The sequence below is a fragment of the Lentzea kristufekii genome (assembly GCF_033949925.1).
GTDB lineage: Bacteria > Actinomycetota > Actinomycetes > Mycobacteriales > Pseudonocardiaceae > Lentzea > Lentzea kristufekii.
In genome coordinates, this window is the sequence record NZ_JAXAVV010000042.1 from 1 (window position 1) to 41892 (window position 41892).

The 41892-nt window shown below is 68.7% G+C and carries 40 protein-coding genes and 1 tRNA gene; 13 read left to right on the forward strand and 28 right to left on the reverse strand.

Annotated features, from left to right (window positions below):
• Positions 1 to 267 precede the first annotated feature (267 nt).
• The 11 genes from SK571_RS44100 to SK571_RS44150 all read right to left on the reverse strand — a co-directional run bounded on the left by SK571_RS44100 (position 268) and on the right by SK571_RS44150 (position 9225).
• Entirely contained in the window at positions 268 to 1281 is a 1014-nt protein-coding gene (locus SK571_RS44100; protein ID WP_319990076.1) for an NADP-dependent oxidoreductase, read from the reverse strand.
• Between the two features lie 83 nt (positions 1282 to 1364).
• A complete protein-coding gene (locus SK571_RS44105) occupies positions 1365 to 2078 on the reverse strand; it encodes a GNAT family N-acetyltransferase (protein WP_319990077.1) in 714 nt (237 codons plus the stop codon).
• Complete coding sequence (locus SK571_RS44110; RefSeq protein ID WP_319990078.1) at positions 2079 to 2522, reverse strand: hypothetical protein; 444 nt, start codon at positions 2520 to 2522, stop codon at positions 2079 to 2081.
• The gene (locus tag SK571_RS44115; protein ID WP_319990079.1) at positions 2519 to 5338 is read right to left on the reverse strand and encodes an FtsK/SpoIIIE domain-containing protein; all 2820 of its coding nucleotides are present in this window, start codon (positions 5336 to 5338) and stop codon (positions 2519 to 2521) included. Before SK571_RS44115 ends, SK571_RS44110 begins: the two co-directional genes overlap by 4 nt.
• Entirely contained in the window at positions 5338 to 5589 is a 252-nt protein-coding gene (locus SK571_RS44120; protein WP_030481404.1) for a hypothetical protein, read from the reverse strand. The genes SK571_RS44115 and SK571_RS44120 overlap by 1 nt, the downstream gene beginning before the upstream one ends.
• Positions 5589 to 5849, reverse strand: coding sequence for a hypothetical protein (locus SK571_RS44125; RefSeq protein WP_030481403.1), 261 nt, complete (start codon positions 5847 to 5849; stop codon positions 5589 to 5591). Before SK571_RS44125 ends, SK571_RS44120 begins: the two co-directional genes overlap by 1 nt.
• A gap of 237 nt (positions 5850 to 6086) precedes the next feature.
• A complete protein-coding gene (locus SK571_RS44130) occupies positions 6087 to 6518 on the reverse strand; it encodes a hypothetical protein (RefSeq protein WP_319990080.1) in 432 nt (143 codons plus the stop codon).
• A 16-nt stretch (positions 6519 to 6534) separates the two neighbouring features.
• Positions 6535 to 7011 carry an alpha/beta fold hydrolase gene (locus SK571_RS44135; RefSeq protein WP_319990081.1) on the reverse strand — a complete coding sequence of 159 codons (477 nt, stop codon included), beginning with the start codon at positions 7009 to 7011 and terminating at the stop codon, positions 6535 to 6537.
• Positions 7012 to 7602: a DUF4232 domain-containing protein gene (locus SK571_RS44140; protein WP_319990082.1), complete on the reverse strand. Its 591-nt coding sequence runs from the start codon at positions 7600 to 7602 to the stop codon at positions 7012 to 7014.
• Between the two features lie 65 nt (positions 7603 to 7667).
• Positions 7668 to 8537, reverse strand: coding sequence for a gamma-glutamylcyclotransferase (locus tag SK571_RS44145; protein WP_319990083.1), 870 nt, complete (start codon positions 8535 to 8537; stop codon positions 7668 to 7670).
• A gap of 343 nt (positions 8538 to 8880) precedes the next feature.
• Positions 8881 to 9225: a winged helix-turn-helix transcriptional regulator gene (locus tag SK571_RS44150; RefSeq protein ID WP_319990084.1), complete on the reverse strand. Its 345-nt coding sequence runs from the start codon at positions 9223 to 9225 to the stop codon at positions 8881 to 8883.
• A gap of 74 nt (positions 9226 to 9299) precedes the next feature.
• Here SK571_RS44150 and SK571_RS44155 point away from each other — a divergent pair, with 74 nt between their 5' ends.
• The gene (locus SK571_RS44155; RefSeq protein ID WP_319990085.1) at positions 9300 to 10064 is read left to right on the forward strand and encodes an NAD(P)H-binding protein; all 765 of its coding nucleotides are present in this window, start codon (positions 9300 to 9302) and stop codon (positions 10062 to 10064) included.
• Between the two features lie 45 nt (positions 10065 to 10109).
• Here the strand turns inward: SK571_RS44155 and SK571_RS44160 are convergent, their stop codons facing one another.
• The 5 genes from SK571_RS44160 to SK571_RS44180 form a co-directional block, all read right to left on the reverse strand.
• The gene (locus SK571_RS44160) at positions 10110 to 11060 is read right to left on the reverse strand and encodes a LysR family transcriptional regulator (RefSeq protein WP_319990086.1); all 951 of its coding nucleotides are present in this window, start codon (positions 11058 to 11060) and stop codon (positions 10110 to 10112) included.
• A 188-nt stretch (positions 11061 to 11248) separates the two neighbouring features.
• Positions 11249 to 12523: a PhzF family phenazine biosynthesis isomerase gene (locus SK571_RS44165; protein WP_319990087.1), complete on the reverse strand. Its 1275-nt coding sequence runs from the start codon at positions 12521 to 12523 to the stop codon at positions 11249 to 11251.
• 15 nt (positions 12524 to 12538) lie between these two features.
• Positions 12539 to 13933: a P-loop NTPase family protein gene (locus SK571_RS44170; protein ID WP_319990088.1), complete on the reverse strand. Its 1395-nt coding sequence runs from the start codon at positions 13931 to 13933 to the stop codon at positions 12539 to 12541.
• On the reverse strand, positions 13930 to 15741 hold the full coding sequence (locus SK571_RS44175; RefSeq protein ID WP_319990089.1) for a dynamin family protein: 1812 nt from the start codon (positions 15739 to 15741) through the stop codon (positions 13930 to 13932). The genes SK571_RS44170 and SK571_RS44175 overlap by 4 nt, the downstream gene beginning before the upstream one ends.
• A gap of 205 nt (positions 15742 to 15946) precedes the next feature.
• The gene (locus SK571_RS44180; protein ID WP_319990090.1) at positions 15947 to 16843 is read right to left on the reverse strand and encodes an IniB N-terminal domain-containing protein; all 897 of its coding nucleotides are present in this window, start codon (positions 16841 to 16843) and stop codon (positions 15947 to 15949) included.
• A 221-nt stretch (positions 16844 to 17064) separates the two neighbouring features.
• On the opposite strand from SK571_RS44180, the gene SK571_RS44185 reads away from it, so the two are divergent.
• The 3 genes from SK571_RS44185 (at position 17065) to SK571_RS44195 (ending at position 23114) form a co-directional block, all read left to right on the forward strand.
• Positions 17065 to 18291 carry an Hsp70 family protein gene (locus SK571_RS44185; protein WP_319990091.1) on the forward strand — a complete coding sequence of 409 codons (1227 nt, stop codon included), beginning with the start codon at positions 17065 to 17067 and terminating at the stop codon, positions 18289 to 18291.
• A gap of 2 nt (positions 18292 to 18293) precedes the next feature.
• Entirely contained in the window at positions 18294 to 20612 is a 2319-nt protein-coding gene (locus SK571_RS44190) for a helix-turn-helix transcriptional regulator (protein WP_319990092.1), read from the forward strand.
• Positions 20613 to 21059: 447 nt separating this feature from the next.
• The gene (locus SK571_RS44195) at positions 21060 to 23114 is read left to right on the forward strand and encodes a diguanylate cyclase domain-containing protein (RefSeq protein WP_319990093.1); all 2055 of its coding nucleotides are present in this window, start codon (positions 21060 to 21062) and stop codon (positions 23112 to 23114) included.
• Here the strand turns inward: SK571_RS44195 and SK571_RS44200 are convergent.
• The 4 genes from SK571_RS44200 to SK571_RS44215 form a co-directional block, all read right to left on the reverse strand.
• Positions 23089 to 23586: a DUF2165 domain-containing protein gene (locus SK571_RS44200; protein ID WP_319990094.1), complete on the reverse strand. Its 498-nt coding sequence runs from the start codon at positions 23584 to 23586 to the stop codon at positions 23089 to 23091. The two genes, SK571_RS44195 and SK571_RS44200, sit on opposite strands and share 26 nt — an antisense overlap.
• A 55-nt stretch (positions 23587 to 23641) precedes the next feature.
• Positions 23642 to 27451, reverse strand: a complete 3810-nt coding sequence (locus SK571_RS44205) for an nSTAND1 domain-containing NTPase (RefSeq protein ID WP_319990095.1) — start codon at positions 27449 to 27451, stop codon at positions 23642 to 23644.
• Positions 27452 to 27711: 260 nt separating this feature from the next.
• Positions 27712 to 28611, reverse strand: a complete 900-nt coding sequence (locus SK571_RS44210) for an LCP family protein (protein ID WP_319990096.1) — start codon at positions 28609 to 28611, stop codon at positions 27712 to 27714.
• A 46-nt stretch (positions 28612 to 28657) separates the two neighbouring features.
• On the reverse strand, positions 28658 to 29599 hold the full coding sequence (locus SK571_RS44215) for a nucleoside hydrolase (RefSeq protein ID WP_319990097.1): 942 nt from the start codon (positions 29597 to 29599) through the stop codon (positions 28658 to 28660).
• Between SK571_RS44215 and SK571_RS44220 the strand changes: the two genes are divergently transcribed.
• Both SK571_RS44220 and SK571_RS44225 read left to right on the forward strand, forming a co-directional pair.
• On the forward strand, positions 29598 to 30110 hold the full coding sequence (locus SK571_RS44220; RefSeq protein WP_319990098.1) for a GNAT family N-acetyltransferase: 513 nt from the start codon (positions 29598 to 29600) through the stop codon (positions 30108 to 30110). The genes SK571_RS44215 and SK571_RS44220 overlap by 2 nt on opposite strands.
• Before the next feature lie 155 nt (positions 30111 to 30265).
• On the forward strand, positions 30266 to 30748 hold the full coding sequence (locus tag SK571_RS44225) for a hypothetical protein (protein ID WP_319990099.1): 483 nt from the start codon (positions 30266 to 30268) through the stop codon (positions 30746 to 30748).
• Positions 30749 to 30842: 94 nt separating this feature from the next.
• Here SK571_RS44225 and SK571_RS44230 read toward each other — a convergent pair.
• A tRNA-Arg gene (locus tag SK571_RS44230) sits at positions 30843 to 30918 on the reverse strand.
• A gap of 173 nt (positions 30919 to 31091) precedes the next feature.
• On the opposite strand from SK571_RS44230, the gene SK571_RS44235 reads away from it, so the two are divergent.
• Positions 31092 to 31928 (forward strand): hypothetical protein, encoded by an 837-nt coding sequence (locus SK571_RS44235; RefSeq protein WP_319990100.1) that lies wholly within the window; start codon positions 31092 to 31094, stop codon positions 31926 to 31928.
• A 10-nt stretch (positions 31929 to 31938) separates the two neighbouring features.
• Positions 31939 to 32676, forward strand: coding sequence for an FkbM family methyltransferase (locus SK571_RS44240; protein ID WP_319990101.1), 738 nt, complete (start codon positions 31939 to 31941; stop codon positions 32674 to 32676).
• A gap of 55 nt (positions 32677 to 32731) precedes the next feature.
• Here the strand turns inward: SK571_RS44240 and SK571_RS44245 are convergent, their stop codons facing one another.
• Positions 32732 to 35932 carry a penicillin acylase family protein gene (locus SK571_RS44245; protein WP_319990102.1) on the reverse strand — a complete coding sequence of 1067 codons (3201 nt, stop codon included), beginning with the start codon at positions 35930 to 35932 and terminating at the stop codon, positions 32732 to 32734.
• A gap of 451 nt (positions 35933 to 36383) precedes the next feature.
• Here SK571_RS44245 and SK571_RS44250 point away from each other — a divergent pair, with 451 nt between their 5' ends.
• Complete coding sequence (locus SK571_RS44250; RefSeq protein ID WP_030481367.1) at positions 36384 to 37031, forward strand: response regulator; 648 nt, start codon at positions 36384 to 36386, stop codon at positions 37029 to 37031.
• Between the two features lie 14 nt (positions 37032 to 37045).
• On the opposite strand, the gene SK571_RS44255 is transcribed toward SK571_RS44250, so the two are convergent.
• Both SK571_RS44255 and bluB read right to left on the reverse strand, forming a co-directional pair.
• Positions 37046 to 38503, reverse strand: a complete 1458-nt coding sequence (locus SK571_RS44255) for a GGDEF domain-containing protein (RefSeq protein WP_319990103.1) — start codon at positions 38501 to 38503, stop codon at positions 37046 to 37048.
• Between the two features lie 86 nt (positions 38504 to 38589).
• Positions 38590 to 39222 (reverse strand): 5,6-dimethylbenzimidazole synthase, encoded by a 633-nt coding sequence (gene bluB / locus SK571_RS44260; RefSeq protein WP_319990104.1) that lies wholly within the window; start codon positions 39220 to 39222, stop codon positions 38590 to 38592.
• An 84-nt stretch (positions 39223 to 39306) separates the two neighbouring features.
• Here bluB and SK571_RS44265 point away from each other — a divergent pair, with 84 nt between their 5' ends.
• Positions 39307 to 39663 (forward strand): hypothetical protein, encoded by a 357-nt coding sequence (locus SK571_RS44265; protein ID WP_319990105.1) that lies wholly within the window; start codon positions 39307 to 39309, stop codon positions 39661 to 39663.
• Here SK571_RS44265 and rpsR read toward each other — a convergent pair.
• The 4 genes from rpsR to rpmB are packed head-to-tail and all read right to left on the reverse strand — an operon-like array spanning position 39611 to position 40536.
• Complete coding sequence (gene rpsR / locus SK571_RS44270) at positions 39611 to 39841, reverse strand: 30S ribosomal protein S18 (RefSeq protein WP_266043895.1); 231 nt, start codon at positions 39839 to 39841, stop codon at positions 39611 to 39613. The two genes, SK571_RS44265 and rpsR, sit on opposite strands and share 53 nt — an antisense overlap.
• A complete protein-coding gene (rpsN, locus tag SK571_RS44275; protein ID WP_030481362.1) occupies positions 39841 to 40134 on the reverse strand; it encodes a 30S ribosomal protein S14 in 294 nt (97 codons plus the stop codon). Before rpsN ends, rpsR begins: the two co-directional genes overlap by 1 nt.
• 4 nt (positions 40135 to 40138) lie before the next feature.
• Positions 40139 to 40306, reverse strand: a complete 168-nt coding sequence (gene rpmG, locus SK571_RS44280) for a 50S ribosomal protein L33 (RefSeq protein ID WP_319990106.1) — start codon at positions 40304 to 40306, stop codon at positions 40139 to 40141.
• The gene (gene rpmB, locus SK571_RS44285) at positions 40306 to 40536 is read right to left on the reverse strand and encodes a 50S ribosomal protein L28 (RefSeq protein ID WP_319990107.1); all 231 of its coding nucleotides are present in this window, start codon (positions 40534 to 40536) and stop codon (positions 40306 to 40308) included. The genes rpmG and rpmB overlap by 1 nt, the downstream gene beginning before the upstream one ends.
• A 63-nt stretch (positions 40537 to 40599) precedes the next feature.
• Between rpmB and SK571_RS44290 the strand changes: the two genes are divergently transcribed.
• The 3 genes from SK571_RS44290 to rpmF form a co-directional block, all read left to right on the forward strand.
• Entirely contained in the window at positions 40600 to 41484 is an 885-nt protein-coding gene (locus SK571_RS44290; protein WP_319990108.1) for a GTP-binding protein, read from the forward strand.
• On the forward strand, positions 41481 to 41732 hold the full coding sequence (locus tag SK571_RS44295) for a type B 50S ribosomal protein L31 (RefSeq protein WP_266043891.1): 252 nt from the start codon (positions 41481 to 41483) through the stop codon (positions 41730 to 41732). Before SK571_RS44290 ends, SK571_RS44295 begins: the two co-directional genes overlap by 4 nt.
• Positions 41732 to 41892: 50S ribosomal protein L32 (gene rpmF / locus SK571_RS44300; RefSeq protein ID WP_319990109.1), on the forward strand; the 161-nt coding region annotated here is incomplete at its 3' end. The genes SK571_RS44295 and rpmF, both read left to right, overlap by 1 nt.

Consider the following 41892-nt stretch of genomic DNA (forward strand, 5'->3'; position numbering starts at 1 on the left):
AGCGAGTGCGGTTGCGTGCGTTCCCTGGGGGCTCTGCCCCCAGACCCCCGGCAATCTGATCGGGGGGTGGCGCCGTGGGCGGGTGGATGGCACGCCTGTTGCTTTGGGCGGCTGCCTGTTGCGTAGCTGGGTGCGTTGGCGGTGGGGTCCCGTCACGAGCCGCACCAAGAGCGGTGCAGCAAGTGCTATGGCACGACTCGTGACGGGACCCCACCGCCCTTGCCTTGTGGAAGGACGGCTCGCCTTCGGCTTCGCGTGCGGGCGTGGTCAGAACTTGACGAGCATCTTGCCGGTGTTCTCGCCGCGCAGCATTCCCAGGAACGCGGACGGGGCCTGGCGGGCGCCGCCCTCGATGACCGTCTCGGAGTACTTGAGTTCGCCGGAGGCGATCCAGGCTGCCACCTCGGACACGAACTGCTCCTGCAGGGCCTTGTGGTCGCCTACCAGCATGCCGCGCAGGGTCAGGCGCTTGGCGAGGATCTGGATCATGTTGCTCGGGCCCGACGGCTTCTCGGACTCGTTGTACTGCGAGATGGCGCCGCACATCGTGATGCGGCCGTTGAGGTTGAGGGTCTCGATGGCCGCTTCGAGGTGTTCGCCGCCCACGTTGTCGAAGTAGACGTCGATGCCGTCGGGGGCGGCGGCCGCCAGCTGCTTGGCGACTGGGCCGTCCTTGTAGTTGAAGGCGGCGTCGAAGCCGAGTTCCTCGGTGAGGTACTTGACCTTGTCCGCGGAACCCGCGGAGCCGATCACCCTGCTGGCGCCCTTGAGGCGGGCGATCTGGCCCACGATCTGGCCCACGGCGCCGGCTGCGCCTGAGACGAAGACTGCGTCGCCCGGCTTGAACTCGGCGGTGGCCAGCAGGCCCGCGTAGGCGGTCAGGCCCGGCATGCCCAGGACGCCGAGGTACGCGGAGAGCGGGGCGATGGTGCCGTCGACCTTCACGGCGTGCTTGGCGTTGACCACGGCGTAGTCGCGCCAGCCCAGGCCGTGCAGGACGTTGTCGCCCTCGGCGAAGCCTTCCACGTTCGCGCCTACTGCCACTACCTCGCCCACCGCGCCGCCGTCCAGCGGGGCGCCCACCTGGAACGGCGGGACGTAGGACTTGACGTCGTTCATCCGGCCGCGCATGTACGGGTCGACGCTCATGACCACGTTGCGCACCAGGATCTGGCCTTCGCCCGGGGTGGGGATCTCGACCTCGGCGATCTCGAAGGTCTCCTCCGTCGGCCAGCCGTTCGGGCGGGACGCGAGCCGGACCTCTAGTGCGGTGTTCGACATGGTCTGAGCATCTCCCTGTCTTGTCATTCGGATCAGTTATCCGTTTCAACCGTCTGCTGATGACGACTGTTCCGGAATGTGACCTAGGCCGCAGGAAGAAGTGTCGTGACGTCGCGATATGCGAAGCCGAGCTTGCAGTACACGGCGATGGCCGGGGCGTTGTGGTTCTCCACGAAGAGGGCGCAGGTGCCGTAGAGGGTGAGCAGGGAGGAGGCGACGAACTGGCAGACGCGCTGGCCCAGGCCCTGGTTCGTGTGGGACGGGCGGACGGCCACGCCCATCATGAAGCCGACGTCGGTGGACGACCAGGCCTCGGCCGCCGTGGCGACCAGTTCGCCGCCCTCGTGCACGCCCGCCCAGCGTCGAACGCCCTTCTCGCCGGGCCAGGCCCAGGAACCCGGGTTGGCCTCGCGCAGGAGGGGTTCCACGCCGTCCGGGGTGCCTAGCCAGGCGGCCTCGGCCGGGCGGTCCAGCGTGCCCGAGCGGTCCATCCAGCCGAAGGGTTTGTCCTCCAGCCACGGGGTCGGCATCAGGGACGCCACCTCCAGTGCCAGCGGACGTTCCAGCAGCGGTCGCAACTCCACGCCCCGGCCGTGTGCCGCGAGCAGGGACGCCACGCCCTCGGCCGGTCCGGACAGGACCAGCCGGCGGCGGCGGGTGAGCGACGGGGCGTGCACGGCCACTGCGTCACCATGTGCCCAGGCCGCACCGCCCCACGACAGTGCCTGGGCTGCCCAGCGGACCATCGGGTCGTCGCTGGCGTCCTGCACCTCGGCGGTGGTGCGTAACCGGCGCACTCAGTCCTTCTGCTTGCGGCGCAACAGGGTTCGCTTCGCGAGTGACTCCTCCAGCGCCTGGTACGCGAGGTCCATCGCCCGGTTGTACTCGCCCTGGGGGCGCGGGGGGACGGACTCGTCCGGCTGCGGGAACGTGACCATCTGCAGCCAGCGCTCGTTCCAGAGCTGCTCGACCGCCGCCTCCCAGTGCAGGGCGGCGCCCATCCGCACGACCCGCTCGCGATCCCGCACCTCGGCGATCTCGTGCTGGGTCGACGCGAGCCGCTCGGCGAGTTCGGCGCACCGCACCTCGTCCAGCTTGCGCTGGCGAGCAGCCGCGTCCGTGGCGATGGCGATGATCTCCTTGTAGCGCTCAACCGCGGAGATCGTCGGCACCTCGATCACCTCCTCGCTCTGACGCTGCGACGGGACCGACTCGAACATCGTCGTCATCATCGGGTTCATGACAGTTCTCCTGTGTCGAACGGGATGATCACTTGCGGTCGCGAGTGCTCGAACCGGTCGAAGAACAGGCCGCGGCGTGGTCTCGGCGACCACGACATCACCTGCTCCGGTCCGAGCGACAGCAGTTCCTTGCCCTGGACGTCGAACGCCACCCAGGCGCCGATGTCGTCGTAGACGCCGGGCGGGAGGCTCGCCTTCAGCCTCTGCACGCCGCGCCACCAGCCCAGCACGTGCGTGCGGTTCTCGGGGCCGTGCTTCAGCACGGTGCGGAGACTGTCCACACCGGACATCCGGGTCGCCGGATCCTTCTGCTCCAGCAACGTCTGCGCGGCGTCGACGCCGTACAGCACCAGGTAGTGCGGCGACAGCGGCGCGTCGGTCTGGCCCGTGTTGATCGACTGCAGCCTGGCCGCCGTCTCGTCCAGCAGCCTGCGGATGCCGTCGATCTGGACCACCTCGGCGTCGTGCCCGTCCGCGCTCAGGCGCTTGGCCAGGTACAACGCCGAGGGCATCGCCTCTTCCACCAGGCAGGCCAGCGAGAACCTCGCCTCGTGCGAGTGGTGCTGCCTGCCCAGTGACGCGGCCGCTCCGCCGAGCACCGCGGCCGCGTCCTGGACCACGGAGCCGATCACCGCGATGTTGCGGCCCGGGGTCCGGGCGAAACGCACGCGCGCCGCGCTGCCCGCGACGTCGATGACCTGTCCGAGAAGAACGGTAGGCGATGCCTCGCCCGGTCGCAGGTCGAGGAAGTCCTGCGTCGCGTCGATCAGCGGGATCTTGCTGCCGTCGAACAGGCCCGGCGCCCGGCCCGGCTGGCGGCGCCACAGCTCGGTCTGCAGGGAGTCCATGGTGCCCTTGGACGTCGAGTCCGGGACGCGGCAGATCTCGTTGCCGGGCTTGACGCCCGACTCGTGGTTGATCACCGCGTGCCAGCGGGGCAGCTCCACGGCGGCGTCGTTCTGCGGCTCGGCCAGCACCCGGCGGGCCTTGGGCAGCGCGATCCGGACGGTGAACTGCTCGAAGATCGCCGACTTGCCCCAGAAACCCTCGATGCCCGAGACGTCCTGCGACGACAGCACGAGGTGGATGCCCTGCGAACGGCCGCGGCGCGCCACGTCCTCCAGCAGTTGGGTCGCGGCGGCGGTGACCTGGTCGCGTTCGCCGAACAGGTACTGGAACTCGTCGATCACGGCGACGATCCGCGGCCAGCGGCCGGTCGGGTCCTCGGCGCGCAGGTGCTCCAGCTTGGTGACCTCGTGCAGCTTGGCCGCGTCCGCACGCCGGCGCATCTCGTCGGACAGGAACCGCAGCAGCGCCACACCGAACTCGCGGTCGGTGTTGACGTTCACGCCGACCAGGCGCGCGTGCGGCAGCCACGACGGGTCCTTGCGGCCCGGTGCGAACTGCGCGAACGACACGCCTTCCTTGAAGTCCAGCAGGTAGAGCTCCAGCTCGTTCGGTGAGTAGCGCGCACACAGCGAACCGAGCATCGCGTAGAGGAAGTTCGTCTTGCCGGAACCCGAAGGCCCGCCGATCAACGCGTGCGGCGAGGTGTCACCGAGCTGCACGCAGACCTGTTCGCCGTCGTCGAAGCCGACGGGTGCGATGACGCCGGCCGACGAGTTCTCCGTCCACGGCCGGTCCGGCAGCAGGTCGTCGAACTTGCTCATGCGCGAGCGCCGTTCCTCGCGCTTCTCCGCGATGGCGGCACAAGCGCGCGGCACCATCGTGCGCGGCAGAGCGGGATCCAGCGTCACGGTCACGTCTTTGCCGGTCATCGTGCAGAACGCGGTGCCGTCGTTGCGCAACGACACCGTTTCCACCGGCGAGTTGATCGTGATCGGAACGTCCACGATGAACAGCTGCACACCGCACGCCAAACCGTTGCGCGCCACGCGTTGCAGCTGTTGCTGCTGGTCTTCCTTCAGCGCCTTGCGGTTGCCGAACAGCACGGCGATCCGCCACGGCTCGGTGCGCCGGCCCTCACCGCTGACCGCACGAACGGTCAGATGGCCGTCGACCAGGACCTTGGTGTGCACCTGGCGGATGTGCTCGGACATCTCGTCGAGCAGCTCGTGCAGCCGCGCCGGATCGTGCACCGTCAGCAGGTTCGCGCGGGTCAGCGGGTAGAGGCCGGGCAACGACCCGGTCAGCTGGCCGACGTCCCACACGTGCACGTGCACGAGCCCCGGCTGGAAGTGCGACAGCACGCGCAGCAACAGGCTTTCCACCAGCGTGTCCGCGAGCTGGCGGGTGTCCGGTGTGGACGAGATGTGCAGGTGTGCCTGGTCCAGCAGCGGCACCGCGACGGGGAACGGGACGGGCGTCGGCGCCGACGTCACCACGCCGGTGCCGATCCGCCACAGCTCCGGCACGCCCTCGCTGCCGTCGTGCGTGCCCGGATGGCCGAGCCACGACTCGTGCGGCAACGACGCGGGGCCGGCGGCGACCGAGTTCACCAGCTCGGTCAGCTGCTCGGGGCCCGTGGTCGTCCACTCGTGGAACGACTGCTCCCAGTCGTGCCTGATCTGGGCGAGCCGCTCGGCGAACTGGGGCATCGAGAGCGGCGCGACACGCGGGTTCCTCGTGCGCTTCTCGTCGACCGTCAGGAACGGGGTCACGTCCTTCAGGGCGGCGTCCTGCAAGGCCTTGTCGACGCCCATGCCGCGCACGGTGTGCTCGAACATGTCCTTGGCGTGCTCGGTGGCGAGCAACCGGTGTTCGCGCGCCACGGAGCCCAGCGCGGCCGAAACAGCCCGCTGGAACTCCGTGAAGGCGACTTCGATCCTCTGCCGCCGGTCGTCCCGCCTGCTCATCACAGCTCCACGGTGAGTCGTTGGATGCGCTCTAGGGTTCCCACCATCAGTTCAAGCTGATCGGGGAATCTTTCCTTCGCGCGCACGAACTCCACTGGAAGCAGCGACTCGTGGTGGTTCTCACTCGACTCGGCGAGGATGGCGACCGCCTCGTCGAGGCCCTCCTGCGCTGATCGCACGTTGCGGTACGACTCACGCAGGATCTCGCTCGCCTGCTCGAGCGCGGCACGAACCTCGCCGATGGACGCCATCAAAGCCTGCTGTTGATGCCCTCGGCCCCGGAAATGCCGGCGCCGAGGTAGTTCTGCAGCTCGCTCACGCCGGACACGACCTGGGCGAACTGGGCGTTCGTCGTCTCGACGTCCGCCTGCACGGAGCCCTGCGTGACCGATGTCAGCAGCTGCTGCGCGTCCTCGGCGAGCTCAGCCGCCTGTTGGAGGGCCGACTGGCTTTGAGCCGCCTTGTCGATCGCCTGGGCAATTGCGGCACGGACCTCTTCGATGCTGGCCATGTCGACTCCCGAACCCTCCGGAACAAGATGGTCTGACGACCACTTAGTAGAGATTGTGCCCAGATTTTCACAGTTGAGAGCGAAGATCGGCTAACCGGGTGGATGCCTGAATCCACTCGAACGGGCCTTGATTTAATGATCAGTTCAGCCCGCCGCAGGCCGCCTGTCCACGCGTGTAGCAACTCTCACAACGACGCCTACAGCCCGTTGAGCGTTCATGTCTACCGGCCGGGTGAATCAAGACGGCTTCGAGGGCGAGTTGTCACGCAAAGTTCCTGCCCCGAAAGGGTCATCTCCGGCCCAGACCTCGACCAGAACGCGCTCGGCACCCGGAACGAGACCGTTGATCAGCTCGGGTTCGTCCAAAACGGTCCACGCCGTCGGAGGCTCGCACGCCACCCGCGGCGTCGAGAAGCCCTCACCCAGCCCGCGCACGAACGTGCGAACGGCCCGCGCCAGCGCGGCGGAGACGTTGTGGGTGGCCTTCTCCGTGCTCGGTCGTGTGATCACCACGGCCCAGCAGCCCGGCTCTTCGTCGGAACAGTCGCGGGCGTCCACGATCTGAGCGCCCGCACGGCTGATGAGCGCGTCGCACGCGGCACGCGCCTGTTGCTCGTCCGCTGCCTCGACCACCACGGTGATCAGCAGCACGAGGTCGTCTTCGTCCATGACACCCGAAATGGTGTCAGATGACCCGCCGGGTGAACTCCAGCACCCGAGTGACGGCCTCGCCGTCGGTCAGCAGCCCGTCCGCGACGTGCTCCTCGAACGCCGAGCCGCGAATCCGGTCGATGCCCTCGCGGGTGTCCGAGATCGGCACGATCTCGTCGCCCGAGCCGTGCAGCCACAACGTCGGCAGGTCGCCCAGCGACGGCCCGGAGCCGACCTCGTCCATCAGGTCGGCCAGTTCGTTCGACGCGCCGTCCCACAGGCCGAGCACCGGCGACACCAGCACCAGCGCGGCGAGCCCGGAGTGCGTCTGTGCACAACGGACCGCGACGGGCGCGGCGGTGAAGTGTCCAATGAGGACGACCGGCCGGTCGGCGGTCTCGATCACCGCTTCGAAGTTCTCGCTCACCACCACCGGAACGCCTGCGGTGCGCAGCGAGAAGGCGATGCGCTCGCCGTGCGGCAGCACGGCGAGCCATCCAGGTACGTGCATCTACGAAGCGTAGAAGGCGCTTATCTCGATCCGGCCACCCGAGCAGACGGGGCCGAGGTTCCACGGCATGGACAGCGGTGCCGTCTCGTTCGGCGGGATCGCCGCGACCTTCGACGGCTCCGGCTGGCACGTGCCCTCCACCGGCTCGCTGCCCGCGGGCACGACGCTCCAGTGCAGGTTCGCGGAGGCCTTCGCGCCAGGCGCGAGCGTCAGAGCGGCGGGACCGGGGTCGGCCTTGCGCTCCAGTTTGGTGGGTACGGCGCCGGAAGCGTTCTCCAACTGGAAACCGCTGTAGCCGTTCAACGTGCACGGCACCGTTCCGCCGTTCGTCACCACGAACTTGCCGTACCTGTTGCCCGCACCGGCGTCAGTGGGGACGATCTCGCCCTTCAACGCCGCCGAGTCGCAGCGCTTCCCGTCGGGCGAGACCGCCTGGGGGTTGTCCGACGCGGGAGCGGACGAAGAAGCCGTCGACGACGGTGTCGACGGTGCCGTCGGCAGCGTTTGCGCGGCCTCTTCCGGCGTTCTCGTCCCGCATGCCGTAACGGAAGCGAGCACCAGCAGTCCGCAAGCGATCAACCGTCGAGTCATGGGTGCACCTCCTACCCCGAAGGATGTGCCCAATTCCCAATCAGCCAACACAACGTGCCGGAAATTCACCGGATCTGGTGGACGTCCCATCCGTCCGGAAGTTCCGCCATGCCCTGCACCGCGGCGGTCCAGATGTACGTCCAGGCGATGCGCCCGTCGGGCAGCACGACGCGCACGCGGCGGTAGTCCTCGCCCTCGTACTCGTCGAGCAGCGGCAGCGCGTCCTCGGGCGACCTGAGCCGCAGCACGAAGCCGGGCACGCCCAGGCCGGCACCGGGGCGCAGCGCGGGGTAGCCCTGGCCGGTGTCGAACAACGTGCCGGGGAGGTGGGTCTCCTCGGACTCCACGACGTGCGGTTCCATGAGGTGCCAAGCGCTTGCGCCCGGCTGGAGGGTGCCGTAGACGAACAGCAGCTCGGGCCAGTCGTCGGCCGACGGCTCGCCGTGGACCTCGGTGACGTCCAGTCCGTCGTTCATCGCAGGCCTCTCGCCCAGCACGCGCGCGCCCCGTTGCGAGACGTCCGCGCAACGGACCATGCGGCCGTTGAAGAGCACGGGCATCCGCTTCTTGGAGCCTGCCGTGTACGCCAGAACGCTGTCGATGACGCCGCCGTTGTAGAGCACCACACGGCCCGTGTGCACGCGTACAAGCCGATAGCGCAGCCCGCGTCCCTCGCACCGGTCCAGCACACGCAACTGCTCGGGCGTGGCGAACCAGATCGAGTGCTCCTCGGTGACGCCGGGCGCCCCCGCGAGCGTCGCCGGCCGCTGCCCGTCGCGCATGCGCAATCCGGCGGCCCAGACAGCAGTAAGGCCCTCGCACCGTGCACGCAGCACGACCGCGGGGCCTTCGAGACCGAGCTCCTCGCGGAGCCAGGTGAGCTTGCTGGGATTGGCGTTCGACCCGTAGCCGAGCACGGGCATTCGGCCCGCCAACGGAGGCTCACCGTGGTTCGCCAGCCATTGGTCTAGATCGATGTTCTCCGGCTCAACACGCCACCCCGACTCCATGGTGAGGTCCGGTCGCACTGGCCAGCCCGTTTCGTCGACGTGGACGAAACAGTGGTCTGGACGAGTGCCCGGATAGGGCTCAGCCGGATGGCTTTCGTCGGTGAACGGTTGGGCCATTGGTCCATTGTGCCAGTCCGAGGGGCCAGATGGCGCCCCCTGATCGTGACCCATCCGATGTCTACCCCTGCTTTTCGGGGTTCAAGTGAGAACGTTCACTGCGCAATCGGGTGACTAGCCCGATGTCTGCTCGCCGCCGCTCTGGTGAACCTCAGGAGCCGTCATAGTGTTCCTGCGCCTGGGTGACCTCCGGCTGGTTCGCGGCGATCCACGAGGCGAGCGCCACGAGGTGACTGGCCGCCCCCTTGCCGAGCGGCGTCAACGTGTACTCGACGTGCGGCGGGATGACCGGATGCACCTCCCGGTGCACGAACCCGTCCCGCTCCAGCGTCCGCAGGGTCTGCGTGAGCATCTTCTCGCTGACGACCTCCAGCTCACGCCGCAGATCGCTGAACCGCCAGGAGGCCCCGTCGAACAGGGCCTGCAGGACCAGCACGCCCCACTTGCTTGTGACGTGCTCCATGATCGCCCGCTCGGGACACATCGTGACCTGCATGCTCACCTCCACGTAAGTACCCAACTTCAAAGTGGGTACTTTCCAAAGGTTAGCGCTAACCGCAACCTGGACGCATGACGATCCTCATCACCGGAGCAACCGGCCAGCTGGGCGGCGCAGTGGTCCGCCACGTCCTCGACCGCACGAACGAGCAGGTCATCGTCTCCGTGCGCTCCCCGGAGAAGTTCACCCTGGAAGGCGTCGAGGTCAGGCAGGGCGACTTCGCCAAGCCCGAGACCCTCGACTTCCGGGGCGTCGACAAGCTCCTGATCGTGTCGGCCGACGACCACGACACCGACGTGCGCATCAAGCAGCACGAGAACGCCATCGCCAAGGCCGTGGAGCACGGCGTGGGCCACATCTTCTACACCAGCATCACCGACGCCGACACCTCACCGGTAGGCGCCGCAGCGGTCCACAAAGCCACCGAGAGCATCATCCGCGCCACCGGCGTCCCGTTCACGTTCCTGCGCAACGGCATGTACCACGAGAACTACCTGGGTGCCCTGTCCGCGGACACCGTCGCGATCTCCACGAAGGACGGGCGGGTGGCGAGCGCGGCCCGTGAGGACTTCGCCGAAGCCGCCGCCGCGGCCCTCACCACCACCGGCCACGAGAACCAGACCTACGAGCTCACCGGCTCGACCAGCTGGTCGTTCCCCGAACTGGCCGGCGACCGGTACCGCGACGTGAGCGACGAGGACCTGATCGCCTCCGGCGTCCCGGCCTTCCTGGTCGACTTCTTCGTGGCGATCCGCAACGGCGTCTTCGCCGAGGTCCGCCCGGACCTGGAGAAGCTGCTCGGCCGCCCCTCCACGCCGATCAAGGTCACCGTCTGAGCAACCGCGCTGGAACCGGCGTCAGCGATCGCAGCCCGGAGTTCGTCACGTGAACTCCGGGTGCGCCTCCGGGTGCGCGTCCCACCACTTCCGGTACTCCGGATTCCGGTCCAGCACCGACCGGTAAGCCTCAGCCGCACACGCGAACACCTCGTGAGCCCGCCCGGCCACCGGAGAGTCCCGCCGGGTGGCCACGAAGATGTCGGTCATCAACGGCATCCCCCGCAACCGCCGGATCACGATCCCCTCCCCGGTCCGCGAGGGCGCGGCGGCAAAGGACACGCACCCACCGGCCACCAGGCCGCGGGCCATGCTCGCCTCGCCGGTGTGGTGGGTGAGCCGGGGCACGAACCCGGCGTCCGCGCAGGCCTGGAACATCTGCGTCCGGCTGCCGATGTGCTGCTTGGGCGGGGTGACCCAGTCGCGGTCCGCGAGCTGCGCCAGGTCGACCTCCTCCTGCGACGCCAGCGGGTCCGTCTCCGGCAACGCCACGAACGCCGGCTCCGTCACCAGCTTCCGCAGCTCGATGCCGGCCAGGTCGCGCGCGTGCATGCCGTCGAAGAACTCGAACAGCGCCACGTGGACCTGCCCGGCCTCCAGCATCTCCACGATCTCCGCGGACGACGGCCGGACCTCGGCGCGCACGTCCGCGTTGAGCCCTCGCAGGCCCTCCACGAGCCGGGCGAAGTACAGGATCGGGATGCAGCCGAGGAAGAGCGGCCCTCGCCGGTCAGTCTCGCGGGTGTTGGCCATCAGCTGCGCCATCTCGTCGAGCACCAGCCGTGCGGTGCCCAGCACGCGGCGGCCCAGGTCCGTGGGGACGCACCCGTTGCGCGTTCGGTCGAACAGCTGGCCGCCGACGAGTCTCTCGACGGTGCGCAGCTGGGCGGACAGGGCGGGTTGGGTGAGTCCGAGCCGCGTCGCGGCCCTGGTGACACTGCCTTCCTCGGCGATGGTTCGTACCGCGCGGAGGTGTCTGAGCTCCAGCTCGGGCATAAAGACCTTGTATCCCCCTTCTGAATGCGCCGCCACCCTTCGATCGGGGCATAGTGGCACTCGATCGATCTTCCGGCCCGGCGCTTGCGGCAGCGCCTCGGGGTCCGGCGCGGGAGGGTGCGCACCCCTCGGTCCGACGCTGCTGCCACGCACCCTGCGCTCCGTGACAGCAGCGTCGGACCTATGCGTCAGGGAATGGGAACGGCCGCGCCCGTCACGGTCACCCGGCGGTCATCGCGGGTGGCATCGACCTCCAGCCGTGACGGCCTGCCCATGTCCTCGCCCTGGCTGATGACGAACCGCTGCGGCCCTTCGAGGTCGCGCAGGTAGCCGCCGAACGCGGCGGCGGCAGCGCCGGTGGCCGCGTCCTCGACGACACCTCCGACGGGGAACGGGTCGCGGGCGTGCACGAGGTCCGCGGACTCCCGCCAGAACAGGTGCACCGTCGTCAGGTCGTGCGCCAGCATCAGGTCGCGCAACGCGTCGAAGTCGTAGTCGAGCTCGCGCAGCTGCTCGCGGTCCTTCAGCGGGATGAGCAGATGGCGTGCGCCGCCGAAGCCGACGTGCACCGGGCCGTCACCGATCTCCTTGTAGCCCAACGCCTCCAGCGCGTCCGCGACCAGCGCCGGATCCGCGGGGGACGTGCTGGTCGGCACGCTGGTCAGCGAGGCGTTGCCGCCCGAGGTCTCGATGGTGATCTCGCCGGCCGGCGTGTGGAACGTCAGCGGCCCGTCCCCGATCCGCTCGGCCAGCGCGACGGACGTCGCGATCGTGGCGTGCCCGCAGAACGGCACCTCGGCCTTGGGGCTGAAGTACCGGACGTCGAACTCGCGCTCGGTCCGCGGCACCACGAACGCGGTCTCCGAGTACCCCACCTTCGCCGCGATCCCGAGCATCTCGTCGTCGCTCAGATCGGACGCGTCGAGCACCACACCCGCCGGGTTCCCACCGGCCGGATCGGTTGTGAAAGCGCTGTACCGCAGGACGCCCTTGTCGCTCATACCCCGGTCCAACGCATAGCAGTGCTGAAGTCTTCCGCCCGTGTTCCTGCTGGTGAAGTACTTCAGCCCGGCCTTCTCCAGCACCCGTCCGGAGGCGGCGTTCCTGGCGTCGGTCCCGGCCACGACCCGGTCCGCGATGGCGAGCGCCCGGTCCCGCAGCTCCACCGCGACCCGGGAGGCGACCCCGCGTCCCCACCGGGCGGGGTCGATCCAGTAGCCGATCTCGATCTCGCCGAGGTCCCCGTCGAGCATCTGCGCGAGCCCGATGACCACGCCGTCCTCGACGACGGCGTGCAGGCCGAAGCCGTGCACCTCCCAGTGCCGCAACGCCTGCTCGTGCCGTTCGGTCACGTAGTCAGGGGTCCAGGGCATGCCGTTGCCCACGTACGCCGTCATCCGCGGGTCGGACGCCCACCGCAGCATGTAGCCGAAGTGCTCGTTCTCCCAACGCACGAGTTCCATGAGGACCATCGTGCCTCAGCTGAACTGCTGGAGTAGCCCCTCACACGTGCGGACCACGATCTGGGCGGCCTTGCGATGGGCGTGGGTCGCGTGGACGTCCGCGGCCTGCGCCTGCCACCGGACCAGCGCGTCGAGCAACGCCTCGCGCAGCTCACGGGCGTCGGCCTCGTACTCGAAACCCAGCCGTGCGGGCGGAGCCACGCCCTCGGCGCCGACGAGCCGCAGCGCCTCGGTCTGCAGTTCGGCGGGCAGCTTCGTGCGGCCGGACTGCAGCGCGGCCACGAGCCGCAGCTCGCGGAAGTCGTGCGCGGAGGCGACGACCCGTTCCAGGTCGGCCATCAGCTTGCGCGCGTTCTGCCGCGGCTCCATCCGGAACAGCACGTCGAGCGCCAGCAGCGCCGAGCGCGCCTTGAGGATCTCGCGGCGTTCGACGAAGTGGACGGCGATCGAGTCGCGCAGCTCGCCGAGCCCGCTGCGCTGCACCAGCTGGCCGGTCAGCTTCACCTGCGAGTCGAAGCCCTGCCTGATCAACGCGGTGATCAGCCGGACGCCGAAGATCCCGAACCGCTCCAGCAACGCCTGCCGCACAGCGGGTTCCATCGTCACCGGGAACTGCTCGCCGGCGAACCGGTCCGCCGACAGCAGGTGGTCCTCCAGCTCCTCGCGCCCCAGGGACGACAGCACCCGCAGGGCGGCGAACTCGTCCTCCCGCAACGTCTTCGCGGCCACCGCCAGCAGCCCGGCGACCGAGACCACGTTCTGGCACAACGGTTGCACGGCCGGGTCACGACGGTAGCGGCGGGCGATCTGCTTGGCCGACGACAGCGCGTCGATCCGCCCGGCCCCGATCTCGTCGGCACGGGCGAGTACCGCGACGGTGTGCACCGCGGCGGTCCTGGCGATCGGGTGGTCGTTGGCGGACTGCAGGAACTTCAGGTCCTCGTCCTGCACGTGCCGCATCAGGTACAGCAACGCGTCCGCGTCACCGAGCACCTGTTCCGGCGTGGCCTCGGACGGGGTGTCGATCAGCACGACGTCGCGCAGCGTCCGCGCGGGCCAGTCGACGACGATCCGGTCGGAACGGTCGAACTGGCCCGTCTCGACGTGGTTGCGGCTGCCCCGCCTGCCGATCGAGACCTCGTGCGGCCGGCCGGGGCCGTGGAACACGTGCGCCCGCTGCTCGGTGCCGCCGCGGTACCAGACGAACGAGCTCTGCGGCGTGAACTCGTCGCCGACCAGCGCGTTGACCACAGTGGACTTGCCGATCCGCGACCTGCCGGCCACCGCGATCCGCACGGGTTCGGTGTAGCGCTCGACGTGCGAGCGCAGCCAGGCCGTGGCGCGGGGGCTGTCCCGGTAGACACCCAGCGCTTCTTGCAGCATCGACCAGACGACGCGGTCCAGTGTCACGCGGTGAGCTCCATCGCAGGACCCCCGAGTGCCTGTACCCGCTTGTAGAGCGTGACGAGCTTGTCCAGCTCCTTGCGGCCTTCCCGCATCCTGCGCTCGCGTTCGGTCTGGTCGTCCTGCACCGCGCGCTTGGCGCTGCGGGCCGACTCCAGCAACGTCTCCTGCAGCTCTTCGGCGAGCGTGCTGAAGTGGTTGCGCAGCGAGCGCTGGATGTGCCGCCCGGAGTCGCGGACGTCCTTGGAGAACTTCATGAAGAAGTCGTCCACGTGACGTTGCGCGGCGGCCTTCGCGGCTGCCTGACGGCGCTTGAGCCGCTGGTCGCTCTCGTCCAAAATGGACTTACCGCCGAACAGCGCGCCGGCGCCGAGCGAGATCACGTTGATCAGCGGCATCCCCGCGAGCGAGGTGACCAGGCCGAACATCAGCACGCCGCCGTAGGAGCCGCGCAGACCGGTGAAGAGCTTCTGCGGCATCGAGAACGGCTCGATCTTCGGCTTCTCCAGCTTGCTCGCCGGTTCGAGCAGGTCGTCCGGCAGCACCGAGCCCGGGATCAGGTCCTCGCGGTAGACCGGGAAGTTCCTGGCGACCTTCGCGGCCACCCACTCCGCGCGTTCCATCAACCAGGCGAAGTTCGTGGTGGCGGCCTCGTTGAGGTTGTCCTCCAGCCACTGCTCGAACTTGTCCCAGCCGATCGCGGGGTCGGCCTCGTCGTAGGTCTTGTCGACCTCGCGCAGGATCTTGCGGGTCCTGTCGCGCAGGTCGTACTCGACGTCGGAGATCAGGTCGGCCATCTCGTCGTTGAGCACGTTCTGCCAGCGCGCGGACCGGCGGCGCAGCTCGTCGACGCGCCGCTGGGCCTCCTGCAGCGTCGAGATCGTGGCGACCGTGCGGGACGAGTCGTGAGCCGTGAGCTCCTCGCGCAACGGCGTGACCAGCTGGGTGATCGCCGACGACGCCACGACGGCGACGGCGCGCCGGGCCAGCAGGTCGGCGCTCGCCACGATGTCGCTCTGCACGCACGTCACCAGTTCCGGGAACCCGGACTCGCTGTTGAGGCGCTGGTCGCCGGTCTTCGCGGCGCGCAGGCGCAGCGCGGACGAGACGGGGATGAGCTTCGCGCGGATGCCGGCGCGGGCGAGCAGTGCCCGGTTGCGCTCCACGACGTGCCGCCAGCTCGGCACGAGGTCGATCTTGGTGACCACCACCGTGACGTTCGGGCAGGCCTCCATGATCTTCTTGAGCAGCGTCATCTCCGCCGAGGTCAGCTCACCCGTGGCGTCGGAGACCAGCAGCACGGCGTCGGCCTGCATCAGCGTCGCGAACGTGCTGGCGGTGTGCGCGGAGCGGGTGTCGCCGACACCGGGGGTGTCGATCAGGACCAGGCCGCTGTCGAGCAGCGCGCGCGGAATGCCGATCTCGGCCCGCACGACGTGCTGCGCGGCGGCCTGTTTCGTCACCTGGTCGATCGGCACGGCGATGCGCTCGGTCGGGGTGTGGAAGATCGATCCGCCCGCCGAGGCGTTGCGGACCAGAGCCGCGGACGGGGTGTCCGCGTGCTGGACGAAGGTGGGCACAGTCGTCGTGATGTCGTCGCCCACCGCGCACACGGGTGCGTTGAGCAACGCGTTGACGAGCTGGCTCTTGCCTTGTTTGGACTCGCCGACGACGAGAACGCGCAACTTGGGGTCCAGTTGCTGTGCCCGCTTCTCCCGCAGCCGGGCCTCCAGATCGGGCCTCCGGTGCGTGACGCAGGCCCCGATCGTCTCGTCGAGCACGTCGAGCCAGGGCGGTGCCATCACCTGACTCATAGTGCCGTGTTCACCCCCTTGGGTGAAAGCCTTGAATCCGATACCGGTTTAGTTCGAGAAGACGAGGCTGTTCGGAAGGGCGGTGACGTTGCTCACCGCGTGGAACGTGAATCGGTTTGAGCTTTTTGTCAGCCTGAGGCTTGACCGAGACGACGAACCGGCCCTGTCTGCGAGAGACAGGGCCGGTCCGCGTTGGGAGGGTGGCTCAGCCGAGCAGGCCCAGGTCCAGGTCGCCGACGACCGGGACGTTGTGGGTCACGTCGGTGACGGTGCCGAGCACGTTGCCGACGCCGTGGTCACCGGCAACGCCGGTCGCGGTGCTCGCGACACCGGTCGCCGTGCCGACGAGGCCGGTCGCGGTGCTCGTGACCTGGCCGATCGTGTCCACGGAGTGCGCGCCGACGTCGCCGTTGGCCAGGTCGTCCAGGCCGCTGGTGTTCAGCACGCCCAGGCTGAGGTCGCCGCCGCCGAGCACGCCGAGCGCGTCGTGGCCGAGGCCCGTCACGCCGCCGAGCTGGCCGAGGACGCCGTCCAGGCCGGCGGTCGAGGTGACGCCGTCGAGCGGCGCGTCGACCGTGGCGGTGGCGGTGTCGGCCACGTCGAGGACGGTGCCGGTGACCGGGGACGCGGTCTGGTCGAGGACCGACGTCACGTCGGTCACGGCGGAGAAGTCACCGTCGATGCCCAGGCCGGCACGGGCGTACTCGCCCAGGCTCTGGTTCGCCGCCGCGAGCTGCAGGCCGTCCTCGCCCACCGCGAGCATGCCGGCGGAGGAGGTCTGCAGGTCGGTGAGGTTCACGCCCGACGAGGTCAGCTGAGACGCGACCGCCTGCAGCTGGCTGATGGCGCCGAGCGGGCCGTCCGCGAGGACGTCACCGGCGGGCAGGGTCAGGTCGACACCGTCGATGGCGGGCAGGCCAGCGGGGGTGGCGGGCAGCAGGTCGAGGACCAGCGGGATGACTTCCTGCACGTCGACGGCGGTGATGTCGGCCAGACCAGCCTGCTCCAGGGTGCCCTGAGCGTCGGCCGCGAAGGCGTCCTTGAGCGACGGGTCGCTGAGCAGGTTGAGCACGAAGTCGTGGAGCGTGCTGGGCTGGATCATCTGAAGGAACTCCTGAATGAAGGCACGAATTCGGTCGGGGTGTGTGGCTGAAAGTTATGAGAGCGGGCCCCTGACCGGCATCGGGGATCACTCCCAGTGAATCCCCGTTCCCCGATGGGGTGACGGTCGTTGACCCCCTAGGGGATTAGGGGCCTCGCTTGAGCGTCTCTTGTTCACCCGTGTAGGTACTGGTCGCTGCTGCGAACAGGTGAGGAAGAGACTTGGCGTACGTACTCGGAGTGGATGTCGGGACCACCCGGACGACGGCTGCCGTGTGCCGCCTCGACGGTGCCCGCGATGCCGAGATCGCCCTGGTGGTGCCGTCGTCGCTGCAGCTCACGGAGGCTGGGACGTTCTCGGTCGGCGAGCGCGGCGTGGCCGGGTGGACCGCCGTCGGCTTCGCCCGCCGGGTCGGTGACGCGGTGCCGTTCGCGCTGGGCCCGGAGCTGTGCCCGGCCGAGGAGCTCACCGCGTTGCTGATCATGTGGGTCGTCGGCGAGGTGGTCGCCCGGGAGGGTGAACAGCCCCGTCACCTGGCGGTGAGTCACCCGGCCGGGTGGGGTCCCTACCGCCGCGGACAGCTCTTCGCGGCACTGCGGGCGGTCGGGTTGCCCGACGCGACGCTCGTGCCGGAGCCGCTGGCCGCCGCCGAGAACCACGCCGTGCGTTCCCGCGTGGTGCTCGACGCGTCGCTGGCGGTCTTTTCGCTGGGCAGCCACGCTTTCTCCGCATCACTGGTCCGGCGTGCGCAGAACCGGACGTTCGAACTGGTCAACCACGTCGACGGCGTCGACCACCACACCGGCGCCGACTTCGACGACCTGCTCCACGGGCTGGTGCGCGGCCGGCTCGGCAAGGACGGCCGCGTGTCGTCCGCCGAGTGCGAGGCGGCGAAGCGGGCGTTCGGCCCTTCCGCACCGTCGGTCGTCGTCAGCGGCGTGGAGATCGCGCGCGACGAGTTCGTGGACGAGATCCGGCCGTCCGTCGACCACCTGGTCAGCACCTTCGTTCGTGCCGTGGGAACCGTGCAGCCCGACGCGGTGCTGCTCGTCGGCGGCGCCTGCCGGATGCCCGTGATCGGCGACGCGCTGTCGTCCGCGGTCGACTGCCGAGTGCTGGCCGAGGCCCGCCCCGAGCACTCGGTCGCCAAGGGCCTCGCGGTCGCCGCACGGCTGGTCCTGATGGGCCCCGAGGTCGAGCCGGAACCGCTCGACACGTCGGTCCTCGTGCACACCCGCGAAGCCGCCATGCGCTTCCCCGTCGGCGAGGTACCGAGCCTCGACGACGAGTTCACCGCGCCACCGCCCCGCCCGCCGGTGGACGTGTCCCCGCTGGAACTGCCGCCGAGGCGGGTGAAGCGCGTCGCGCGCGTGCTGAAGCCCGTCGGACGCCGCGCCGGTTCCAGCTCGAGCTCCCGATCCCGAGACGATGATGAGGACGGCCGTTGAGCGTGACCACGCGAGCCAGGTTGGTGCTGGACGCCCCGGTGCGGGGTGTCCTCGACCGGATCAACGAAGCCGCCGCGGGTACACGCCTGCGCGTTGTCGTTGCGGCGCCTGGTGGTTACGGCAAGACAGCGCTGCTTTCGGAGATCACCAACTCTGCTGTGCGCATCGTGGACGACGCGCACCTGCTGGACGACGCCTCCCTGCGCTCGCTTGCCGCGGAACCTCTTCTGGTACTTGCCCACCGGCCCTGGCCGCGCCGTGCGGCGCTGGCCGAACTGAGCCGTGGCGCCGTCGTGGTGCCGCTGGCACCGCTGTCCCGTGAAGGTGTCCGCGAACTGCTCGGCGCCGCCAAGCCCGTCGCCGACTTCGTGTTCGCGCAGACCGGTGGCGTGCCGCTGTTCGTCGAACGCCTTGGGGCTGTGTCCGAGGTTTCCGCTGACGCGCTCGGCGCGTTCCGCGCGGATCTCGACTGGCTGGACGCGGACCTGCAGAAGTTCCTGCTGGCCGCCGAGGCCGGTGCCGCTCAGCGGCTGGACCTGCTGTCCGCGTTGCTGGACAAGGACTTCGACGAGGTCAGCGACATCATCGAGGCCGCTCGGGCGACGGGCATGCTCGCCGAGGACGGCACCCTGCTGCCGCTGGCGCTGCGGGCTGTCGGTGCGCTGACCCGTGCCGAACGCCGGATCGCGGTGCGGCAGAAGCTGGCGCAGTTGCAGCTCGACCGCGGTGGGCCGGTGCTGGACCTGGTCCGGCCTCTGCTCGACACCGGGATCGGCGGGCCCGTGTTCGTCGCGGCTGCTCGTGAGGCTCTGGCCGCCGATCCCGCACTTGCCGCCCGGTTGTTCAAGGCCTCGACCGGCGGAGGTACGCCCTCTGCTGAAACCGCTGCCTCCTGGGCCACCGCTTCGGCCATGGCCGGGGACCTGGACGGCGCTCTGCGTCTCGCCGACCAGGTCATCAGCGTCGCCGACTCGCCGCACCGGCGAACCGCCGCCGAGGTGGCGGCCGTCGCGCTGGCCCACCGCGGGCAGTTGGCGCGCAGCACCGAGTTGTTCCGGTGGGCGGCAACTCCGTATGCGGCTGCGTTCGCCGGGATCGGGCTGATCGGTACCGGGCATCTGTTCGAAGAGACGCCTCCGCAGCCTCCGACGATGCTGGGTGGCGCGGCTTCGTTGATGCTGCAGGGGGTTCGGCAGTCGGTGGCCGGCGGCGAGACCGCGGCACTGTCCACTTTGGTACGCGCTTCGTCGATGCTCGAACCAGCTGGTGGAGCGGTGTTGTTGCCGGACAGCCCGGCTGCTCTGGCTGCCCTGGTCGCCGTGCACTGCGGTGAGCCGAACGTTGCCGAGTCGGTGCTGGACCGGGCCGTGGAGACCGGTACCGGTGGGGTGCTGATGTCCGTCCGGCACCGGCTGTTGCAGGCGTGGCTGCAGATGTTGCGCGGGAACCTGGCCGTGGCTCGCGAGACGCTGATGTCCGTTCGAGGGGCTTTTGAGCCTCGTGACTGGATTTTCGCGGTGGCCCTTGAAGTCGGGGTGGCCCGGCGGAACTCCGATCTCGCGACGTTGCGGCGGACCTGGGAGCAGGCCTGCGAGGCCGTTCTCCGGCATCCTGTGGACCTGTTCAGCCTGTTGCCGTTGGGGGAGTTCGCCGCTGCGGCGGCTCGGTTGAGGGACAAGGAGCGGTTGGCGCCGCACTTGGCTCAGGCCGCTGCGTTGTTGCGGTCGTTGGGGAATCCACCGATGTGGGCCACGCAGCTGCACTGGAGTTTGCTGCACGCGGCGATCATCGATGAGAACTCCGCGGCTGCTGAGGAGCATGCCGCTGCGCTGGCGGTCCATCGGGAGCGGAGCCGGTACTGCGCGATCTTGTCCGCCGCGGCTGAGTGCTGGCTGGACGTTGTCGCTGGAGATGTCGACGCGGATCGGGTCGAGGAAGTGGCTCGGAGCCTGCACGCGGTCGGGTTGTGGTGGGACGCTTCCCGGCTGGCTGGGCAGGCTGCGATTCGGACTTCTGATCGGCAGGCGATGGTTCGGCTGCTGGACTGCGCCCGGTTGTTGCAGGGGAGGCCGGTTTCCGCTCGGCGTGCTGCTGAGGCTGATGTCGTGGCCGTGGTCGAGGATGCCGGGAAGTTGAGCGATCGGGAGCGGGAGGTGGCTCAGTTGGTGTTGGAGGGGATGACTTATCGGCAGGTGGGGGATCGGTTGTTCATCTCCGCCAAGACTGTTGAGCACCACATGGCCCGGATGAGGCAGCGGTTGGGGTCCACGTCTCGGTCCGATCTGCTGGCCCAGTTGCGGCACATCGTCGGGTCGGGCTGATTCGTGGGGCTAAGTCCCAGACCTGGGGCTCCGCCCCAGACCCCGCCAATCTGATCCAAAGCCGGGGTCCACGCCGTGCGCGGGTAGATGGCACGCCTGTTGCTTTGGGCGCAGGCGCGTTGCTTAGAGGGGCGCGCCCCACCCAGTCCGTTTGGTAAGGACGGCTCGCCTTCGGCATCGCGTGCGATCAGGTGCTTGCCCATGGGCGCGGGCCGTCGTTGGTGCTCGGTCGGCCGTTCTCCGTTACCAAGGCTCCGTTGGCCGCCCGTCAGTCGATCTGGGGTCGAGGGTTCTGGCGGTTCGTGAGAAAATTGGTCCGATCGAGCTAGTAATTGTTGTAACGCTCAGAGATTGCTATTACCCCGTTGGAGGGAACGTCTTCGTGCGTTGCGACGGTGTGGGTTGCTGGCGGTAGGCTTCCGCACCGTTGCTCGCCGAGCAGGTCAGGTGGAACGGTTGCCGAGCCAGGACGACGCGAGACCGTCACGTCCGCTGGGACGTGACGAGCTGGCGCGCGACTGGGCGATGAAGATCAGTCGCACCGCGTACATACCGCTTTCCGCGGCGAAGCTGACCGAAGAGTTGCGTGAGCTGCTCAACGTGGTGGCTGAGGCGCTCGCCGACGAACCTGGCGTGGCCTCGTGGGTCGGTACTCGGCTGGTCGAGATGCACTGCGTCGGCGCTGAGAGCTTGCTGGAGTCGGTCGAGATCCTTGCGCGGTTCATCGTGCAGGAGGGGGCGGACGCCCAGCAGGCCGCGTTGGTGATCGGTGCCGTGTCTGCTGCTTACACGGCGGCCATTCAGGCCTTCGTGCTGGAGCAGCAGGAAAGTGTCAGTCAGGCCTTGTTGCGGGCGAATCGGGCTGTGCAGCTCGATTTGCAGGCCAGCGAGGAGCGGTTCGAGGACATTTTCGCGCACTCGTCCACCGGCATTGCGATTGTCGGTCTCGACGGGGAGCTGATGCGGGCCAACGAGGCGTTGTGCACCATCCTCCGGCGTGAAGACGTTGCTGGGATGACGCTCACCGACTTGATCGCTCCCGCCGACTTACCGCTCATCAACGACGCGTTGGCCGGCCTGCGGTACGGGCGGATGCGGCGGGTGGAGGAACGGCCGCGGCTCATCGATCGCGATGGTGAGCACTTCCGGGTGTTGCTCGCGGCGACCCTGCAGAAGGACGCCGAGGACAACCCCCGGCACTACGTGGTGATGATCGACGACGACAGCCAGCTGACGTTGCTCGGTGGGCGGTTGCAGTACCAGTCGTTGCACGACGCGCTGACCGGGCTGCCGAACCGGCAGTACCTCACCACCCGGCTGGAGTCGTTGCTGCACAGCGACATCGAGCACGGGGTGACGCTGTACCACCTCGATCTCGACGCCTTCGCGGTGATCACGGACGGGCTCGGGCGCGAGGTCGGTGACAAGGTTTTGAAGCTCGTCGCTGAGCGGCTCAGCTCCGTGTTCTCCGCCGAGAAGGCGATGGTCGCTCGCCTCGAGGGTGACGAGTTCGCCGCGCTGGTGGAGAACGGGGTCGACACGCCGGACGTCGACACGACGATCCGGATGATCGAGCACGAGCTCGCCGAGCCCGTCTACTTCGGTGAGCACGGGGTTGCGGTGTCAGCGTCGATCGGGGTGTTGCCCCGGCTGCATCCTGGAGATCATCCCGCCGAGGTGCTGCGCGCCTCGGACATGACGTTGCGGCGGGCCAAGCGCAGTGGGCGGCGGCAGTGGGGGCTGCACGACGCGACGCAGGACAAGCGGGAGCAGGAGGACCTCGCGCTTGCCGCCGTGATGCCAGGGGCTTGGGAGAACGGCGAGATCGAGGTCGTGTTCAACCCCGTCATGAAGCTCGACGGGTCGGCGCGGGTGTGCGTCGAGGCCGAGCTGAACTGGCGGCATCGGGACGCCGGGCTGATCCAGCACGAGAAGTGCGTGACGATGGCCGAGCACACCGGGCTGATGCTGCCGCTCGGCGAGTGGATGTTGCGGACGGCCGCCGAGACCGCCTGCCGGTACGACGAGACGCTCGCGGTCTGCCTGACCGAGAGCCTGGTGAACAACCCGGACCTGGTTCGGGACGTGCGGCGCGTGCTGGCCGACACCGGGTTGCAGGCCGGGCGGTTGTTGCTGGGCTTCCCCGTGCACGTGCTCGCGTCCGAGGACAGCGAGGCCGCCGACAACCTGGATCTGTTGGCGGACATGGGCATCCACATCGGGGCGCGCGACTTCCAGGGCTCCACCGCCGAGATCGAGCTCGTGCGCTCGCTCGGGGTGGCGGCCGTGCGGGTGAAGGGGCGTCGCCAGAAGCCGGACGAACTGGTGTCGCACGTGCTCAGCGACCTCGTCGGGTTCGTGCACGAGGCCGGTGGGATGGTGGTGGTCGACTCCATCGAGGACGCCGAGCAGCGCGACTGGTGGGATGAACTCGGTGCCGACGCGGGTGTCGGGCCGGTGTTCTGCGTGGAGCCGACTACTGCGTGGCCCGACGCGGGTTGAGGTGCACGAGGATCAGCGCGAAGCCCGCGATGGTCACCATGCGCAGCGCCGCGCTGATGCCGTTCCAGTCCTTCGACTGCCACATCGCGAACCACTCGCCGCCGATGGTGATGAACCCGCCGAGGAACAGCGCCACGATCATCAGCAGGCCGGCGGACGCGAACTTGCGTGCGCTGTCCTCCTTGTCGCGGAGGTAGGCGATGGTGCCGGCGGTCAGCAGGACCGCGGAGATCGCCTCCCACAGGATGATCGCGACGTAGACGATCGTGACGACGGCCGGGCTCGTGATGGCCCGCCACTTCAGCCCCTCGCCGAACGTGGTGTCCATCGCCAGGACGTGCTGCACGAACGCCTCGTTCGTGCCGTAGTCCGTGACGTTGCCGAGCACCACCAGAATCATGTTGAGAGCGATGAACCCGACGGTCACCGCGACGATCGCGCGCAAGCTGCCGACCCGAGCAAGAAGACGCATGGAGCGGACAGTAACCGATGCGGTGCCGACTGTGAGAGCAGTTGCGCGGTGAGGGTCAGCACGGATCCCGGAAGTCCATCTGAGACAGACGTTCCTGCCACAGCGCGGGTGTCAGCACGCCTCGGGTGGCCGTGCAGATCCGCGTGATCTCGTGCTCCACGTCGAGGTCCCACAGCCGGACGATGCCGTCCGCGTTGCCGGTGGCGAGCACGTCGCCCTGCGGCGCGAACTGGGCCAGCGGTTCCGCCGCCCAGTCGCCCGCGATCTGCCGGCCCAGGTAGTACGGCTTGGCCGGATCCTCGACGTTCCACAGCCGGAACGTCCTGTCGGCGCTGCTGCTCACCAGCGTCCTGCCGTCCGCGCTGACCGAGATCGCGCTGATCGTGCCGGTGTGCCCGGACAGCTCGCTGATCCGCACCGGGTGCTCGCGGTCGCGCACGTCGTAGAGCCGGATCACCTTGTCCTGCCCCGAGGTGATGAGCGTGCGCCCGTCCGCGGTGAAGATCGCCTGCCCCACGACCTGGGGCGCCTTGATCGGCTCTCCCAGCTGCCGCGGCCGCTCCGGATCGCTCACGTCCCAGAGCCGGACCGTCTTGTCGCTGCTCGCCGTGGCGACCGTGCGGCCGTCCGGGCTGAACTCGACGTCGTTGATGTAGGCGTCGTGCCCGGTCAGCGGGACACCGAGCGGTACGGGCCGCGCCGGGTCGCGCACGTCCCACAACCGCACCGACTCGTCGGTGTTGCTGGTCAGCAGCACCTGGCCGTCCGGGCGGAACACCGCCCACGCCGAGAACCGGTTGGACAGGACGAGCGGTTCGCCCAGCGGTTTCGGGTGCTCCGGATCGCTCACGTCCCACAGCCGCACCGTCTTGTCGCCGGCCGCGGTGGCCAGCACCTTGCCGTCCTGGCGGAACCGCGGCCTGCTGACCGAACGTTCGTGCCCGAGCAGCGGTTGCCCGATCTGCTTGGGGTGCTGCGGGTCCGAGACGTTCCACAGCCGCACGGTCTTGTCGCCGGAGCCGGTCGCGACGATCTTGCCGTCCGGACTGAACGAGGGTGTCGTCACCTGGGAGGAATGGCCGATGAGCATCGCCTGCGGCAAGGACCACAGGTTCACGGCGTTCTCCAGCGAACCGGTCGCGAGCGAGTCGCCGTCCGGGCTGAAACCGACCGCGAAGATGCCGGCCCCCCGTGCGGCGAGCGGCCGGCCGAGCGGGGTCGGTGAGGCCGGGTTGGTGAGGCTCCACAGCCGTGCGGTGGCATCGGACGCGCCGGAGGCGAGCGTGCGGCCGTCCGGGCTGAACTTCACCGACCACACCGGTCCGGTGTGGCCGACGAGCGGCTGCCCCACCGGTTCCTGCGTGGCCGGGTCCCACAGCCGCACCATCTTGTCGTCGGCGCCGCTCGCGAGCAGCTTGCCGTCCGGGCTGAACGCCACGCTGTGAATGCCGAGCGTGTGGCCCGTCATCGGCTTGCCGACGGTCTTTCTCGTGGCGACGTCCCACAGCCGGATCGTCTGGTCGTCGCCCGCGGTGGCCAGGGTCTTGCCGTCCGGGCTGAACGAGAGAGAGCGGACCGAGGCGGCGTGCTCGCGCATCGGCTCGCCGGACGGCTTGGGGTTCGCCGGATCGCGGACGTCCCACAGCCCCGCCGAGCGGTCCTCGTTCGCCGCGGCGAGCAGCGTGCCGTCCGGGCTGAACTCCAGCAGGTACGAGGGGCCGTTGCCGGTCTCGATCGTCTTCAACGCCCTGGGGGAACTCGGGTTCGTCACGTCCCAGAGCCGGATCGTCGCGTCCTGGCCGGTGGTCGCGAGCACCTTGCCGTCCGGGGAGAACACCGCCGTACTCAGCCAGTTCCTGTGCTCGGCGATCACCGCGAGCTCCTTGGGGCGGCTGCGGTCCCGGACGTCCCACAGGCGTGCGGTGCGGTCGTAGCTGGCGGTGGCGAGCAGCGAGCCGTCCGGGCTGAACGTCGTCAGGTAGACCGCGCCGGTGTGCCCGACGAGCGGCACGGCCAGCGGGACCTGCTGGATGGCGAGCAGCTTCGCGACCACGCCCTGGTCGTCCGGGCGCATGCGGTGCGCGACCATCAGGAACTGCGCCGACAGCGACGGATCGCTCCCGGTCAGCCGGTCGGCCTCGGCGACGACCTGGCGGAACTGGGCGTCGTTGCGCTGGTTCACCGCTATCACGGCCGCGCCCGCCGCGATCAGTGCGAACACCGCCACCAGCGCGACCGCCGACCTGCGCAGCCAGACGTTCTTGCGGTGCTGGCGTTCGGACGTGCGCACGAACTCCTTGGCGATCGTGGTGACGTCTCGCTGCTGCCGCACTCCCTCCAGCCGTGCGCCGCGATAGAGCAGTGACGAGTCGCGGTCGTGCGCGGACCACGTCGCCGCGTCCTCCTCCAGCCGTTGCCGGGTGAGGTTGCCCGCGCGGTCCTCGTCGATCCAGCTGCGCAACCGGGGCCAGGCCTGCAGCAACGCCTCGTGCGTGATCTCGACCGAACCGGCGTCCGCGGTGATGAGGCGGGCGTGCGTGAGGACTTCCAGCGCGCGTTCCGTGGCGGGGAGGTTCGTGCTGGCTTCCAGCAGGCTGTGACGGCTGGACCGGCGGCGGGTGTCCTGCGTGTCGTCACCGACCCTGACCAGGCGCAGGAGCAGCTGCCTCGCGGCGGCCCTGGCCGGTTCGTCGAGATCCGACCAGGCACGTTCGGCGGTGGCGGCGACGGCGCCCTGGATGCCGCCGGCCGCCCGGTAGCCGGCGATCGTGAGGCGCCCCGCCTGCCTGCGTTGCCACGTCACCAGCAGTGCGTGGCTGAGCAGGGGGAGCGCGCCGGCGTCGTACGCGTCCTTGCCGCGGCGGTTGTGCGTGCCCAGGTCGCGCAGCACGAGGTCGACCAGACCGGCCTCCAGCTGCAGGCCCGCGGCCTTGGCCGGGCTCGTCACGGCGTCGCGCACCTCGGCCGCGGACATCGCGCCGAGCACCATCTGCCTGCTCTGCAGGGCCTCGGCGAGCTCGGGGAAGTCGAGGCAGCGGGCGTAGAAGTCGGCCCGCACGCCGAGCACGACCGCGCTCTTCTCCGCCGCCGCGTGCAGGGCCTGCACGAAGATCCGCAACCGGTTCTCGTCGCCGCCGAGGGTGAACGCCTCCTCGAACTGGTCGACGATCACCACCCGGTCGCCGACCGCGAGCTGCACCTCGTGCGTGAGGTCGACGTGCCCGTCCGCGGCGACCGCCGACTCCAGCGCGGGGATCAGCTCCGGCACCTGGAGCGCGAACTCCTTCAGCGGATCGGTGCCCGGCGAGATGACGATGGTCTCCTTGTCCAGCCGGGGCAGCACGCCCGCTTTCATCAAACTGGACTTACCGGCGCCGGACGCGCCCACGAGCATTGTGATGCCGTTGTCGTTCAGCCGGTCGAGAAGTGCGTTCGTCGCCATTTCCCGGCCGAAGAACCAATTCGCGTCCTGCGGCCCGAATGCGCTCAGACCCATGTACGGGCAGACGGAGTCGTCTCCCTGAGGGGGTGTGTCCGTTTCGGTGACGGGGCTCGCGAGCGCCTCTTCCCAGAGGGCGCGCCACGCGTCGAGCTCGTACAGGCCGTCGATCGCCGGCTGGGGCCTGCGCTTGCGTGCCTCGCCGACGAGGACCTCGAGGACCGCGCTCAGCCCGCTGAACCTGGCGGGAACGTTGCGCCCCCGCCGCCAGTCGCTGACCCGCTGGGCGGGCACTCGCAGCGGCCTGCCCTGCTCGTCCGATCGGCGGGCACGGGTGACCGATTCCGTGACCCTCTTCAGGGGAGGGTCGCCTGCCTCCGCGTAGAGCAGCGCGAAGCGCTCCGCGAAGACGCCACGGGGTCCCAACCGGCCTCCTCCTCGTCCGGACCGGAAAACGAGGACCGCCCGTCTGAGCTGCGGCGCACGCGCCGCACAGGCAGTCAGAGACCCACCATAACGAGGTGGTCTGACAACCTCGACCCCACGTCCTTCACGAGCAGGGGAGATCGCCACCGTGAGAGTGACCGACTGGGGCAGAGCGTCCACGGCTGAGGAGCACTGGGGGTCTCCTCAGCCGTGGCCCGCGGGTCCGCTTCCCGGCGAATGGCAGGGAGCGGTCTGCTAGGTCAGGCGGCCTGCCAGAGCGCGTCCGCCTCCGGTTGCTTCGGCTGGACCCGGTTCGGATCGGGCAGGTAGGTCTCGGTCGGGAGCGTCACGTACGTGATGGCGTCCGGTTTCAACGCGGTGAGTTTCCCCGCGAGATCGGCCAGTTTCGGAATCGAGCCGATTCCGGTGTCCGTGACGATGGACTTCGTGAGGATGTCGGCGAGTTCGAGCGTTTTCGCCGGACTGGCGAGCCAGTTCTCGTTCGCCAGTTTCTCGCTCAAAGCCCGCATGAACAGCTGCTGGTTCTTGATGCGGTTCAGGTCGCTGCCGTCACCGATGCTGTAGCGGGTGCGCACGAATGCGAGCGCCTGAGTTCCGTCCAGCTTCGTGGGCCCCGCCGGCACGTGCAGCCCGCTCTTCTCGTCGTCGATCGCCTCGGGCATCGTGACGTCGACGCCGCCGAGCCGGTCCACGACGTCGCGGAACCCGTTGAAGTCGAGCTGCACGAAGTGGTCGATCCGGATGCCGCTCATCTGCTCGACCGTCGCCACGGTGCACGCGGCGCCGCCGGTGGAGAAGGCGCTGTTGAACATGGCGATCGCGACCGGCGGGTCGTCCCCGCAACGCGGCCTCGGCACCATCGTGTCGCGCGGGATGCTGACCACGCGGGCCTGGTCGCCCGTCGCGTTCAGCTGGACGACCATGGCGGTGTCGGACCGGTCGTCGTCCTTGCCGACCAGGAGGATGTTGAGGGGCCGGCCAGGCGTCGACGGAGGCCTGGGGTGAGTGATCTCCTTGGCGAGATCGACGGTCTTGAGATTGCTCTCGAGCCGCCAGTAGGAGCCCCCGGCCACGACGCCCGTCGCGATGACCACGGCGGCCCCCGAGACCGCGAGCCATCGTTTCAAGTGGACGTTCATGCTTCTCACGGTCCCCGTTGTTTGTCCAGGTCCCGTCGGTGGTTCGTCATGGTTGTGTCACAGCGTGCCTCAGTTGGTCGAGGAACCGGTCGTTGTCCGCCGTGACGGCGTACTTGGCCCTCGTGCGTTCGGTGGCGATGTCACGTCCGAACGGGCTGTCCTCGGCCAGGACCCGCTGGTCGGCAACGATCTTGCCGCGCGTGTAGCGGCCGGTGAGCTCGATCGCGAACCGGTCCTCGCGGTAGGTCGCGAGGCCGGGGTCGCAGAGGATCGCCGCCGCGAGCGGGTCGTGCGGGACGAAGCCCTTCTTGCCGAGGAAGCTGCCGTAGAAGTCGGCGTAGAAGCCGAGGATCCGCCGTGGGAAGCAGTCGTGGGGCAGCGCGTCGAGCCACTCCTGCGGCGCGTGCCCCTCCATGGTGACGTCGAGTCCGACGATCGTGAGGTCCTCGAAGCCGGCGGCGAGGACGAGATCGGCCGCTTCCGGGTCGTGCCAGAAGTTGGCCTCGGCCTGGGAGGTGATGTTGCCGGGCACGTTGAGCGCGCCACCCATGACGACGACCTTGCCGAGCAACTGCGGCAGACGCGGCTCGATCTGCAGGGCGAGAGCGACGTTCGTCAACGGCCCGATCGCGAGCAGGCTCAGTTCTTCGGGATTCTCCCGTGCCTTGTTCGCCAGCTGCTCGGCAGCACTTTCTCCGGTGGGAGAGGCGGCGGGCTCGTCTCCCGCGTGCCCGCCCAGACCGTCCTGGCCGTGCACGTCCTCCGCGGTCATGAGGGGCTGCGCCAGCGGTTTCGCCGCACCCGTGGCCACGGGAACGTCGAGCCCGAGGCGTTCGGTGAGCCTCAACGCGTTGGCCGTGGCCTGCTGGACCGGCACGTTGCCGTGGACCGTGCCGATGGCGACTATTTCGATTTCCGGCTGGGCACGCAGGTAGTACAAAGCGAGGGCATCATCGATGCCGGGGTCCGCGTCGACGATGATCCGCATGCGTTCGATCATGCCAGCGGGGGAAGCCATGACGGTCCGTCTCGCAGTCACCTCCGACGCTCCTGCCGTAGCGTCGGTGCACGTACAGGCCTGGCAGGCCGCTTACCGCGGCCTCGTGCCGGACTCCGTGCTGGACGACCTCTCCGTTGAGGAGCGCGCGTCGATGTGGGAGCGGGCCATCCCGCGCGGCGGAGTCTGGGTAGGCCTCGTCGACGACACCGTGGCCGGGTTCTGCGTCGTCGGCCCGTCCAGCGAGCCCGACGCCGCGTTCCAGCTGTACGCGCTCTACGTGCTGCCCTCGGCGTGGGCCACTCCGCTGGGGTACGAGCTGGCACGTGCGGCGCTCGGGGCGGAGCAGGACGTGGTGCTGTGGGTGTTCGACGACAACCTGCGGGCGCCGCGGTTTTACGAGCGGCTCGGGTTCCGCGTCGACGGTACGGCCAAGACCGAGAGCATCGGCGGGGCCGAGCTGAAGGAGATCCGCTACCGGCTCACGGGCGTCGCAGCCTGATCTCGATCAGCACGCCTGAGCCGTCTTGTCCAAACAGGACTCCGGCGCGTTCTCGTCGGTGCGTTCCGGACGTGAACGGCCCGGGTTTCGGTCCACCCCAACTGGCCCGTGACATCCTTGCTCGACCAGCCCGAAGCCAGAGCAGGGGAGCCACCGTGGTGTTCCGACCTGTGTTCCGCCGCAACCTGGAGTCGCACGAGGCCTCGATAGCCCGCGAGGTGTTCGGCGACGCCCTGGACATCAGCGCACTGAGCCTCGCCGAAGGCGGCCTCCTGGGCAGCTTCGGCGTGGCCCGAACCCTCCCGCGCCTCGTCACCTTCCCCAAGGGCGTGCTGACCACACCGCAACACCAGGCCCGCTACGAGCGCTGGCTGGTCCACGAACTCACGCACGCCTACCAGTACCAACACGGCCGCAGCGTCCTGAGCCTCCTGCCGACCGCGATCGCCGGGTTCTTCGCGAAGGGCCTCTACGACTACGGCGGTGCGGAAGGCCTGCTCGGGAAGACGTTCGCCGACTTCAACACCGAACAGCAGGCCAACATCGTGGCGGACTACTACTACCTCAGCAGGTACGAACCGTCCCGTGACCTGTCGGCCTACGAGCCGTACATCAGTCACGTCCGTGACGGCAGGTGAGAACTCAGGGATTCTCGCTGACGGTGACTGCCCGAAAAGATCAGGGCCCGACAGCGTTTCAGCATGTCAGGCCCTGATTTCACCCGGCGAAAGGTGGTGCCCCAGGCAGGATTCGAACCTGCGACACACGGTTTAGGAAACCGATGCTCTATCCCCTGAGCTACTAGGGCTGGCGACAGCAGTCTACCGGGGCGCCGCCACCGAGTTGACCAGCGCCCCCAGCTACCGCAGACGAGCAGGTCGCTCACGCACCGTGAGGGCTCCCCGAACCAAGCTGCGGCCGTTGGAGGGAAGTGAGGCAGGCCACCTTCTGCCGGGCACAAACGTCAGGTAGGGAGAGGGCGTGAGCAGACCCTGGCCCGACTTCCGTCCTGGCCCGCTTGGTTCCCTCAAGGCCTGGTGGCGCCGGAGGGTGCCCAAGCGCGCTGACGACATCACCTTCGTGCCGCCGGCGAGCAGTCATCAGCAGGAGTTCGAGACGCCGTTGGCCAGTGCGGTCTACGGGCTGGACTTCCACTTCAAGTTCACCGTGGTGTGGCGGCTTGATCTGGCTACGGGGTTGCGGCACAACTCGCCGCGCAGTGCGGCCATCCATCACGTTCTGCAGCGGGCCAAGGAGATCAGTTCCAAGGCGATGCTGGTGCATCACGCTGCCCTGCAGGTGCAGTTGGGGGATGAGCTCGCCACCGAACGGCAGGTGCCCGGGACGCATGTCTGGGCGCGGGCCGAGCAGGTGAAGATCACGGTCGGGGACGAGGACCTGGAGATGGCTCGGAAGCACGTCGAGCTGTTGCGGAACTCCACGTTCAAGTTGGCGGAGCGGGATGTTGAACGGGCGGAGATCCGGTACCTGCGTGACGAGGTGTTGACGGACGTCGGCACGGCGACGATCTGGTGGTTGCAGCGCAACGGGTATCAGGTCGAGGAGGCGGTCAAGCTCGCTGATCACCTCGCTGAGCTCGTGAAGCTCGCGCAGCGGGAGCCGGCCACCAACTGGGCCGAGTCGTTGGTCAGCAGTGTGGAGCGGGCCATGCCTGAGCTCGGGGACGCTCATCGGCAGGATTTGAGGCTGCACCTGGTCAAGGCCCTCAGCGTCTACGGTGGGGCGCGGGTGGCCGCTGAGTTCGCTGACCAGGTCGGGTTGCCCGCGGGCGAACAACGCAACAACGGGCACGTCTAGGCTGACCGGGGTGTTGACCCAACTTCGCAGTGCCGCTGTTGTCGCCGGGTTGCGGGCTTTGGCCCGGCTCACGCCCTATGCCGAGGCGGAGCTCATCGGACTTCGCAAAGTTGTCAAGCCCGGGGACGTCTGCGTCGACGTCGGGGCCGCGCTGGGGCTCTACACGGTGACCTTGTCGAGACTGGTCGGTCCACAAGGGACTGTGCACAGCGTCGAGCCGCTGGTGTTCGCGCACCCTGCGCTTTCGTACGTGTTGCGGCCGCGCGAAGGTGCCAACATCAAGAGGCACTCGGTGGCGCTTGGTGCGGAGAAGCAGGGGCGTGAGGTCATGTCCGTGCCGGTTCGGCACGGGAGTCCGGTCACCGGGCGGTCGTTCCTCACGGTGGGGGCCAACGGGCTCGGGTCCAACGAGGAGTTCGACCAGCACCTGGACGTGCTGGTCAAGACGGACACCCTGGACCACTTCGTCGAGGAGCAGGGGATCACCCGGCTCGACTTCGTCAAGGCTGATGTCGAGGGGGCCGAGCTCAGGGTTCTCGAAGGGGCGACGGAGACCATCGAGCGGCTCAAGCCGGCTTTCCTGCTCGAGATCGAGGAACGGCACGTCGAGCGGTTCGGGTACCACGCGAAGGACGTCGCCGACTTCCTCGCCGAGCGCGGGTATCGGATGAGCACGTGGCACGGCGGTGAGTGGGTGCCGACCGCGAACATCGGGGGCGAGATCAGGAACTACCTGTTCAGGGCCTGACATAAGTAGAGGACGCCGACCCCTGGGGGTGGATCGGCGTCCTCATCTCGAAGGCCTACGAGACGTAGACCTCAAGCTCGTGCAGGGAGTACCCGTACTGATTGGCCCGTTGGGTGCCTGTCAGCCGCAGGTATCTCGCGTCCTGTGGTGTGAACGCTACGACATCATCGCCGCCATCGCCACTACTTGTGGAGAAAACGTTCCGCCAGTTCGCTCCGTCATTGGAAATCTCGATGCGGTATCCCCTGCCGAAGGCGGATTCCCATCGCAACACCGTGCGACCGATTCGTTGCACTGAGCCAAGGTCCACCTGGATCCACTGGTTGTCGCTCCAGTCGCTGGCCCAGCGGGACGTCGGGTTTCCGTCCACAGCGTTCGACGGCGGGAGGTTGTTCCAGCCCTTCTCGTGCGACGACGCGGTGGCGGTGCGGCCGGCGGCCAGGTTGGTGGTGGTCTGGCCCCGGCGGGACGGGAACTGCACGACCTGCTGGTACGTCGGGCGGTTCTGCCAGTGGATCTTGTCCTGGGTGATGCCGCCCATGGCGCGGTGGATGATCGTGTCCGCGCACCACTGGTCTCCTGCGGCACAGTCGGCGTCGCCGGGGTAGACCGCGGTCGCGGGCTTGGCGACCGCTGCCTGCAAGGAACTCACGAGTGCCGTGCGGCAGCCGGAGAGAGTGCCGCCACCGCAGTAAGTCTGCGGGAACGCGCCCTGGACCGGGTCGCCGAGGACCTTGCGCAGGTCCTTGTCCACGTAGCCCCACCAGCCGTACTGGAACGACGAACCCTTGTGCGGCGCGGCGCCGTGCGCGTCGGACGGGGCCTCGTCCACCTGCTGGGCGGCGACCAGGGCGTTGTACAGCCCATCGCCCAGCGACGGTTTGAACTGCGACTCGACGAGCAGGGGCCACCAGGCATCGAGAATCCGGATGGCTTCGGCGTGGGCGTAGGCCTTGCTGCCCTTCGCGGTCTCCTTGCGCAACGAGCCGGAGCGCTGCCAGTCCTTCAGCTTCTGCACGACCGGTGCCAGGGAAGCGTCGACCGGAGCGGACTCCAGCACCCGCAGCAGTTCGGGCAGCACCTGCTCGGCACGCAGGTCGGCCACTGCCGCCTCGGCCATCACGCGGGTCAGGGACGCACGAGTGACCTTCTGGCCGGAAGCGATCAGGGCACGCACGCGAACGTCGAGCAGGTCGCCGCGGTGCACGGCGCTGTGGCCGAACCCGCCGAACGTGAAGTCCTTGGCCTGCTTGTTGTTCCAGGACACGTAGTAGTCCTGGTTGATCGAGTTCGGGTGCGCGGCGAACGGCATGTAGGCAGCGGTGTTCTCGTCGCCGTTCCAGTCCACCCACTCGTACTCGGCCCGGCCCCACGTCGGCAGGTTCGGGTCCACAGTGGACCTGCGAACCGGGTTCAGGCCCGAGTTGAAGTACGCGGAGTCGCGGGAGTCCACGTAGAACCAGTTGAACGCGTAGCCGATCTTGTTGGCCGCGCGCTGGAAGTCGGTGGCCGAACGGATCGCGGACGGGTCGTTGAGCTCCTGGAACCCGATGATCGAGTCGACCTCGTGCATGTACGTCGAACGCAACGTCGTGTACGCCACGACCTTGCCGCCGACGGTCGCCCTGCTCGTGACCAGGCCGTACTTGGTCCGGTACATCACCAGCGTGTACGAACCGGCGGGTGTGCCGTCCGCGACCGTGGGCTTCCAGGCGTTCTTGCGCTCCAGCCGTTCCATCGGCAGGCAAGCGCCGTGGAACAGGTAGTGCGAGGAGGCCTTGGTAGGAGCGGAGCCGTCCGGGTTGCACAGCTCGACGGCGTAGGTGTCGACGATGTCCTGACCCGACGAGGTGGCGCTCCACGAGTAGTCGACACCCCGGCCGAGCTGCACGTACATCGAGACGCCCGCGAACGAGACGCCGCGCGAACGGATGCCCGGCCCGTTGAGCTCCTGCAGCAGGAGCAGCTGCGGTGCGAAGTAACCGGTCTGCGGCCCCCACACGGCGATCGGGTTGCCGCTGTCCGTGTGAGCACCCGACACCGCGAGGGCGTTCGACATGCCGTGCTTCTTGTTCAGCAGGTCGGCGGGCAGCACGCCGTCGGAGAAGATGCCGCGAGCCTTCGCCACGTCCTCGGAAGCGGGAACGGCGACGGAAGTTCCCGTGCCGCCCACCTCGTCGTAGACCATGCGCTCCGGCGTGACGCTGCCACCGTCGGGAAGTGCCACGCCCTGGGGCGAAGCGGGCGAGGCGGAGTACGGGAACGACTGTCCGTCGTGGAGGGTCAGCACGGCCTCGGGGTCGTTCTGCGCCCGGAACGCCTTCCACACCTGCTCACCGGTGGCCGCGCCGTACTTGTTCTGCGCGGCCAGCTTCACCAGCGCCGACTGGACCTCGCCGCCACCGCCGGCGCCGAACAGGCCACCGACCACGGACGCGATCGCCACCATGTCGGTCGTCTTGAACGGCTGGATGTCGTTCCAGTTCGTGATCGAGTCGGCGTGCCCGGTCAGCACGTACTCACCGGGGAAGTTCCGTGCGGAAACGGACTGCGTGATGTACGCGTTGATGCCCGCGGTGTAGTCGGTGACGTCGGCCAGCGCCTGCCGCCCGCGCTCACCGCCGTTCGCCGTCGCGCTGTCGATCTGCTTCTGCAGGTCCGCCTCGGTGTACGGGATCTGGTTGAAGAAGCTCTGCTCCAGCACGCGGTTGCCCGGCGCGCCACCGGCGAAACCGGTCAGCTGGCCGCGTCCGAGGTGGCGGAAGACGTCCATCAGCCACAGGCGGTCCTGCGCGGCCGCGAAACCGGCGCCGAACATCGTGCCGGACCGCGTGGTCCCGGTGATGTGCGGCATGCCGATCTTCTTGTCGCGCACGATCGTGACGTCGGACCGCGGCTTGATGGTGCTCTCGACCTGGTCGGACTGCACGCCGAACGACGCGTCGTTGAAGAAGTCCGTCAGCTGCGAGTTCGTCAGTCCGCCGTAGCCGTTGACCAGGGCGTCGTACTTGCCGAGCTGGTCGGCCGAATGCGCCGGCCTGGTACCGAACGCCTTGTGCGTGAGGATCTCCGCCAGCGTCGCGTTGCCGTTGTTGCCCGGCGGCAGGATGTCGTTGCACTGCCCGAGGCAGTAGTCGTCGGCGGCGAACGCGGCCGCGCGTGGGGGTTCCTCGGCGTTGGCCGACGGAACGATCAAAAGCGAGGCGGTGACGGCGGCGGTCGCCAGCAGGGTCGTCACCGGATTGGCTCTCCGCATCGCGCGAAGCTCCTCTCCGTGCAGGGCAGGGCTGTTGTGACGCACGTTACTTTCCGGTAAGGCTATTGCGAAAGACCTTCGCGTTTTCGAGATCGGAGCGAGATGACCTGTATCGATCCCGAGGCCCATTGAAAAGCCATATGGGCAGAAACGAGGCCAAACGAGACATCTGAATCGGATTACCGAGGCCGTATCCGTGTTTCTGGTACCGCATTCCACTCAGTGGGATATCGATGTTTCGTCACTCAGTGTTCCGGTGGCCCCTCTTAGTGCCTGGTGGCCCGCCTACGCAGCGAAGTCAGAGCTCAATTCCGGTAACTGTGAACGCCGTCGGCGATCTCGAAAATCCGTAACCACATGATGAGATAACTGAGAATTAACGTGACCTTCGGCGTGCGTACGCCAAGATCACGAACATGAGGGAGCACGGAACGCCAATGCGGGAGGCGTCGTGATCAAGGTTTTGCTGGCCGACGACGAGGACCTCGTCCGCTCCGGCCTTCGCATGATCCTGAGCAGCGTCGGAGACATCGAAGTTGTTGCTGAGGCCGATGACGGACATCTGGTAGCCGACCTGGCGCGCCAGCATCGTCCGCACGTTGTTCTGCTCGACATCCGGATGCGCACCTCGGACGGACTCGTGGCCCTGCGGCGGCTGCGGACACTGCCGGACCCACCGAGGGTCTGCATCCTCACCACGTTCGACGTCGACGAATACGTTTCGGAAGCACTGCGTCTCGGCGCGGCCGGCTTCCTCCTCAAGGACACCGAACCGGAACAGCTCGTCAAAGCCGTGCGTGATCTCGCGCGCGGAGGCGCTGTTCTCGACCCCGGTGTGGCGGCGAGAGTTCTCGCGGCCGTCGCCGACGGCGAACGAATGGCGGAGCCGGCACGCAGGCTTCTCCAGAGCCTGTCCGAACGCGAGCGCGAAGTGCTCGTGCTGATCGGGCAGGGCATGTCCAACGCGGAGATCGGCGGCACCCTGCACCTGTCGGAGGCGACGGTGAAGGGCTACGTCTCGTCCGTGCTCGGCAAGATCGGCGCGGTCAACCGCGTGCAGGCCGCACTGGTGGCCTACCGCGGCGGCCTGATCGCCTAGACGCCCGAGAACTCCTAGTTCCCGGACACGATCTCGGGCACCTCGTCCACCGAGGGCTCGACCTCGACCCTGTTGCGGCCGTGCCGCTTGGCGCGGTAGAGCGCCATGTCGGCGGCCGCGAACAGCTGGTCCAGCTTGGCCGGTCCCGCCGCGACACCGATGCTGACCGTCGGGCGGCGGACCGCGCCGAGCACCATCGTCCAGTCGTGCCCGTCGACGGCCGCGCGGATCCGCTCGGCCACGTTCGGGCCGACGTCCATGTTCGGCCCGGTGTCCCCGAGCAGCACCACGAACTCGTCACCGGCCCAGCGCGCCACCAGGTCGTCCGAACGGCACTCGCGCCGCAGCAACGCCGCGATCTCGCGCAGCGCCGCGTCGCCCGTCGCGTGCCCGGCGTCGTCGTTGACGCTCTTGAACCAGTCCACGTCGACCAGCACGAGCCACGGCACCCGCCCGCGCGCCGCCGTCGACTCCAGCAACGCGGCGGCTGCCCGTTCCAGCCCGAGCCGGTTCGCCAGGCCCGTCAACGGATCGCGCGCCGCGGCCTCCTGCGCCGCCACCGCGAGCCGTTGTGCCTGCACGGCCACCCGGCGCTGCTCCAGCGCCTGGCCCAGGCCTTCCTGCAACGTCTCCGTGGCCGTGCGGGAAGCCGCCATCGACCGCCGCAACGCCTCGGCCTCGCCCACCGCGTCACCCAGGGCGTGGCAGATGTCCGCCAGCTCCGTGGAGAACCGCAGCAGCAGTGACGTGTCGTTGATGCGTTCGGCGTTCGCCACCGCACGTGCCGCGTGTGTGCGCGCCTCGTCGAAATCGCCCTGTTCGCGACGCACGACGGCGAGAACCCAGTTACCGACCGAGATTCCCCACAGGTCGGTGGCGTCGACCGCCAGCCGCAGAGTCTCCTCGGCGATCTCCTCGGCCTTCTCCAGCTGCCCGACGCCCGCGAGCGACCGTCCGAACGCGCCCATCAGAGCGCGCCGGTGCACCTCGTCCTTGACGATGCCGAGGCCCTCGTCGAGGTACGCCAGGGCTTCCTCGAAGATCGCCGGCGCCGCCGCGGGTGGCCCCGAGCAGGCGCGGAAGTTCAGCGAACCACCGAGGCGCTGCAGGCAGTGCGCCAGCGTGTCGGTGTTGCCGGCCCGCCGCGCGACCTGAACGGACAGTCGCAGCATGTCGAGCGCCGCGCGCCGGTTGCCGATGCCCTCCATCAGATAGCCGAGCGAGCCCATCGTCTGGGCCACGGCGGGGCTGTCCGAACGGTCGGCGTCGAGATCGGTCCACCCCTCGGCGGCCAGTTCCAGCGCGAGGGGGATGCGGCCGAGGCGCCAGGCCATCACCGCCCGGTTGACCAGCACCGCCGATCGGACCCAGCGGTCGGCGCCGGGGGACACCTTGGTGACGACCTCGTCGAAAAGGCTGTTCGCCTCCGGCAAGCGGCCAGCGTTGAGCAACGCGCGGACCTCTCGGTCCAACCGCGGAATCTGGCCCGCTACCAGCGGATCGCGTTGCTCCACTCGTTCATCGACTCCGTTCCGACTGGCCGAGCGGCCCGCACAGGCTACCGGGTCTGTCGCGCCCCGTACCGATCGTGGTGCAGGACGTCATCGAGGGGTAGTCGGTTGCGCCAACCGTGACGTTCCAGATCGGGCGTCTCGGGCAGTGATCGAACCGGACCGACGCACAGCCACGCAACCGGACGGACCCTTGTGGGGATGTCCAGCAGACGGCGCAGCACATCTTCCCGGTAGAAGCTCACCCAGCCCACACCGAGTCCCTCTTCCGTCGCGGCCAGCCACAGGTTCTGGATGGCGAGACACACGGAGTACAGACCGGCGTCGGCGATCGCGTGCCTGCCGAGAACCGCCGGCGAGCCCCGGTCCGGGTCGTAGGTGACCACGATGCCGAGGGTCGACTCCATGACCCCCTCGACCTTGATGCGGGCGAACGTCTCGGCTCGTTCCTGATCAAGCTGAGCTGCGAAGACGCTGCGTTCGGCCTGAACGTGATCCCGGAAGGCGCGCCGGGTGGACTCGTCGCGCACGAGCACGAAGTCCCACGGCTGGGACAGTCCGACGCTGGGGGCGGCGTGTGCGGCGGTCAGCACCCTGCGCAGCACGTCGTCCGGGATCTGTTCACCGGAGAACTCGGCGCGGGTGTCCCTGCGGCGGTGGACCACGTCGTACAGGTTCATTCCTGCGATCGTGCCTCACTCGAAAGCACCAACTTCACGCTGGAGAGGTGGCGCTGATCTCACCTGAGGCGATAGACCGATCGGATGCGAAGAATGAAAGGCGGGTACGGCTCGGCGCTCGGATTCGGCTGCGGAGTCGGCGTGACCACGTTCACCGGTGCCTGGCCGCTGTTCGCCCTGTTCCTGCTGGCCGCCGTCGTGGTGATCGTCTCGCTGCGGACCACGATCGTCGGCGCGGGCCTGGCCGCGCTGCAGTGCTGGGGCCTCTACGCGACCTTCTTGGTGGGTGTTCGTGGCGATCTGACGGTCGACGAACACACGACCTGGGTGCTCGCGTTGCTGGTGCAGCTCGCCGCGCTGGCCTTCCTGGCCAGCGCGGCGGTGCGGGTCATCGCGCTTGTGACGGGTACGGCAGCAGGGCCATCTCCCGTGCGTTCTTGATCGCCGTGGCGACCTGACGCTGCTGCTGCGGCGTCAGGCCGGTCACCCGGCGGGACCGGATCTTGCCCCGGTCCGAGAGGAACTTGCGCAGCAGCGTGACGTCCTTCCAGTCGACGACGGTCACGCCCTCCTTCGCGAGCAGGTTCTGCCTGCGCTTGAGCGGCCTCTTCTCGCGCATCACCAGCTCGCCTTCGAGACGCCGGGCAGCTCACCGCGGTGGGCCATCTCCCTCAGCCGGACGCGGGACAGACCGAACTTCCGGTTGTAGGCACGCGGCCGTCCGTCCACGACGTCCCGGTTGCGCAACCGGGTCGGCGACGCGTCCCGCGGCAGCTTCTGCAGGCCCTGCAACGCTTCCGCGCGCGTCTCCGGGTGCCGCAGCATCTCCTTGAGCTCGGCCCGGCGTTCCGCGTAGCGCGCCACGACCTCGCGCCGGCGCAGGTCCGCGGCGATCTTCGACTTCTTGGCCACGTCCTCAGCGCTCCTCTTTGAACTCGACGTGCTTGCGCGCCACCGGGTCGTACTTGCGCAGCACCATCCGGTCCGGGTCGTTGCGGCGGTTCTTGCGGGTCACGTAGGTGTAGCCCGTTCCTGCGGTCGACCTCATCTTGATGATCGGCCGCACGTCAGTGCTCTTGGCCATCAGACCTTCACCCCCTGCGCGCGGAGCCGGGCCACGGCGGCCTCGATGCCCACCTTGTCGACGGTCTTGATGCCCTTCGCGGACAGCGTCAGCGTCACGAACCTGTTCAGCGACGGCACGAAGTACCGCTTGCGCTGGACGTTCGGGTTCCACCGGCGCCGCGTCTTGCGTTGCGAGTGCGAGACGCGGTTGCCGAAGCCCGGCTCACGGCCGGTCAGCTGGCAGCGCACGAGTACCTCCAGATAGATGGACGCAGATTGAAACGACTTTCGTTTTCATCTACGGTACCTCACATGGAAACCGTTGTCGTTATGGTGGCGGGGCTGGTCGACCACGACGTCGCCGTGCGGGTGTGGCGCGACCGGCCCGGTTCGGTGCTCGTGCGTCACGTAGCTGCGGAAACGTGCGTGCGTCGCTGGGTCGACGGCATTGCGACCGACATCGACCTGCTGCACGGCTGCGTGTCCTGCACCGTGCGGGAGGACCTGCGCGAGGTGCTCGGGACGTTCACCGGCCACACGGTCGTGCTGCACCTGGACCCGCTGCTGGAACCGGACGCGGTGCGCCGCAAGCTCGGCATCGACGTCGAGTGCGTGATCACCGTGCTCGACGCGGCGACCTGGCTGGACGACGCCCTGGGCGACGCGTCGATGGTCAGCGACCAGCGGACGGTGGCGCAGGTCGTCGTCGCGCAGGCCGAGGCCGCGGACGTGCTGGTGCTGAAAGGAGACGCGGACGAACGCACGCTCGCAGTGCTCGACCGGCTCGCTCCGGGCGCGCACCGCTGCACGCCAGAGACGGTGGTCGTGCGCAAGAGCACCCGCCCACGGCTGATGCCTCTCACGCCTGAATGTGGTGTCTCGACAGCGGTTTTCACGGCGGACCGGCCGTTCCACCCGGCACGGCTGAACGACGCGCTCGACTCGTTGCTGGACGGAACGGTCGTGCGCTCGCGCGGCCGGCTCTGGGTGGCGGACGAGCCGGACGTCGCGCTGCACCTGGAATCCGCGGGCTGCGGCATGCACGTCGGCGAGGGCGGGCCGCGCGGGGGCAAGACCACCCAGATCGTGGCGATCACCCTGGGCGAACCGGACTCCATCACCGCGGCGTTCGCCGAAGCACTGCTCACCGACGACGAACTGTCCTTCGTGGACTCGATCCGAAAGCTGGCCATATGAAGCCCGGAATCCACCCCGACTACCACCCGGTCGTCTTCCAGGACGCGTCCACCGGCAAGTCGTTCCTGACCCGCTCGACCGCGACGTCGTCCAGGACGATCGAGTGGGAGGACGGCAACTCCTACCCGTTGCTCGTCGTCGACATCACCGCCGACTCGCACCCGTTCTGGACGGGCACGCAGCGACTCGTGGACACCGCCGGCCGGGTCGAGAAGTTCAACCGCCGCTACGGAAAGCGAGAGCGCTGATGGCCGTTCCCAAGCGCAAGACGTCCCGGTCCAACACCCGTCACCGCCGGGCGCAGTGGAAGGCCACCGCGCCGGATCTGGTGCGCGTGCGGACTTTGGACGGCAAGGAGCTGCTCGTGCCGCGCCGGCTGGTCGCGGCCTACAAGCGCGGGCTGCTCTA

Bases quoted from the DNA above. Each gene is read 5' to 3' on its own strand.
- SK571_RS44100 (WP_319990076.1), bottom strand. From the start codon at position 1,281: ATGTCGAACACCGCACTAGAGGTCCGGCTCGCGTCCCGCCCGAACGGC.
- SK571_RS44110 (WP_319990078.1), bottom strand. From the start codon at position 2,522: ATGAACCCGATGATGACGACGATGTTCGAGTCGGTCCCGTCGCAGCGT.
- SK571_RS44115 (WP_319990079.1), bottom strand. From the start codon at position 5,338: ATGAGCAGGCGGGACGACCGGCGGCAGAGGATCGAAGTCGCCTTCACG.
- SK571_RS44120 (WP_030481404.1), bottom strand. From the start codon at position 5,589: ATGGCGTCCATCGGCGAGGTTCGTGCCGCGCTCGAGCAGGCGAGCGAG.
- SK571_RS44125 (WP_030481403.1), bottom strand. From the start codon at position 5,849: ATGGCCAGCATCGAAGAGGTCCGTGCCGCAATTGCCCAGGCGATCGAC.
- SK571_RS44130 (WP_319990080.1), bottom strand. From the start codon at position 6,518: ATGGACGAAGACGACCTCGTGCTGCTGATCACCGTGGTGGTCGAGGCA.
- SK571_RS44135 (WP_319990081.1), bottom strand. From the start codon at position 7,011: ATGCACGTACCTGGATGGCTCGCCGTGCTGCCGCACGGCGAGCGCATC.
- SK571_RS44140 (WP_319990082.1), bottom strand. From the start codon at position 7,602: ATGACTCGACGGTTGATCGCTTGCGGACTGCTGGTGCTCGCTTCCGTT.
- SK571_RS44150 (WP_319990084.1), bottom strand. From the start codon at position 9,225: ATGCAGGTCACGATGTGTCCCGAGCGGGCGATCATGGAGCACGTCACA.
- SK571_RS44155 (WP_319990085.1), top strand. From the start codon at position 9,300: ATGACGATCCTCATCACCGGAGCAACCGGCCAGCTGGGCGGCGCAGTG.
- SK571_RS44160 (WP_319990086.1), bottom strand. From the start codon at position 11,060: ATGCCCGAGCTGGAGCTCAGACACCTCCGCGCGGTACGAACCATCGCC.
- SK571_RS44165 (WP_319990087.1), bottom strand. From the start codon at position 12,523: ATGGAACTCGTGCGTTGGGAGAACGAGCACTTCGGCTACATGCTGCGG.
- SK571_RS44175 (WP_319990089.1), bottom strand. From the start codon at position 15,741: ATGAGTCAGGTGATGGCACCGCCCTGGCTCGACGTGCTCGACGAGACG.
- SK571_RS44180 (WP_319990090.1), bottom strand. From the start codon at position 16,843: ATGATCCAGCCCAGCACGCTCCACGACTTCGTGCTCAACCTGCTCAGC.
- SK571_RS44200 (WP_319990094.1), bottom strand. From the start codon at position 23,586: ATGCGTCTTCTTGCTCGGGTCGGCAGCTTGCGCGCGATCGTCGCGGTG.
- SK571_RS44210 (WP_319990096.1), bottom strand. From the start codon at position 28,611: ATGAACGTCCACTTGAAACGATGGCTCGCGGTCTCGGGGGCCGCCGTG.
- SK571_RS44220 (WP_319990098.1), top strand. From the start codon at position 29,598: ATGCGTTCGATCATGCCAGCGGGGGAAGCCATGACGGTCCGTCTCGCA.
- SK571_RS44215 (WP_319990097.1), bottom strand. From the start codon at position 29,599: ATGCGGATCATCGTCGACGCGGACCCCGGCATCGATGATGCCCTCGCT.
- SK571_RS44245 (WP_319990102.1), bottom strand. From the start codon at position 35,932: ATGCGGAGAGCCAATCCGGTGACGACCCTGCTGGCGACCGCCGCCGTC.
- bluB (WP_319990104.1), bottom strand. From the start codon at position 39,222: ATGAACCTGTACGACGTGGTCCACCGCCGCAGGGACACCCGCGCCGAG.
- SK571_RS44265 (WP_319990105.1), top strand. From the start codon at position 39,307: ATGCGAAGAATGAAAGGCGGGTACGGCTCGGCGCTCGGATTCGGCTGC.
- rpsR (WP_266043895.1), bottom strand. From the start codon at position 39,841: ATGCGCGAGAAGAGGCCGCTCAAGCGCAGGCAGAACCTGCTCGCGAAG.
- rpmG (WP_319990106.1), bottom strand. From the start codon at position 40,306: ATGGCCAAGAGCACTGACGTGCGGCCGATCATCAAGATGAGGTCGACC.
- SK571_RS44290 (WP_319990108.1), top strand. From the start codon at position 40,600: ATGGAAACCGTTGTCGTTATGGTGGCGGGGCTGGTCGACCACGACGTC.
- SK571_RS44295 (WP_266043891.1), top strand. From the start codon at position 41,481: ATGAAGCCCGGAATCCACCCCGACTACCACCCGGTCGTCTTCCAGGAC.